At 70.0% G+C, this 56,505-nt stretch carries 44 protein-coding genes, 8 tRNA genes and 4 pseudogenes (1 of these 56 only partly in view); 29 read left to right on the forward strand and 27 right to left on the reverse strand.

From position 1 onward, the window contains the following. The first annotated feature begins 254 nt into the window (after positions 1–254). Positions 255–1,874: a N,N-dimethylformamidase beta subunit family domain-containing protein gene (locus ACTWQC_RS11955; protein WP_443315605.1), complete on the forward strand. Its 1,620-nt coding sequence runs from the start codon at positions 255–257 to the stop codon at positions 1,872–1,874. An 84-nt stretch (positions 1,875–1,958) separates the two neighbouring features. Continuing rightward, positions 1,959–2,858 carry a phosphoribosylaminoimidazolesuccinocarboxamide synthase gene (locus ACTWQC_RS11960; RefSeq protein WP_443315606.1) on the forward strand — a complete coding sequence of 300 codons (900 nt, stop codon included), beginning with the start codon at positions 1,959–1,961 and terminating at the stop codon, positions 2,856–2,858. Positions 2,859–2,932: 74 nt separating this feature from the next. Here the strand turns inward: ACTWQC_RS11960 and ACTWQC_RS11965 are convergent. The 8 genes and pseudogenes from ACTWQC_RS11965 to ACTWQC_RS12000 all read right to left on the reverse strand — a co-directional run bounded on the left by ACTWQC_RS11965 (position 2,933) and on the right by ACTWQC_RS12000 (position 7,869). Further along, positions 2,933–3,008, reverse strand: a tRNA-Gly gene (locus tag ACTWQC_RS11965). A gap of 21 nt (positions 3,009–3,029) precedes the next feature. Further along, entirely contained in the window at positions 3,030–3,674 is a 645-nt protein-coding gene (locus ACTWQC_RS11970) for a response regulator (RefSeq protein ID WP_443315607.1), read from the reverse strand. A gap of 323 nt (positions 3,675–3,997) precedes the next feature. Continuing rightward, positions 3,998–5,215, reverse strand: a pseudogene (locus ACTWQC_RS11975) (sensor histidine kinase); the annotation flags it as partial. 38 nt (positions 5,216–5,253) lie between these two features. Next, positions 5,254–6,039, reverse strand: a complete 786-nt coding sequence (locus ACTWQC_RS11980; RefSeq protein WP_443315608.1) for an ABC transporter permease — start codon at positions 6,037–6,039, stop codon at positions 5,254–5,256. Next, positions 6,036–7,001, reverse strand: coding sequence for an ABC transporter ATP-binding protein (locus ACTWQC_RS11985; RefSeq protein ID WP_443315609.1), 966 nt, complete (start codon positions 6,999–7,001; stop codon positions 6,036–6,038). The genes ACTWQC_RS11980 and ACTWQC_RS11985 overlap by 4 nt, the downstream gene beginning before the upstream one ends. Positions 7,002–7,161: 160 nt before the next feature. Beyond that, positions 7,162–7,237, reverse strand: a tRNA-Gly gene (locus tag ACTWQC_RS11990). Positions 7,238–7,314: 77 nt separating this feature from the next. Beyond that, positions 7,315–7,386, reverse strand: a tRNA-Gly gene (locus ACTWQC_RS11995). A 165-nt stretch (positions 7,387–7,551) separates the two neighbouring features. After that, positions 7,552–7,869 (reverse strand): histone-like nucleoid-structuring protein Lsr2, encoded by a 318-nt coding sequence (locus ACTWQC_RS12000; RefSeq protein WP_443315610.1) that lies wholly within the window; start codon positions 7,867–7,869, stop codon positions 7,552–7,554. Positions 7,870–8,169: 300 nt separating this feature from the next. On the opposite strand from ACTWQC_RS12000, the gene purS reads away from it, so the two are divergent. The 4 genes and pseudogenes from purS (at position 8,170) to ACTWQC_RS12020 (ending at position 12,885) form a co-directional block, all read left to right on the forward strand. Continuing rightward, positions 8,170–8,415 carry a phosphoribosylformylglycinamidine synthase subunit PurS gene (gene purS / locus ACTWQC_RS12005; protein ID WP_443315611.1) on the forward strand — a complete coding sequence of 82 codons (246 nt, stop codon included), beginning with the start codon at positions 8,170–8,172 and terminating at the stop codon, positions 8,413–8,415. Positions 8,416–8,477: 62 nt separating this feature from the next. Next, positions 8,478–9,146, forward strand: a complete 669-nt coding sequence (purQ, locus tag ACTWQC_RS12010) for a phosphoribosylformylglycinamidine synthase subunit PurQ (RefSeq protein ID WP_443315761.1) — start codon at positions 8,478–8,480, stop codon at positions 9,144–9,146. 121 nt (positions 9,147–9,267) lie between these two features. After that, positions 9,268–11,538 (forward strand): annotated as a pseudogene (gene purL / locus ACTWQC_RS12015) (phosphoribosylformylglycinamidine synthase subunit PurL); the annotation flags it as partial. 105 nt (positions 11,539–11,643) lie between these two features. Then, positions 11,644–12,885, forward strand: coding sequence for a hypothetical protein (locus tag ACTWQC_RS12020; protein WP_443315612.1), 1,242 nt, complete (start codon positions 11,644–11,646; stop codon positions 12,883–12,885). Positions 12,886–12,950: 65 nt separating this feature from the next. Here ACTWQC_RS12020 and ACTWQC_RS12025 read toward each other — a convergent pair whose 3' ends face one another. Next, entirely contained in the window at positions 12,951–13,346 is a 396-nt protein-coding gene (locus tag ACTWQC_RS12025) for a nuclear transport factor 2 family protein (protein ID WP_443315613.1), read from the reverse strand. Positions 13,347–13,450: 104 nt separating this feature from the next. Here ACTWQC_RS12025 and ACTWQC_RS12030 point away from each other — a divergent pair, with 104 nt between their 5' ends. The 4 genes from ACTWQC_RS12030 to purM all read left to right on the forward strand — a co-directional run bounded on the left by ACTWQC_RS12030 (position 13,451) and on the right by purM (position 19,198). Continuing rightward, positions 13,451–14,248, forward strand: a complete 798-nt coding sequence (locus ACTWQC_RS12030; protein WP_443315614.1) for a sterol carrier family protein — start codon at positions 13,451–13,453, stop codon at positions 14,246–14,248. Positions 14,249–14,357: 109 nt separating this feature from the next. Then, positions 14,358–16,253: a hypothetical protein gene (locus ACTWQC_RS12035; protein WP_443315615.1), complete on the forward strand. Its 1,896-nt coding sequence runs from the start codon at positions 14,358–14,360 to the stop codon at positions 16,251–16,253. Between the two features lie 271 nt (positions 16,254–16,524). Beyond that, the gene (gene purF, locus ACTWQC_RS12040; protein ID WP_443315616.1) at positions 16,525–18,084 is read left to right on the forward strand and encodes an amidophosphoribosyltransferase; all 1,560 of its coding nucleotides are present in this window, start codon (positions 16,525–16,527) and stop codon (positions 18,082–18,084) included. Positions 18,085–18,124: 40 nt separating this feature from the next. Beyond that, positions 18,125–19,198, forward strand: coding sequence for a phosphoribosylformylglycinamidine cyclo-ligase (gene purM, locus ACTWQC_RS12045; RefSeq protein WP_443315617.1), 1,074 nt, complete (start codon positions 18,125–18,127; stop codon positions 19,196–19,198). 116 nt (positions 19,199–19,314) lie between these two features. Here the strand turns inward: purM and ACTWQC_RS12050 are convergent, their stop codons facing one another. Both ACTWQC_RS12050 and ACTWQC_RS12055 read right to left on the reverse strand, forming a co-directional pair. Then, complete coding sequence (locus ACTWQC_RS12050; RefSeq protein WP_443315618.1) at positions 19,315–19,572, reverse strand: DUF3073 domain-containing protein; 258 nt, start codon at positions 19,570–19,572, stop codon at positions 19,315–19,317. A 286-nt stretch (positions 19,573–19,858) separates the two neighbouring features. Continuing rightward, complete coding sequence (locus ACTWQC_RS12055) at positions 19,859–20,965, reverse strand: Leu/Phe/Val dehydrogenase (RefSeq protein WP_443315619.1); 1,107 nt, start codon at positions 20,963–20,965, stop codon at positions 19,859–19,861. A 190-nt stretch (positions 20,966–21,155) separates the two neighbouring features. On the opposite strand from ACTWQC_RS12055, the gene ACTWQC_RS12060 reads away from it, so the two are divergent. Further along, positions 21,156–21,992 carry a hypothetical protein gene (locus ACTWQC_RS12060; RefSeq protein ID WP_443315620.1) on the forward strand — a complete coding sequence of 279 codons (837 nt, stop codon included), beginning with the start codon at positions 21,156–21,158 and terminating at the stop codon, positions 21,990–21,992. Between the two features lie 604 nt (positions 21,993–22,596). Further along, a complete protein-coding gene (bldC, locus tag ACTWQC_RS12065) occupies positions 22,597–22,803 on the forward strand; it encodes a developmental transcriptional regulator BldC (protein WP_003949541.1) in 207 nt (68 codons plus the stop codon). Positions 22,804–23,227: 424 nt separating this feature from the next. On the opposite strand, the gene ACTWQC_RS12070 is transcribed toward bldC, so the two are convergent. The 8 genes from ACTWQC_RS12070 to ACTWQC_RS12105 form a co-directional block, all read right to left on the reverse strand. After that, positions 23,228–23,428: a DUF6274 family protein gene (locus ACTWQC_RS12070; RefSeq protein ID WP_443315621.1), complete on the reverse strand. Its 201-nt coding sequence runs from the start codon at positions 23,426–23,428 to the stop codon at positions 23,228–23,230. Positions 23,429–23,680: 252 nt separating this feature from the next. Next, positions 23,681–23,755: transfer RNA gene (locus tag ACTWQC_RS12075), tRNA-Asp, on the reverse strand. A 92-nt stretch (positions 23,756–23,847) separates the two neighbouring features. Then, positions 23,848–27,789, reverse strand: a complete 3,942-nt coding sequence (gene hrpA, locus ACTWQC_RS12080; protein WP_443315622.1) for an ATP-dependent RNA helicase HrpA — start codon at positions 27,787–27,789, stop codon at positions 23,848–23,850. A gap of 296 nt (positions 27,790–28,085) precedes the next feature. Next, on the reverse strand, positions 28,086–31,238 hold the full coding sequence (locus tag ACTWQC_RS12085) for an FG-GAP-like repeat-containing protein (protein ID WP_443315623.1): 3,153 nt from the start codon (positions 31,236–31,238) through the stop codon (positions 28,086–28,088). Between the two features lie 530 nt (positions 31,239–31,768). Further along, positions 31,769–31,842 (reverse strand) — tRNA-Phe (locus tag ACTWQC_RS12090). A 4-nt stretch (positions 31,843–31,846) separates the two neighbouring features. Further along, positions 31,847–31,921, reverse strand: a tRNA-Asp gene (locus ACTWQC_RS12095). A gap of 38 nt (positions 31,922–31,959) precedes the next feature. Further along, positions 31,960–32,032 (reverse strand) — tRNA-Glu (locus ACTWQC_RS12100). Positions 32,033–32,126: 94 nt separating this feature from the next. After that, positions 32,127–33,755 carry a metallophosphoesterase family protein gene (locus tag ACTWQC_RS12105; RefSeq protein ID WP_443315624.1) on the reverse strand — a complete coding sequence of 543 codons (1,629 nt, stop codon included), beginning with the start codon at positions 33,753–33,755 and terminating at the stop codon, positions 32,127–32,129. A 399-nt stretch (positions 33,756–34,154) separates the two neighbouring features. Between ACTWQC_RS12105 and ACTWQC_RS12110 the strand changes: the two genes are divergently transcribed. From ACTWQC_RS12110 to ACTWQC_RS12135, 6 genes are all read left to right on the forward strand, one after another. After that, entirely contained in the window at positions 34,155–34,505 is a 351-nt protein-coding gene (locus tag ACTWQC_RS12110) for a metallopeptidase family protein (protein ID WP_443315625.1), read from the forward strand. A gap of 17 nt (positions 34,506–34,522) precedes the next feature. Next, on the forward strand, positions 34,523–35,044 hold the full coding sequence (crcB, locus tag ACTWQC_RS12115; protein ID WP_443315762.1) for a fluoride efflux transporter CrcB: 522 nt from the start codon (positions 34,523–34,525) through the stop codon (positions 35,042–35,044). After that, a complete protein-coding gene (gene crcB, locus ACTWQC_RS12120; protein WP_443315626.1) occupies positions 35,041–35,415 on the forward strand; it encodes a fluoride efflux transporter CrcB in 375 nt (124 codons plus the stop codon). The genes crcB (ACTWQC_RS12115) and crcB (ACTWQC_RS12120) overlap by 4 nt, the downstream gene beginning before the upstream one ends. Before the next feature lie 121 nt (positions 35,416–35,536). Beyond that, entirely contained in the window at positions 35,537–36,166 is a 630-nt protein-coding gene (locus ACTWQC_RS12125; protein WP_443315627.1) for a hypothetical protein, read from the forward strand. Positions 36,167–36,435: 269 nt separating this feature from the next. Further along, complete coding sequence (locus ACTWQC_RS12130) at positions 36,436–38,709, forward strand: DEAD/DEAH box helicase (RefSeq protein WP_443315628.1); 2,274 nt, start codon at positions 36,436–36,438, stop codon at positions 38,707–38,709. 324 nt (positions 38,710–39,033) lie between these two features. Further along, a tRNA-Lys gene (locus ACTWQC_RS12135) sits at positions 39,034–39,106 on the forward strand. Positions 39,107–39,140: 34 nt separating this feature from the next. Here the strand turns inward: ACTWQC_RS12135 and ACTWQC_RS12140 are convergent. Next, positions 39,141–40,742: pseudogene (locus ACTWQC_RS12140) on the reverse strand (tyrosine-type recombinase/integrase); the annotation flags it as partial. Then, complete coding sequence (locus ACTWQC_RS12145) at positions 40,739–41,542, reverse strand: helix-turn-helix domain-containing protein (protein ID WP_443315629.1); 804 nt, start codon at positions 41,540–41,542, stop codon at positions 40,739–40,741. The gene ACTWQC_RS12145 and the pseudogene ACTWQC_RS12140, both read right to left, overlap by 4 nt. On the opposite strand from ACTWQC_RS12145, the gene ACTWQC_RS12150 reads away from it, so the two are divergent. The 4 genes and pseudogenes from ACTWQC_RS12150 (at position 41,495) to ACTWQC_RS12165 (ending at position 45,262) form a co-directional block, all read left to right on the forward strand. Continuing rightward, a complete protein-coding gene (locus ACTWQC_RS12150) occupies positions 41,495–41,761 on the forward strand; it encodes a hypothetical protein (RefSeq protein ID WP_443315630.1) in 267 nt (88 codons plus the stop codon). The genes ACTWQC_RS12145 and ACTWQC_RS12150 overlap by 48 nt on opposite strands. Before the next feature lie 204 nt (positions 41,762–41,965). After that, a pseudogene (locus ACTWQC_RS12155) lies at positions 41,966–42,820 on the forward strand (bifunctional DNA primase/polymerase). Then, positions 42,817–44,016, forward strand: a complete 1,200-nt coding sequence (locus ACTWQC_RS12160) for an AAA family ATPase (protein ID WP_443315631.1) — start codon at positions 42,817–42,819, stop codon at positions 44,014–44,016. The pseudogene ACTWQC_RS12155 and the gene ACTWQC_RS12160 overlap by 4 nt, the downstream one beginning before the upstream one ends. Positions 44,017–44,416: 400 nt before the next feature. Beyond that, positions 44,417–45,262 carry a hypothetical protein gene (locus tag ACTWQC_RS12165; RefSeq protein ID WP_443315632.1) on the forward strand — a complete coding sequence of 282 codons (846 nt, stop codon included), beginning with the start codon at positions 44,417–44,419 and terminating at the stop codon, positions 45,260–45,262. A 43-nt stretch (positions 45,263–45,305) separates the two neighbouring features. On the opposite strand, the gene ACTWQC_RS12170 is transcribed toward ACTWQC_RS12165, so the two are convergent. From ACTWQC_RS12170 to ACTWQC_RS12180, 3 genes are read right to left on the reverse strand one after another with little or no spacing between them, the layout of a single operon-like run. Next, positions 45,306–46,031, reverse strand: a complete 726-nt coding sequence (locus ACTWQC_RS12170; protein ID WP_443315633.1) for a WbqC family protein — start codon at positions 46,029–46,031, stop codon at positions 45,306–45,308. Positions 46,032–46,056: 25 nt separating this feature from the next. After that, positions 46,057–46,746, reverse strand: a complete 690-nt coding sequence (locus ACTWQC_RS12175) for a YdcF family protein (protein ID WP_443315634.1) — start codon at positions 46,744–46,746, stop codon at positions 46,057–46,059. Between the two features lie 13 nt (positions 46,747–46,759). Next, complete coding sequence (locus ACTWQC_RS12180) at positions 46,760–47,842, reverse strand: helix-turn-helix domain-containing protein (RefSeq protein WP_443315635.1); 1,083 nt, start codon at positions 47,840–47,842, stop codon at positions 46,760–46,762. Positions 47,843–47,962: 120 nt separating this feature from the next. On the opposite strand from ACTWQC_RS12180, the gene ACTWQC_RS12185 reads away from it, so the two are divergent. The 4 genes from ACTWQC_RS12185 to ACTWQC_RS12200 are packed head-to-tail and all read left to right on the forward strand — an operon-like array spanning position 47,963 to position 50,481. Then, on the forward strand, positions 47,963–48,382 hold the full coding sequence (locus tag ACTWQC_RS12185) for a hypothetical protein (RefSeq protein WP_443315636.1): 420 nt from the start codon (positions 47,963–47,965) through the stop codon (positions 48,380–48,382). Further along, positions 48,369–48,893, forward strand: coding sequence for a hypothetical protein (locus ACTWQC_RS12190; RefSeq protein WP_443315637.1), 525 nt, complete (start codon positions 48,369–48,371; stop codon positions 48,891–48,893). Before ACTWQC_RS12185 ends, ACTWQC_RS12190 begins: the two co-directional genes overlap by 14 nt. Further along, positions 48,803–49,927: an adenosylhomocysteinase gene (locus ACTWQC_RS12195; protein WP_443315638.1), complete on the forward strand. Its 1,125-nt coding sequence runs from the start codon at positions 48,803–48,805 to the stop codon at positions 49,925–49,927. The genes ACTWQC_RS12190 and ACTWQC_RS12195 overlap by 91 nt, the downstream gene beginning before the upstream one ends. A gap of 11 nt (positions 49,928–49,938) precedes the next feature. Then, positions 49,939–50,481, forward strand: coding sequence for an NUDIX hydrolase (locus tag ACTWQC_RS12200; RefSeq protein WP_443315639.1), 543 nt, complete (start codon positions 49,939–49,941; stop codon positions 50,479–50,481). 279 nt (positions 50,482–50,760) lie between these two features. On the opposite strand, the gene ACTWQC_RS12205 is transcribed toward ACTWQC_RS12200, so the two are convergent. Next, positions 50,761–51,501 carry a hypothetical protein gene (locus ACTWQC_RS12205; protein ID WP_443315640.1) on the reverse strand — a complete coding sequence of 247 codons (741 nt, stop codon included), beginning with the start codon at positions 51,499–51,501 and terminating at the stop codon, positions 50,761–50,763. 30 nt (positions 51,502–51,531) lie between these two features. Here ACTWQC_RS12205 and ACTWQC_RS12210 point away from each other — a divergent pair, with 30 nt between their 5' ends. Then, complete coding sequence (locus ACTWQC_RS12210) at positions 51,532–51,732, forward strand: hypothetical protein (RefSeq protein WP_443315641.1); 201 nt, start codon at positions 51,532–51,534, stop codon at positions 51,730–51,732. Positions 51,733–52,578: 846 nt separating this feature from the next. Here ACTWQC_RS12210 and ACTWQC_RS12215 read toward each other — a convergent pair. After that, positions 52,579–53,820, reverse strand: coding sequence for a PP2C family protein-serine/threonine phosphatase (locus ACTWQC_RS12215; RefSeq protein ID WP_443315642.1), 1,242 nt, complete (start codon positions 53,818–53,820; stop codon positions 52,579–52,581). Between the two features lie 263 nt (positions 53,821–54,083). Further along, positions 54,084–55,190, reverse strand: a complete 1,107-nt coding sequence (locus tag ACTWQC_RS12220; RefSeq protein ID WP_443315643.1) for a fatty acid desaturase family protein — start codon at positions 55,188–55,190, stop codon at positions 54,084–54,086. Positions 55,191–55,734: 544 nt separating this feature from the next. Between ACTWQC_RS12220 and ACTWQC_RS12225 the strand changes: the two genes are divergently transcribed. Both ACTWQC_RS12225 and ACTWQC_RS12230 read left to right on the forward strand, forming a co-directional pair. Further along, a complete protein-coding gene (locus ACTWQC_RS12225) occupies positions 55,735–56,004 on the forward strand; it encodes a hypothetical protein (RefSeq protein ID WP_443315644.1) in 270 nt (89 codons plus the stop codon). 241 nt (positions 56,005–56,245) lie between these two features. Beyond that, positions 56,246–56,505: the 5' portion of a hypothetical protein gene (locus tag ACTWQC_RS12230; RefSeq protein ID WP_443315645.1), read on the forward strand. Its footprint extends 13 nt past the window's final position; 260 of the gene's 273 nt are visible here — the first part of the coding sequence; the start codon lies at positions 56,246–56,248; its stop codon lies off the right edge, out of view.

Genomic DNA, 56,505 nt, shown 5'->3' on the forward strand with positions numbered 1-56,505 from the left:
GCCCCACCCCAGCCCCACCCCCACCCCGAACCAGCCTTCAACCCAGCCCCATGACCAGCCGCCGTATCCCATCCATCCACCCGTCCACCCCCATAAATTCCGGGCAGTTCACCACGACCATCGCATTTCCACCACTTGATCACGCCGCGACATCCACCGCTCCTCAATGAATCGCCACGAACAGTTACGGACACACCGCTGAGTGTGATGTGCTTAACCGGTCAGGGGAGCATCAGGTCCGGGAGGGATCGTTCGTGAGTACGGACAAGATCCGCCGCTGGGAGTCGGGAGCGCTCGCACACGCCGTCTCGGACCCCTTCGGCCAGGGCCCGGTGCCCTGGCTGCGCGGCAGCGAGAACTACTTCGACGACACCGGCCACGTCGTGCCCTGGTACGTCGACCCGGCCGTCACCGCGGATCCCGGCATCGCCGATCCCGCCGCCCCGGACCGAGCCGACCGGGGTGACCGAGGCGCCGCCAACTCCGGCGTCCCCGCCCCCCGCGGGTCCGGCGCCCGCTGCGCCCCGGCCCACGGCCCCCGCACCGCCGACGATGTCCACCGCCAGATCAAGGGCTTCGCCTCCACCGGAGCCGTCGCCCCCGGCGAGGCCATCGACTTCCGCATCACCGTCGACCCGCCCCAGCAGTTCTCCGTCGACATCTACCGGATCGGCCACTACGGGGGCGACGGCGCCGCGAAGATCACCACGAGCCCCCGGCTCTCCGGCATCGTCCAGCCCGCCCCGCTCACCGCCGACCGCACCGTCTCCTGCCACCACTGGTGGCTGTCCTGGCGCCTCCAGGTCCCCACGTACTGGAGCGAAGGGGCGTATGTCGCCGTGCTCACCACTGCCGACGGCTACCGCAGCCACATCCCCTTCACCGTCCGCGACACCCTCCCGCCCGTCGCCCACCACCAGCCTTCCAATGAGGCTCTGCGCGCCGCCCCGCCCGCTGCCGACCTGCTCCTCCTGCTCCCCGACATCACCTGGCAGGCGTACAACCTCTACCCCGAGGACGGCCGCACCGGCGCCAGCCTCTACCACGCCTGGGACGACGAGGGCCGCCTGCTCGGCGAGGAGGACGCGGCCGTCACCGTCTCCTTCGACCGCCCCTACGCGGGCGCCGGCCTCCCCCTCCACGTCGGCCACGCCTACGACTTCATCCGCTTTGCTGAGCGCTACGGCTACGACGTCGCGTACGCCGACACCCGCGACCTGCACGCCGGGCGCATCGACCCGACCCGCTACCGCGGCCTCGTCTTCCCCGGCCACGACGAGTACTGGTCGGTCCCCATGCGCCGCACCGTCGAGCTGGCCCGCGACACCGGCACGTCCCTCGTCTTCCTCTCCGCCAACACCATGTACTGGCAGGCCGAGCTGGCCGCGTCCCCGTCCGGCGCCCCCGACCGCCTCCTCAGCTGCCGCAAGCGCCGCGGCCCGGGCAAACCCGCGCTCTGGCGCGAGCTGGGGCGGCCGGAGCAGCTCCTGCTCGGCATCCAGTACGCGGGCGCGGTCCCCGAACCCAGCCCGATGGTGGTCCGCAACGCCGACCACTGGCTCTGGGAGGCGACCGGCGCGACCGAGGGCGACGAGCTGCCCGGCCTCGTCGCGGGCGAGGCCGACCGCTACTTCCCCCGCACACCCCTGCCGGACCACACCCGCCGCATCCTGCTCGCCCACTCCCCGTACAAGGACACCGAGGGCGACACCCGCCACCAGGAGACCTCCCTCTACCGGGCCCCCAGCGGCGCGTTCGTCTTCGCCTCCGGCACCTTCGCCTGGTCGCCCGCGCTGGACCGGCCCGGCCACGTCGACGCCCGGGTCCAGCGGGCCACCGCCAACCTCCTCGACCGCATCTGCAAGCGCGACTGACGCTGAAGGACCCTGGAAGGGAGGAACCGCGTCCGGTACGGGAGAATCGGAACGGACTCCTGGATCGATCTACGCGGAGGCAGCGTGTCCGGATTCGTGGAAAAGCCCGAGCCAGCTCAGGTGCCCGGTCTGGTGCATCTGCACACCGGCAAGGTGCGTGACCTGTATCAGAACGGGTCGGGCGACCTCGTGATGGTCGCCAGCGACCGCATCTCCGCCTACGACTGGGTGCTGCCCACCGAGATCCCGGACAAGGGGCGCGTCCTCACACAGCTGTCCCTGTGGTGGTTCGACCGCATCTCGGATCTGATCCCTCACCACGTCCTCAGCACCGACCTCCCCGAGGGCGCCCCCGCCGACTGGGCCGGCCGGACCCTCGTCTGCAAGTCGCTGAGCATGGTCCCGGTCGAGTGCGTCGCCCGCGGCTACCTCACCGGCTCCGGCCTCGCCGAGTACGAGGAGAGCCGTACGGTCTGCGGTCTCGCCCTCCCCGAGGGCCTGGCCGACGGCTCCGAACTGCCCGCCCCGATCTTCACCCCGGCCACCAAGGCCGCGGTCGGCGACCACGACGAGAACGTGTCGTACGAGGAAGTCGCCCGCCAGCTCGGCGCCGACACCGCCGCCCAGCTGCGGCAGGCCACCCTCGCCCTCTACAGCCGGGCCCGCGACCTCGCCCGCGACCGCGGGATCATCCTCGCCGACACGAAGTTCGAGTTCGGCTTCGACGGCGAGACCCTGGTCGTCGCGGACGAGGTACTGACCCCGGACTCCTCGCGCTTCTGGCCCGCCGACGCCTGGGAACCGGGCCACCCGCAGCCGTCCTTCGACAAGCAGTACGTCCGCGACTGGCTGACCTCGCCCGCCTCGGGCTGGGACCGCCGCAGCGAACAGCCGCCGCCCGCGCTGCCCGCGGAGATCGTCGAACGGACCAGCGCCAAGTACGTGGAGGCGTACGAGCGACTGACCGGCACACCCTGGTCGTAACCCCGCCCTACGCTCCCCATGGAGCGGCTGCCCACGCAGAAGGCCCCGGTCGTGATGACCGGGGCCTTTTCCTCTGGAGCGGACGACGAGATTCGAACTCGCGACCCTCACCTTGGCAAGGTGATGCTCTACCAACTGAGCCACGTCCGCATGCTGCGTTGCGAAAGACAACTATAGCCAACCTCGCTCACGTGCGATGCGCACCGCCGCATGGCGGTTCTCCGCGGAGAGCTTCGCGGCCGCGGAGGAGAGGTAGTTGCGAACGGTGCCCTGGGAGAGCGCGGCCCGCTGCGCGATCTCCGCGACGCGCGCGCCATCGGCCGCCAGCTCGAGCACTTCGGCCTCGCGGGCGGTGAGCGGGGAGTCCCCGGCGCTGATGGCGTCCGCCGCCAACTCCGGGTCCACGTAACGGTTTCCTTCGTGCACCGTGCGGATGATCTCGGCGAGCCGCTGCGCCGAGACGGTTTTCGGTACGAACCCCCGGACCCCGGCCGCCAGCGCCCGCTTCAGATGCCCGGGCCTGCCGTGGCTGGTCACGATCATGGTCCGGCAGCCGGGCAGTTCGGCCCGCAGTGATGTTGCCACCGACACACCGTCCGCCCCCGGCATCTGCAGGTCCAGCACCGCCACGTCAGGGCGGTGCGCCCGGGCCATCGCCACCGCCTCGGGCCCGGATGCGGCCTCGGCGACGACCAGCAGATCGTCCTCCAGCGCCAGCAGCGCGGCGAGCGCCCCGCGAATGAGGTGCTCGTCATCGGCGAGCAACACCCGTACGCGTGCCGCTGACGCCTGGGGGGAGCCGTGCTCGACGCTCATCACGCTCCCGCCGGTCCGCGGTCGGAACTCCGCCCCCGATGCCGCCGAGAGTCGCCCGCGCTCTCCGCGGGCAGGCCCTCGGCGCTCTCCTCCCAGCCACCCGCTTCCCCGCCCGCTCGCCCTGGGGCGAGTCCGGCGGAGGGTCCTTCCCCGCAGTGGCCCCCAGCGGCTCCGCCGGCAGGCGACCCTTCCCGGCTGCGGACGATATCCGGCTCCGCCACGCGGGGGGCTTTGCGTCCTGGGCGGCGGGCGGGTTGAAGGGCGGAGCCCCCTTCAGGGGCGGGTAGGCGGGAAGCCTCCGCGCGCAGCGCAGGGAGGAAATCGGACACCCCGCCGGGCAGCGGGATCTCTGCGGTCAGGCGGAAGGTGCCATCCGGATGCGGCCCGGCGGCCAACGTGCCGCCGAGCGCGGCCAACCGCTCACGCAAGCCCGCAAGCCCCGCGCCTCCACGGCCCGGCGCGGTGCCCGGCGCGCCGTCGTTCTCAACCACCAGCACCGCGCGCTCGGCGCCGCCCGCGCCCGCGTCCAGCCGGATCGCGCAGCGCCGAGCGTCCCCGTGCCGCAGCACATTGGTCGCGGCCTCGCGCATCACCCACCCCAGCGCCGACTGCACCTCAGCCGGAAGGCACGAGCCGTCGTCGCCCTCGACGCGGCAGGCGACCCCCGCGGCCCTGAGTACGGACCGGGCACCCGCCAACTCCACGTCCAGGTCCGCCTCCCGGTAGCCCCGTACGACATCGCGCACCTCGCGCTGCGACTCCCGCGCGATCCGCTGCACCTCGATCATCTGATCCACCGCCTCCGGCCGTCCCCGCCGGGCGAGCTGTACGGCCAGCTCGCTCTTGAGGGCGATGACCGACAGGTTGCGCCCCATCACATCGTGCAGATCGCGGCCGAACCGCAGCCGCTCCTCCGCGACCGCCAGCCGCGCCTGGAGTTCGCGGGCCGCGTCCAACTCCCATACGGCGCGCAGCAGCCATGCCGAGAAGCCGTTCGTGAAGGTCATCACCGTGCCCGCAAGGGCTGTCGCGACGGCGAAGCCGACGACCTCGTCGACCGGCAGCCGGACCGCCGCCGCGGCCACCGCCACCCCCGCCGCGGCCACCCCGGCCGCATACAACGCATGCCGAATCCCGCGCAGCCCGAGGACCAGCGCGCCGAGGCCGAACCCGGTGAAGCCGACGACCGCGGAGCTCGCGTCCCCGATCTCGGGGACCGTCCCGGCCGCGCGCAGGGACAGCGCCAGCACCGCTCCCGCGGCCGAGAACACCGCGACGCCGGTGGCGAGCCGGACCGGCCGCGCGCGCCGGTCGAGCGCCCAGTCCAGGGACCGCGAGGACAGCACGGCGCAGAGCACGGCGTGCACCGCGACCAGCAGGAACAGCCCGGCGCGCACCCGGGCCGGAGCTTCCCCGCCGGCGACCGCCGCGCCGATCGCCGTGATCTCGACCAGCACGAAGGCGTGGAACAGCCAGCGGGTATAGAGCTCGATCCGGGCCGGATCGCTCCGCCGGTCCCACCACCGCGTCAGCCTCGACATCCGCTCCCCACTCCCCAGCACGACGCGCGGCACAGCGCTCAGCGCCGCGGCTCCCAGCGGAACCACCGCCGTACAGCAAACACGGCCAGCCCCGCCCAGACCACCGCGCACCCCACCGCCCGCAGCACGGCACCCGCGTCCGCACCCGCGCCGCCCAGCCAGCCGTACCGTACGAGCTCCACGACGGGTGTCAGCGGTAGCAGCCGCAGGACGTCCGCCGCCCCGTCCGGCAGCAGTTCCAGCGGGACGAAGAGCCCCGACCCGCCGAACGACACCGCCATCAGCGGCAACACCGTGATCTGTGCGCTCTCCACGGTCCTGGTGACGGCGGCCGACGCGGCGGCCAGGGCGGCCAGCATGACGGTGCCCAACAGCATGCCCGCCACGAGGATTTCGGGCCGCCGCGGCGCGGACAGGTCCAGCAGCAGGGCCCCGGCCGCGATCAGCACCGCGCACTGGCCCAGCGCCACCGCCGCCGAGGGAAGCGCGGTGCCCGCCAGGATCTCCAGGTCCCCCGGCTCCCCTGCCCGCAGCCGCTTGAGCACCAGCTCCTCGCGGCGGGCGACATAGGCCGGTACGAGATTGGCATAGACGACGAAGATGAGAACGACCCCGATCCCGCCGGTCATGGAGGCTGCGGCGACGCTCAGCCCCGTTCTGGCGAGCTCGAGCCGCGCGACGCTCGACCGCACCGCCCACACCATCGCGACGGGCATGAGCAGCGCCATGAACAGCGCGGTCCGGTTCCGTACGAGCAGGGTCAGCTCGGCCCGGCCGAGCGCCGCCAGCCGCCCCGCCGCGCCGGTGGTCGCGGTGGCACTCATCGCACACCACCTCCCGCCGCTCCGTCCCCGTTGTCCCCGTTGCCCGCGATGGCCAGAAACGCCTCCTCGAGCGAGGCCTCCCGCGCATCCAGCCGCCCCAGCACGACGCCCTTCCCGTCCGCCCAGCTCAGCAGCTCCGTCAGCGACTCCTGCAGCCGCTCGGTGTGCAGGCGGATCCGCTGCCCTCGCTCCTCGTGGCTGACCGCGCCCAGCCGGGGCAACGGCGGCAGGTCGCCCAGCAGATAGCCCTCGGGCAGCTCGAAGGAGATCCGGGCCGGGTGCGCGGCGATCACCTCGTGGGTGGAGCCGCAGGCCGCGATGCGCCCCTCGTGCAGGATCGCGAGCCGGTCGGCGAGCGCCTCCGCCTCCTCCAGGTAATGGGTCGTCAGCACCACCGTGGCCCCGCCGTCCCGCAGCTCGCGCACCAGGCGCTGGGTGTCGCGCCGCCCCTCAGCGTCGAGCCCGGTCGTCGGCTCGTCCAGGAACAGCACCTCGGGCCGCCCCAGCAGCGCCAGTGCCAGGTCCAGGCGGCGCCGCTCGCCGCCCGACAGCTGCTTGACGCGTACGTCGGCGCGGGCGCTCAGCCCGACGAGCCCGAGGGCCTCGGCCACCGGGCGCGCCCCGCTGGTGCAGCCCGCCCACATCCTGGCCGTCTCCCCGGCCGTGAGGTCGGAGGGGAAGCCGCCCTCCTGGAGCATCACGCCGGTCCGCGGCCGCACCTCGGCCCGCCTTTCGTACGGGTCCATCCCCAGCACCCGCACCTGCCCGCCGCTCGGCCTGGCCAGGCCCTCCAGCAGCTCGACGGTCGAGGTCTTGCCGGCGCCGTTCGTGCCCAGCAGGGCGAACAGCTCGCCGCGCGCCACGGAGAAGGAGATCCCGCGCACCGCCTCGAAGGCTCCGCGGCCGTCGCCGTAGCTGCGCCGCAGCCCGGTGACGTCGATCACATACTCGTCGGTGTCCATGGATTCAGCCTTGCGACGCCCGGCGGGCGCGGGCAGTGCAGGGTGTCACCACTGCTCATGACACATGTCATCGTCGCGGGAGCCGACGGCATACGACGGCGGGATGCCGACGCCATACGACGAAGGCCCCGGTCCTTGGGACCGGGGCCTTCGCCCTGCGTGGAGCGGACGACGAGGCTCGAACTCGCGACCTCAACCTTGGCAAGGTTGCGCTCTACCAACTGAGCTACGTCCGCATGCCTCCGAACGGCTTTCACCGCCCGGCGCGACCATCACTGTACCCGATCCACTGGCTGGTCGGAAAAGTGAGGAGAGCGGGTGACAGGGATCGCACACTGCGCCTCCCCCTTGGAAAGGGGGCGCTCTACTACTGAGCTACACCCGCGTGGCTCCGTGAGGTCCGGCTCTGCGGCCTCGCCCCTCGGCGCGCTCCAGACTGTAGCTGATCGCCCGGGGTGTCGTGCAAGTCAGCTGCGGTCCGGCCTCGGCCAGGCCCGCACCGGCCCCGAGCCGCCCTCGCTCCGGCCGCGCGACCCGGCCAGGGCCCTGCTCAACTCGATGCGTTGAACGCCTCGTAGACCTTCTTCGGGATCCGGCCGCGCGGCGGCACCTCCATGCCGTGCGACCGCGCCCAGGCCCGTACGGCCGCGGGGTCGGGGGCGACGGCGGTGTGCCGGTAGGCCTTGCCCGACTTGGACCGCTTTCGGCCCGCTTCCACATAAGGCGCGAGCGCTCCGCGCAGTTTCTTCGCATTGGCTGTGTTCAGGTCGATCTCGTAGAACTTGCCGTCGAGACCGAAGGTGACCGTCTCCGCCGCTTCCCCGCCATCGATGTCGTCGGAGAGTGTGACCACTACGCGCTGAGCCACGGATATCGGTCCTTTCGTAACGGCACCACCGCAATGACGTGCGAAGATGCGGGTGGCCGGGGGTTGGGGGTCAGTTCTTTTTCATTTGTACAGCGACAGCGATTGCATTGCGAAGCCCAGTTAATTCCCTCCGCGTGTCATGCCGCAATCGGTGACCATACGGTTTTCCCCTGATTTTCCACAGGGGGAACCCGCGCCGATGCGTAAACGTGACCGTGTCCCGAGATATCTACCCGCGTAGATTCTCCAGCGGGGTACGCTGAGGGAACCGCCTTACGCACCACACCACCGGGAGTGCCAGTGGCACGCGTCGTAGTCGACGTCATGCTCAAGCCGGAGATCCTCGACCCCCAGGGCCAGGCGGTGCAGCGTGCACTGCCCCGCCTCGGTTTCGACGGAATCGCCGACGTCCGCCAGGGAAAGCGCTTCGAACTCGAGGTGGAAGGGCCGGTCGACGAAGCCGCCCTCGCCCGGGTCCGCGAGATGGCCGAGACGTTCCTCGCCAACACTGTGATCGAGGACTTCACCGTGAAGGTCGAGTCGTGACTGCCCGCCCGTCTCCCACCACCACCCTCAACGGAGGCCCTTCGGGCCGCAGCAACGTCCGTATCGGAGTCGTGACTTTCCCCGGGAGTCTCGATGACCGGGACACGCAGCGCGCGATTCGCCGCGCCGGCGCGGAACCGGTCGCGCTGTGGCACCGCGACAAGGACCTCAAGCAAGTCGACGCGGTCGTCCTGCCCGGCGGATTCTCGTACGGCGACTATCTGCGGGCCGGAGCCATCTCCCGCTTCTCGCCGGTCATGGAGACCGTCATCGAGCAGGCCAGGGCCGGTCTCCCGGTGCTGGGCATCTGTAACGGCTTCCAGGTCCTCACCGAGGCGCACCTGCTGCCCGGCGCCATGCTCGGCAACGACCATCTGCACTTCATCTGCCGCGAGCAGAAGTTGCGGGTGGAGAACGCGGACACCGCCTGGACCGCCGACTACACCGCGGGCCAGGAGATCCACATCCCGCTGAAGAACATGGACGGCCGCTACGTCGCCGACGAGCGCACCCTGGACATGCTGGAGGCTGAGGGCCGGGTCGCCTTCCGTTATCTGGGCGTGAACCCCAACGGGTCGCTCCGCGACATCGCCGGCATCACCAACGAGGCGGGCAATGTCGTCGGTCTGATGCCGCACCCCGAGCACGCCGTGGAGCCGGGCATCGGCACCGGCGGCACGGACGGCCTCGGATTCTTCACCTCGATCCTCAAGAAGCTGGTCGGCGTATGAGCGACGCACGCGCGGCCACTCGGCTGCTGGGGGTACCGCCCACGCCGAAGGCTGTGGGGGAGAACACGAAGGCCGCGCCTCTGCGCCGCGCGGGCGGAGAAGCGAATGAAGGGGGCGCAGCATGAGCCTGGATACGGTCAAGCACGCGGCCGAGACGCCGGACACCGAGCAGCCGTGGGCCGAACTCGGCCTCAAGAAGGACGAGTACGAGCGCATCCGCGACATCCTGGGCCGCCGCCCGACCGGCGCCGAGCTGGCGATGTACTCGGTCATGTGGTCCGAGCACTGTTCGTACAAGTCGAGCAAGGTGCACCTGAAGCAGTTCGGCGAGAAGGCCCCCGAGAACGCCGCCCTGCTGGTGGGCATCGGTGAGAACGCGGGTGTCGTCGACGTCGGCCAGGGCTATGCCGTCACCTTCAAGGTCGAGTCGCACAACCACCCCTCGTACATCGAGCCGTACCAGGGTGCGGCCACCGGCGTCGGCGGCATCGTCCGCGACATCCTCGCCATGGGTGCCCGGCCGGTCGCGGTCATGGACCCGCTGCGCTTCGGCGCCGCCGGTCACCCCGACACCAAGCGCGTCCTGCCGGGTGTCGTCGCGGGCGTCGGTGGCTACGGCAACTGCCTGGGCCTGCCGAACATCGGCGGCGAGGTCGTCTTCGACCCGTGCTACCAGGGCAACCCGCTGGTCAACGCGCTGTGCGTGGGCGTGATGAAGCACGAGGACATCCACCTGGCGAAGGCGTCCGGCGCCGGCAACAAGGTGATCCTTTACGGTGCCAGGACCGGCGGCGACGGCATCGGCGGGGTGTCGGTGCTGGCCAGTGAGACCTTCGAGTCGACCGGCCCGGCCAAGCGCCCGGCGGTCCAGGTCGGCGACCCGTTCCAGGAGAAGCTCCTCATCGAGTGCACCCTGGAGCTCTTCAAGGCGGACCTGGTCACCGGCATCCAGGACCTCGGCGGCGCGGGCCTGTCCTGCGCGACGAGCGAACTGGCGAGCGCCGGCTCCGGCGGCATGCGCGTCGAGCTGGACACCGTGCCGCTGCGCGACGCGACGCTCTCGCCCGAGGAGATCCTCATGAGCGAGTCGCAGGAGCGCATGTGCGCGATCGTCGAGCCGGGGAAGGTCGGCCGGTTCCTGGAGATCTGCGAGAAGTGGGATGTCATCGCCACCGTGATCGGCGAGGTGACGGACGGCGAGCGGCTGGAGATCTTCTGGCACGGCGAGCAGATCGTGGACGTGCCGCCGCGGACCGTGGCCCATGAGGGCCCGGTGTACCAGCGGCCGTACGCCCGCCCGGAGTGGCAGGACGCGCTGCAGGCCGACGACGCGTCCCGGCTTCCGCGCCCGGCCGGCGGGGATGAGCTGCGCAAGCAGGTCCTCGCGCTGGTCTCATCACCGAACCAGGCGTCCAAGTCCTGGGTCACGGACCAGTACGACCGCTTCGTGCAGGGCAACACGGTGCTCGCGCAGCCGGAGGACTCCGGCATGGTGCGGATCGACGAGGAGACGGGCCTCGGGGTCGCCGTCGCGACGGACGGTAACGGGCGCTACGCGAAGCTCGACCCGTACGCGGGTGCGCAGCTCGCGCTCGCCGAGGCGTACCGGAACGTCGCCGCGTCCGGCGCGAAGCCGCTCGCCATCTCCGACTGCCTCAACTTCGGCTCGCCGGAGGACCCGGCGGTCATGTGGCAGTTCGCGGAGGCCTGTCGTGGTCTCGCGGATGGCTGCCAGGTACTGGGGACCCCGGTGACCGGCGGCAATGTGTCGCTGTACAACCAGACCGGTGAGGCCGCGATCCACCCGACCCCGGTGGTGGCTGTGCTCGGTGTGATCGACGATGTCGCGCGCCGCACGCCGATCGCGTTCGCGGACGAGGGCCACCTGGTCTACCTGCTCGGCGATACCAGGGAGGAACTGGGCGGTTCCGCCTGGTCCCAGGTGGTCCACGAGCACCTCGGCGGGCTTCCGCCGAAGGTGGACCTGGAGCGCGAGAAGCTGCTCGCCGAGATTCTGATCTCGGCGTCGCGGGACGGCATGATCGACGCGGCGCACGACATTTCGGACGGCGGGCTGGTCCAGGCCCTGGTCGAGTCCTGCCTGCGAGGCGGGAAGGGCGTCCGGATCGTCGTGCCCGACACTGCCTCCGGTAGCGGCTCCGCCGCGGGGGACCCCTTCGTCTTCCTCTTCTCGGAGTCGGCGGGCCGCGCGGTGGTGGCCGTGCCGCGCAGCGAGGAGCTGCGCTTCACCGACATGTGCGGCGCCCGCGGACTTCCGGCGGCACGGATCGGTGTCGTGGACGGCGACGCGCTCGACGTCCAGGGGCATTTCAGTATCCCGCTGGCTAAGCTCGAGAAGGCGCACCACGCAACGATGCCCGCGCTGCTGGCCGGACGGCGTGCTGTTCCGCGGCCCCGTCCGCGGGGCGGTCGGGGCCGCGGCGTTGTCAGCGGCCGCTGATAGCTTCTGCGCATCACGTGGGGGGAGTGATGTTCGGTGACTGACCGACCGCGCCTGCGCAAGGTGGTCAATGTCCTGGTCGTGTGCACCGCGGTCGTGGGGATCGGCTGGAGCGGAACCGAGCTCTGGACGTATGCGGCGAACCGGCTCGCCATCGACGAGGCCTGCGCCGGACTCGTATCCCCAGGGAAGATCACCGCGCTCCCCTACGGCGAGGGCCGCATCGAGCACAACGACTCGGCGATCGACCTCGACACCGCTTCGGGCCGGTGCGAGCTGTTCAGTACGTCGGCGGGGGAAGCCGCTGACGCCTCGAAGCGGATGTTCTTCACGGCGAGCGTCGCCGTGGAACCGGAAGCGGCGACCGAGGAGACGGACCCGCCCTGGGACACCCTCGTCGACCGGTACGACCCGACCTACCTGGATCATCCGCTCGGCGGCGGCATCCCGGGCATCGTCACGGACACCGGGGTCGGCGTCAAACTCCCCTGCGCGGGCGGGAAGAAGGTTCAGGGCAGCGCGGTCAAGAACGTCGTGGCCGGCGCGGTCACCACGATGGACGGCTTCGATCCGCTCGGCAGCGGTCACCAGATGGACCAGAACACCCGTGACCGGTTGGCCTCCATAGCCGTCGACACCGCCAACAACCTCGGCGCGAAGCTCGGTTGCCGGGACCGGTTGCCCTCACCGCCGGGCGGCATCCCGCCTGTCGAGGGCGAGCTCATAGCTCCCGAGTCGGCGAAGGGAACCTGCGCCTGGTACGCGAAGTCCGGCCTGGACAGCGGGGATTGGATGCCCGACCAGGTGATGGAGACCCGGGCCGACGGGGACGTCTGGACCGAGAAGTGCGGTCTGGCGCTGCGCCAGGACACCGCACGGGAGACCTGGGGGAAGTACGCGGGCAAGCCGGGGTACGAGGAGCTGGCCCAGCGGGACGCGCCCAGGTACGAGGGCGACTGGTGGGCCACGGCGCAGAGCTGGTTCGGGGAGTCCGCGAAGGATGTGCGGATCGACGAGATCGGCACGGAGACGACCGCGGCGGAGCCGGGGCGCGCGGGCCGCTCGCCGGAGGCACCCGTCTGGTGGGCGTCCTCAGTGTGCGACGGTGAGCCCGCCGTGCACACGCTCACCCTCCGGGACTCGTACGCCTTGGGGGCCGCGTCCCGCTTCGAGCCCGTGTTCCGCGCCTACGTCGCCGATGTCGCCCAGCGCCGGGGGTGCACGGACGTCCGGTTCCCGAAGGCATCGGCCTTCACGGCGACTTTCGAGGAGAGCTGAGCCTTGGAACGGCCCCGCACCGCTGCGGGCTCGGGGCCGTCGGCCCGCTGAGTTCCGGGTGGTGATCAGGTCCAGAACTCGTTCTGGACGTCGATGTCCTCGACGCATTCGTCGATGTCGGTGATCTTCCCGCCGACGATCGTGAAGAAGAGCCCTTCGGCCATCTCCATGCCGCGGTCGCCCCGATCGGCGCGGACCTTGTGCACGGACATGACGTGCCCGCGCCCGTCGGCCAGCACGTTCTCAAGCTCGACCTGCATAGTGCCGCTGGTCTCCTCGCCGAGACGGCGGTACATCTGCAGACAGGCATCGCGACCCTTGTGGTGCCCCGAGAAGATGTTGTCTCCGGGCACGTGGTGAACGACATCCGCCGTCATCAGGGAGCCCAAGGTGTCCATGTCACCCCGGGAGAATGCGTCGTAGCCCTGGCGGACCAGGGTGCAGTCAGGGTGCTCAGCCATAGTGATTCACGCCTTTCCTGCCGATATTTCCCTTGTGTTTCCATCATCGGACGGGCCCGAAAACCTGTCCACGGCGGGACGCGGGCCTGGCTAAGCTCGGCGCCATGCCCCCTGCTCAGCGCAAGCCCCGCGCCCGTACGTACGACCCGGCGAAGGTGCGGGCCGCGGTCACCGCCCAGCTTCAGTACGTGAGGGAGGCGGTGGCCGGGCTGTCCGCGGAGCAGTGGGCGCTGCCCACGCGGCTCGGCGACTGGAGCGTCCGCGATCTTGTCGCGCACATCGCCATGTGCGTCGGAGCCGTCAGCCACTACGCGGAGCAGCCCGCGCCGTCCGTACGCGAGGTCGCCCTCGTGGACTGGCCGGCCGCGACGGCGGCCCACGCCGGGACCGTCGACGAGAACACGCGCGCCCTCGCCGCCCAGGGCGAGCCGCAGGAGCTGCTGACCCGCGCTGCCGACCGGCTCGCCGTGACCCTCGCCTCCACGCCCGACGACCGCCTGCTCGCGGGCCGTGTCGGGGCCATCCGGCTGGACGACTTCCTGGTCACCCGGTGCATCGAACTCACGGTTCACGGTGACGACTTGGCGGCCGCGCTCGGGGCCGAGATCCCGTACGACCGGCAGGCGCTCGCCGCCGCGACGCGCGTGCTCGCCGACGCGCTGGCGGCGAAGGCGCCCGGCGGGTCGGTGGAGGTGCGGATTCCGCCATTCGCGGTCGTGCAGTGCGCCGAGGGGCCCCGGCACACCCGCGGCACCCCGCCGAACGTCGTCGAGACCGACCCGCTGACCTGGATCCGCCTCGCCACGGGCCGTATGAGCTGGGCTGATGCGCTCGGCGCTGCGGCGGTTTCCGCCAGTGGCGAGCGGGCCGATCTGTCGGCTCTGCTGCCGGTACTGGGGTAGGGCCCGGCCCCGGCGGAGCCCCGAAGCCCGGTGGGGGCGCGCGGCCGGAGTGGGGCCGAGTTCGTACGTACGTTCATCATCGCTCGCTCTCGGCAGCCATAATCCCCGCATGACTTCGCCCCGCGCCCCGCTGCCGGCAGAGTTCAGAGCTGTCCGCCCGTGGACCACGCGCGACGCACAGAGCTGGCTCGCGGCAGCACCACCGCGCTGGGCCAACCGCCTGGGGCCCGCGATCGCGCTCGCCCTGGCCCTGGTGGCGGCGATCGCGGCCGAGCCCGCGGTCGTGCAGAGCGGACTGCAGAACAGCCTGCAGAGCGGCCGTTCCCCCGCCGACACCGACTGGACCGGTGTGGCGGAGACGGCCCTGGCCCTGACCCAGGTCTACTGGTTCCTGCGGCTTCCCGAACTCACCCTCATCTCCGCGCCGTTGACCGGGGCCCTCGTCGCGTACGAGGAGTTCCCCGCCCCGGACACGGGCAGTGCGGCCGCGAACGCGGCCGTACTCGGCGCCCTCCTCTACGGCTGGTCGATCGCGCTCCTGCGCCTTCGCCACCGGCGCCGCCAGCGGCTCGCGGCGCAGTCCGCGGCCTGTCCTGACACCCGCCCGCTCCCGCCGCCGCTGCCGCCCCTGCGCCGCGGCCGGCTCCAGATCGCCGCGGGGGCGCTGTTGTGCACGGTCGCCGCCGTCGCGTTCTGGCAGGCGGATCGCACCGCGAGCGCCGACGAGGCGCGCGCCGCAGGGGCGACCCGCCAGACCGCGCCGGCAGAGTCCGCGGGGGAGTCCGCGGCGGAGGCCCCCGGCTCGGGCGCGCTCGACGCCTGGCAGCTGAGCGGCTCGGCCGCGGCCGCGTTCGGCGTGTCCGCCCTCGCCTTCGGCGCCCTGGCCCGCCGCCGGGCCGCCGCCCTGCGACGCGGACCGGTTCCGGTGCTGCGGGTCCTCATACGCGAGGACGTCGAGGCCGACACCTGGGTCTTCGCGGCCGACGACCCCGAGGGCCGGTGCCCTCTCTTTTCCTGCGCGGTGGAGCAGGAGGACGACGAGGACGACGGCGACGAAGAACTGGAGGACGGCGAGGACAGCGGGGACAGCGAGGAAGAGGGCGAGGAAGAGGGCGAGGAAGAGGGCGAGGAAGAGGGCGAGGAAGAGGAGGAGCCGGAACAGCCGAGTCCGGAGGAAGCCGCCGCGCGGCTGCGCACCCTCACCCGGCTGCGCGAGGCCGTCCTCCTCGGCGCCCCGTGCGCCCGCGCCGAGGTGGCCCTGGTCTCGGTGGCCGCCGATGGCGAGCCCATCACGGAGTACACCTTCCAGGCCGTACGCCCCGCCCGCGGACGACGTCGCACCCCTGCGGCCCCGGTCGCGCGCGAGGACGAAGGTCTTGACGTGACCTTCGGCGGAGTGTCGACGGCCGAGCAGCTCGAAGCCGTGGCCGCGACCGGCCGGACCGCGGCCCGTATGGTCCCCCGGGACGAGCCCGCCCGCTGGGGCCCGCGGCCCGCCGACCGCGTCGTCGGAGTCCTCGGCCTGCTCCTCGCGGCCGCCGTGCTCGGCTCGTACCTGAGGGACGAGGACTCCCCGTGGTGGTACGCCTTCATCGTCCTCCTGGTCGCGTCCGTGCTCACCACGTCCTCCGCCATGGCCCACTGGCGCGTCACCGCCGACCGCGACGGGCTGTGGCTGACCGGTGCCTGGCGGGTCCGGCACCTTCCGTGGGACCGGCTCGGTGTCGCGAGGTACGACGAGGGGGAGCTCCGGGTGCGCGACCACGGCCGGGACTCGGTCTGGAGGCTGCGGGTGGCCCTGACGAGGTTCAGGCGCCGGCCCCGCCCGGACGGCGCCGCCCCCGGCCGCCGGGCGTCCGAGGAGATCACCGCCATGCGCGTACACCCGGAGTTGCGCCCCGCCCGCGTCAGTACGCGCCGCGAACGCGGGCTGCCGCTCGCCCCGCTCGTCGCCGTACCGCTCGCGGTCTGGACGGTCTGGGCGGTCTGGACGCAGCACGTCTGAGGCTCCGGCCGAACGTCTGAGGCTCCGCCCGCGGCCCTGGATCCCCGGCCCTGGATCCCCGGCCCTCAAGAAGTGTGACGCAGACGTCATCGGGCGCCGCATGCTGACCGGGTCCACCGGCCCCACCAGGCCATTCAACGGTCGTCCCGCACTGTGGACACCACCTCGGACCGGCTCCGCACCATGCCTCGCCCCTCCCGTCGTCGGATCCGGCAGGTGCGGCGGAGTACCTGGTTCGGGTTAATCCTCAACCTGTCCTAGACTCGGTGGCGTGCCACGTGGTGACGGACGACTCAACCACGACCTCCTCCCCGGTGAGAAAGGCCCTCAGGACGCCTGCGGCGTCTTCGGTGTCTGGGCTCCGGGGGAAGAGGTCTCCAAACTCACCTATTTCGGGCTGTACGCGCTGCAGCACCGTGGACAGGAGTCCGCGGGCATCGCGGTGAGCAACGGCTCCCAGATCCTCGTCTTCAAGGACATGGGCCTGGTTTCCCAGGTCTTCGACGAGACCTCCCTCGGCTCCCTCCGGGGCCACATCGCGGTCGGCCACGCCCGCTACTCGACCACCGGCGCCTCCGTGTGGGAGAACGCGCAGCCGACCTTCCGCGCCACCGCCCACGGCTCGATCGCCCTGGGCCACAACGGCAACCTGGTCAACACGGCCGAACTGGCCGAGCTGGTGGCCGAACTCCCCCGCGAGAACGGCCGCGCCACCCAGGTCGCCGCGACCAACGACACCGACCTCATCACCGCCCTCCTCGCGGGCCAGGTCGACGAGGACGGCAAGCCACTGACCGTCGAGCAGGCCGCGCCCCTGGTCCTGCCCAAGGTCAAGGGCGCCTTCTCGCTCGCCTTCATGGACGAGCACACCCTCTACGCCGCCCGCGACCCGCAGGGCGTCCGCCCGCTGGTCCTCGGCCGCCTCGAGCGCGGCTGGGTCGTGGCGAGCGAAACCGCCGCCCTCGACATCGTCGGCGCGAGCTTCATCCGCGAGGTCGAGCCCGGCGAGATGATCGCCATCGACGAGGACGGCCTGCGCGCCACTCGCTTCGCCGAGGCCCGCCCCAAGGGCTGCGTCTTCGAGTACGTCTACCTCGCCCGCCCGGACACCGACATCGCCGGCCGCAACGTCTACCTCTCCCGCGTGGAGATGGGCCGCCGCCTGGCCAAGGAGGCCCCGGCCGAAGCCGACCTGGTGATAGCGACCCCGGAGTCCGGCACCCCGGCCGCCGTCGGATACGCCGAGGCGAGCGGCATCCCGTACGGCTCGGGCCTGGTCAAGAACTCCTACGTCGGCCGGACGTTCATCCAGCCCAGCCAGACCATCCGTCAGCTCGGCATCCGCCTCAAGCTCAACCCCCTCAAGGAAGTCATCCGGGGCAAGCGCCTGGTGGTCGTCGACGACTCGATCGTCCGCGGCAACACCCAGCGCGCGCTCGTCCGGATGCTCCGCGAGGCCGGGGCGGCCGAGGTCCACATCCGGATCTCCTCCCCGCCGATCAAGTGGCCCTGCTTCTTCGGTATCGACTTCGCCACGCGCGCGGAGCTGATCGCCAACGGCCTGTCGGTCGAGGAGATCGGCAAGTCGCTCGGCGCGGACTCGCTCGCGTACATCTCCATCGACGGCATGATCGAGGCGACCACCATCGCCAAGCCGAACCTGTGCCGCGCCTGCTTCGACGGCGAGTACCCGATGGACCTGCCGGACCCGGAGCTGCTCGGCAAGCACCTCCTGGAGTCCGAGACGGCCGGGCAGGCCAAGCCCGATCCGGACGGCGTCCAGACGCTGACCGCCGGTGTCGGCGGCGCCGACGCCCTGCGCCGCCCGTAAGGGCCCACCGGCGTACCCAACGACACGAAAGTTTCCATCAATGTCCGAGTCCGGGACCACTGGTGCCAGTTACGCCGCCGCGGGCGTCGACATCGAGGCGGGCGACCGTGCCGTCGAGCTGATGAAGGAGTGGGTGAAGAAGGCCACCCGCCCCGAGGCCGTGGGCGGGCTCGGCGGCTTCGCGGGCCTCTTCGACGCCTCCGCCCTCAAGCGGTACGAGCGCCCCCTCCTCGCCTCCGCCACTGACGGCGTCGGCACGAAGGTCGACATCGCCCGGCAGCTGGGCGTGTACGACTCCATCGGCCACGACCTCGTCGGCATGGTCGTCGACGACATCGTCGTCTGCGGCGCCGAGCCGCTGTTCATGACCGACTACATCTGCGTCGGCAAGGTCCACCCGGAGCGCGTCGCCCAGATCGTCAAGGGCATCGCCGAGGGCTGTGTGCTGGCGGGCTGCGCGCTCGTCGGCGGCGAGACCGCCGAGCACCCGGGCCTCCTCGGCCCCGATGACTTCGACGTCGCAGGCGCCGGGACGGGCGTCGTCGAGGCCGACCGCGTGCTGGGCGCGGATCGTATCCGAAAGGGTGACGCCGTGATCGCCATGGCGTCCTCCGGACTTCACTCGAACGGGTACTCGCTCGTCCGGCACGTGGTGTTCGACCGGGCGGGCTGGACCCTGGACCGGGAGCTCCCGGAGTTCGGCAGGACCCTGGGCGAGGAGCTCCTCGAGCCGACCAAGATCTACTCGCTGGACTGCCTGGCGCTGACCCGTACGACCGAGGTGCACGCCTTCTCGCACATCACCGGCGGTGGCCTGGCGAACAACCTGGCCCGGGTCGTCCCGGACGGGCTGCACGCGACAGTCGACCGGTCCACCTGGACGCCGGGCCCGGTCTTCGACCTCGTCGGCCGGGCCGGACAGGTCGCGCGCCCGGAGCTGGAGAAGACGCTCAACATGGGCGTCGGCATGGTCGCGGTCGTGCCGCAGGAGTCGGTCGACGTGGCGCTGGCCGTGCTCGCGGACCGCAGCGTCGACGCGTGGGTCGCGGGCGAGATCACCGAGCGCGGCGACCGTACCGAAGCAGTGGTCCTGACCGGTGACCACGCCGGCTGAGCAGGGCCCGCAGGGCAGCACAGAACCCGGTCCGGGGGCGGGCCCCGGACCGGGTCAGTGGTCGTGCTGTGGGCGGGCTCGCTGCGTGCGCGATACGGCCGGGGCCGAGCGCAGCGTCAAGCGCGCCGACGGTAGGCGGACTGCTCGGACGACTCGTCGTCGTCCTCGTCATCCTCGTCGTTGTAGCGATCCGCGTACTGTGCGTACGGGTCGTCGTCCAGCTCATCATCCTCGAAGCGCTCGCCATTCGGCGGCTGGCTCGAAGTCGATGCGCCCAGCTCCTCGGCCAGGCGTGAGAGATCCGTCCCACCGCTGTTGTACTTCAGCTGGCGGGCGACCTTCGTCTGCTTGGCCTTGGCCCGGCCGCGCCCCATGGCTCGACCCCCTCAACGACGGGGCTCGACGGCCCCAGAGTCTTGACACGCGTTCATGATTCGGAGCGGGCTCTCAACGGAGAGACCGGTCCGTAGGGCTTCAACGGTACCTGCTTCCGCGCCCATACGGTACGTCGCCCACAGGACGCGACACGCGGCAGAACCCTCGAGGAGCCCTGTCCCCGCTGGTCAGCGATGATTTTACCTCCTGCACAGGATCGACCCGCCGACGGGTGGTGAGTCTTGTCTCGTCCTCCTGCCGGCGGGCCGTTTTGCCCTGCTCGGGTCAGACCGCCGTACGGGCCCGGGCCTCCGCCATGCGCTGCTCCGCCAGGCGGTCGGCGGCGGCCGCGGGCGGAATGCCGTCGGACTTGGCACGGTCGAATATGGCCAGCGTGGTGTCGAAGATCTTGGTCGCCTTGGCCTTGGCCCGGTCGAAGTCGAAGCCGTGCAGCTCGTCCGCCACCTGGATCACGCCGCCGGCGTTCACCACGTAGTCCGGCGCGTAGAGGATCCCGCGGTCGGCGAGGTCCTTCTCGACGCCGGGGTGGGCCAGCTGGTTGTTGGCGGCGCCGCAGACGATCTTCGCCGTGAGGACCGGGACCGTGTCGTCGTTGAGCGCGCCGCCGAGCGCGCACGGAGCGTAGATGTCCAGGCCGTCGGTCCTGACCAGGGCGTCCGTGTCGGCCACCGCCGTCACCCGGGGGTGCTTGATGCGGATGCGGTCCACGGAGTCCTGCCGGACGTCCGTGATCACGACCTCGGCGCCGTCCTCCAGCAGATGCTCGACGAGGTGGTGGCCGACCTTGCCGACGCCCGCGATGCCGACCTTGCGGCCGCGCAGCGTCGGGTCGCCCCACAGGTGCTGGGCGCTGGCCCGCATGCCCTGGAAGACCCCGTAGGCGGTCAGCACGGACGAGTCGCCGGCGCCGCCGTTGGCCGGGGATCGGCCGGTGGTCCACTTGCATTCGCGGGCCACGACGTCCATGTCGGCGACGTAGGTGCCGACGTCGCAGGCCGTGACGTAGCGACCGCCGAGCGAGGCGACGAAGCGGCCGTAGGCGAGCAGCAGGCGCTCGCTCTTGATCACGTCCGGGTCGCCGATGATCACGGCCTTGCCGCCGCCGTGGTCGAGACCGGCCAGCGCGTTCTTGTACGACATGCCGCGCGCGAGGTTGAGGGCGTCCAGGACGGCCTCCTCGTCGGAGGCGTACGCGTGGAAGCGGGTGCCGCCGAGGGCGGGGCCCAGGGCGGTGGAGTGGATCGCGATCACGGCCTTCAGGCCGCTGTCGCGGTCCTGGCAGAGAACGACCTGCTCGTGGCCCCCCTGCTCGGAGCGGAAGAGGGTGGACAGCACGCCGAGATCGTCGGCTGGTGGACTTACGTCGGTCACTGTGGTGACTCCCGGAGACGTGAGGGAACGCCCTCCTGCGGGTGGGGAGGGCCCGGTGGCCACAGCGTAGATCCTGAAGGGCCCCTCCAGCACCGAGCTGCGGAGGATCACCTCCGTGTGGCCTACACACGTGGGACGATCAATAACGTCAGGGTGGGCAACTCCCGGCGGTAAACGGAGGAGTGGACGCGTGGGCATGGCGTCATCGGTGGTGGTCCCGTATGCGGCTTATCTGCGGGTCTACGAACCGCTGGCCGCGTTCCCCGAGCCCGAGCGCTCCCATTGGTACCGCTACGCCGCCCGCGAGCACATCCCCACCGCCCAGGACGAACTCCGGCGCTCGCTGGCCGACTTGCTGCCCGTACCGCCGGTCCCGGTGCCCGTACACGAGAGCAGCGACGCCTTCGTCGCCGTCGTGGACGGCGTGACCTGCGTCTGCCCCTGGCGCACCCGGCTGCGCGGCTGGCTGGCCCTGGAGGAGCTGGCGGAGCGGCTGCCGGCGCCCGTGCTGGACGCGGTCCTGCCCGCCGTGGTGCGGCGGCAGGCCGAGGCGGACTACGAGCAGTGGCTGGAGCGCAATCCGGACGCCCGGCCGTGGATCCGTACGGCGACCTGGCACGTCCCGGTCCTGTGGTTCGCGCTCTTCGCCGACGAGGAGCGCGAGTATGTGAAGGACGTCACAGAACCGGTGCTGCGCTACCGCACCCCGATGGTGGAGGCACGGCGGCGGGTGGCCCGCGCGCTGCGGGTGCTGCGCGACTCCATGGGGGAGGGGCCGCTCATCGACGGCCTGGAGAGCGTGGGCAGGTGGCTCGAGGAGTTTCACCCGCGGTCTCTCGTGGAGCTGGACTACGGCGGCTTGGTGCATGCTCTACCGGAAGGGCAGCTCGCCGAGGACCACTCGGCCGCGGATGTGGCCGAGGGACTCCAGGCGCTGCGCGAGGGCGACGGGGCCCGCGCCGGCCGGGCGTACGAGCGGCTGACGGACCGCTGGCGCGTCGTGCGGGAACGGCAGTTCGCGAGCTGACGGCTCCGGGCCGGCGGGTCCGGTCCGGCAGGTTCCGAGCTGACAGGTTCTGGGCCGACAGGTCTGGTCCGGCAGGTTCTGGGTAGGCGGGTCTGGCCCGGCAGGTCCGGTCCGACAGGTCCGACAGGTCCGGACAGGCGGGGCCGGTCCGGCGAGTCCGGGATCTACGTTCCGATCCGGGCCATTGTCGCAAGCGTGACCGACGGCACTAAGGCAGGTCTTGCCCTGATCCCATGCCCTCGTGCCAAAATAGGACAAGGAGTCCGGCAGGGCTCCCTTCGTCCAACTATGGGCGAGGAATTGGCATTGCGCTCGGTTCATGGGGTCTCGCGACCCCGGATCGCGACTGTGACTGATCGTCACGGCCGTGTGACTGTCCGCTATGGCACGGTCCATCGGCATCCGTCGAGGTTGAACACCTGAGAGGGCAAATCCATCGGTTTGGCCGACGCGGCTGGACAGATGGTGTAGTTGTAGTGCCGAGGACAAGCCGTTCGTCCTATAACCGACTCGGCCTGCGTGCGCCATTTCGGGCAACGCGGGTCAAGGTGCAGAATTTAGAGGAAAGAACCGTGATGGTTCGGTTCTCCCGAGGAGGCCGCTCATGACCGCTCGCACCCCTGATGCCGAGCCGCTGCTGACCCCGGCTGAGGTTGCCACGATGTTCCGCGTGGACCCGAAGACGGTCACGCGCTGGGCCAAGGCAGGCAAGCTCACGTCCATCCGCACGCTCGGAGGGCACCGCCGCTACCGCGAAGCCGAGGTGCGGGCGCTGCTCGCAGGCATTCCGCAGCAGCGTAGCGAGGCCTGAACAACTCCATATCGGGGCATATCCGGGACCCCCAACCCCGCGATGGCCCAACTAGCTCCACACGACGAGCGCCTGCCCCAACAGGCCCCCTTCCCTCGGTATTGAGGGTGCGTCGTAGATCGCGCTGGACTCCGCCGGGTCCAGCGCGATCTTTTTTGTGCCTGCCCTGCGTCTGCCGGCGTCTGTCTGCATCTGCTCGCGTCGGCGGCGGCTACTGGCTGGAAGTACCCCTGCGGGTGGCTGGTGACTCACCAGTAGGTCCTGCCGGGTAGTGCAATTGCACATATTAAATTGACCTGTTGTAGGGAGGGGTTAGGTTCCGCCACTTCCGAAACTTCTTCGGTGACTCCCGTCACAGGACAACCGGCTTGTCCCCTCATGCAACTCTGCGGTAGTGGGCGCGGGCGAGGCAAGGCGCCCTTGGTCACCGGCCTTTGGGGCCTTCGTCCGGGCCCGTCTCCGGGGCCTCGTCGGGGTCGGTGCGCTCCGTCGCTCCAGGCTCCATCGCGAGCCGCAGCAGCTGGTGACAGACCGGGCAATGGCGGGTGAGGTGGCGATAGCCGACCGCGGCCGACAGATGGGCCCGCAGCAGCGCTCTGGTCTCATGCCTCGCAGACGTCGCCATGCGCGCATTACCTCCTGTACCCCGCATCCCCTGATGTCTGGGTACCCCCGGGTGCGTGTCGCAGTCAAGACACGCACAAGGCCCGGATCCTGAGGATCCGGGCCTTGTGTCCGATGTGGCTGCTGCGGTCCTGGCGGGATTTGCTGGGTTTGATTCGCGGCTCAGCCGCGGGCCCGGCCTCTGGGGGCTGCTCCCGGGCCGGGCAGCGCTACGGCCCGCATCCGGGGTGGGATGCGGGCCGTGGTTTCGCTGCGGTCCTGACGGGATTTGAACCCGCGGCCTCCACCTTGACAGGGTGGCGAGCACTCCAAACTGCTCCACAGGACCAGATTTTCGCGGCTGAGCTGCGTATTGCCGCGAGAAGAGACTGTACAGCAGTTCAGGGGGGCCGGTCGAACTCACTCCCGGCGACGGCGGCGCTACGGGACCGCGGCGTCGATCGCCTTCACGATCCGCTTGTCCGACACCGGATACGCCGTGCCCAGCGCGTGCGCGAAGTAGCTGACCCGCAGCTCCTCGATCATCCAGCGGATCTCCCGCACCTCCCGCGGCACCGGCTTGCCCTGCGGCAGCTGCTCCAGCAGCCACGCGTACTCGTCCTGCATCTCCCGCACCTTCGCCATCCGGGCGGTGTCCCGCTGGACGCCGGTGGGGAGCTGGGTCAGCCGCCGGTCGACGGCCACCAGGTAGCGCAGCAGGTCCGGCAGGCGGCGCGCGCCGTGGGCGGTGACGAAGCCCGGCTTGATGAGGCCGTCCAGCTGCTCCCTGATGTCCGTGAGGGCCGGGACGAGGGTGAGGCTCTTCGTCGCCTTCAGGCGGCGCTCACAGGACTGCCAGGCGGCCAGCACCTCCTGGACCCGGCGGATGGTGTCCATCGTGGCGTCCACCAGATCGGCCCGTACGGCGTCGAAGAGCTTGCGGAAGGACTCCTCGTCCCAGGCCGGACCGCCGTGTGCCGCCATGAGCTTGTCCGCGGCCGCCGTCACACAGTCGTCGAAGAGCGCCTGGATGGAGCCGTGCGGGTTGCTCGAGAGCGCGAGCTTCTGCTGGTTGCTGAGCTTGTCCTGGGCGAATTTGGCGGGGTTGGTCGGGATGTTGAGGAGGATCAGGCGGCGGGTGCCGCGCCACATCGCCTCGGACTGCTCCGGCTCGGTGTCGAAGAGCCGTACGGCGACCGACGTGCCCTCGTCGACCAGCGCCGGGTAGGCCCTGACGGGCTGGCCGCCCCGCCGGGTCTCGAAGGTGCGGGACAGCGCCCCGATCGTCCACTGGGTCAGGCCGCTGCGCTGCTCAGGGCCCGTATGGCCGGAGGTCTCGGCGGCCTTCTCGAAGGCCTTGGAGATCGCGGCGCGGGTCTTCGGCTTGAGCTTCAGCTTCAGCGCGTCCAGGTCCTTGTCCTCGGCCAGCCTGCGCCGGCGCTCGTCGATCACCCGGAAGGTGATCTTCAGGTGGTCCGGGACCTTGGCGAGGTCGAAGTCGTCGGCCGTCACGGGCACGCCGACCATGCGCTGCAGCTCGCGCGCGAGCACCGCCGGCAGCGGATCCTGCACCGGGACCGCTGAGTCCAGGAAGCGCCTGGCGAAGTTCGGCGCCGGGACGTAGTTGCGGCGGATCGCCTTCGGCAGGGACCGGATCAGCTCGGTGACCAGGTCCTCGCGCAGCCCCGGGATCTGCCAGTCGAAGCCGTCGGGGGTGACCTGGTTGAGCACCTGCAGCGGGACGTGGACGGTCACGCCGTCCGCGTCGGCGCCCGGCTCGAACTGGTACGTGACCCGGAACTTCAGCTTCCCCTGCCGCCAGGAGTCCGGGTAGTCGTCCTTGGTGACGGCCTCCGCGCTCTCGTTGATGAGCATCGACCGCTCGAAGTCGAGCAGTTCGGGCTCCTCACGGCATGTGTGCTTCCACCAGGAGTCGAAGTGCGCGCCCGATACGACGTGTTCCGGGACCCGCTGCTCGTAGAAGTCGAAGAGCGTCTCGTCGTCCACGAGGATGTCGCGGCGGCGGGCGCGGTGCTCCAGCTCCTCGACCTCGCCGAGGAGCTTGCGGTTGTCGTGGAAGAACTGGTGGTGGGTCCGCCAGTCGCCCTCCACCAGCGCGTTGCGGATGAACAGCTCGCGCGAGGTCTCCGGGTCGATCCGCCCGTAGTTGACCTTGCGCTGAGCGACGACCGGCACGCCGTACAGCGTCACCCGCTCGTACGCCATGACCGCCGCCTGGTCCTTCTCCCAGTGCGGCTCGCTGTACGTCCGCTTGAGCAGGTGCTGGGCCAGCGGCTCGATCCACTCGGGCTCGATCTTCGCGTTGACCCGCGCCCAGAGGCGGGAGGTCTCGACGAGTTCGGCCGACATGATCCAGCGCGGCGGCTTCTTGAAGAGCGCGGAGCCGGGGAAGACGGCGAACTTGGCGCTGCGCGCGCCCAGGTACTCGTTCTTGTCCGTGTCCTTCAGACCGATGTGCGACAGCAGGCCCGCGAGGAGGGAGGTGTGGATGCGGTCCGGGGCGGCGTCCTGGTCATTGAGATGGATGCCCATCGTCTTGGCGACCTGGCGCAGCTGCGTGTAGATGTCCTGCCACTCCCGTATCCGCAGGTAGTTCAGGAACTCGCTGCGGCACATGCGGCGGAAGGCGGAGGAGGACAGCTCCTTCTGCCGCTCGCGGATGTAGCGCCAGAGGTTGAGGAAGGCGAGGAAGTCGCTCGTCTCGTCCTTGAAGCGGGCGTGCTGCTGGTCCGCCTGCTGCTGCTTGTCGGACGGGCGCTCGCGCGGGTCCTGGATGGACAGGGCGGCGGCGATGACCATGACCTCGCGCACGCAGCCGTTGCGGTCCGCGTCCAGGACCATACGGGCCAGGCGCGGGTCCACGGGCAGCTGGGCCAGCTTGCGGCCGAGCTGGGTGAGCCGCTTCTTGGGATCCTTCTGCTTCGGGTCGAGCGCGCCGAGCTCCTCGAGGAGCTGCACACCGTCCTTGATGTTGCGGCGGTCGGGCGGGTCGATGAAGGGGAACTTCTCGATGTCGCCGAGCCCGGCCGCGGTCATCTGGAGGATGACGGAGGCGAGGTTGGTGCGGAGGATCTCGGCGTCCGTGAACTCCGGGCGGGAGAGGAAGTCGTCCTCGGAGTAGAGGCGGATGCAGATGCCGTCGGAGGTGCGGCCGCAGCGGCCCTTGCGCTGGTTGGCGCTGGCCTGCGAGATCCGCTCGATGGGGAGGCGCTGGACCTTGGTGCGGTGGCTGTAGCGGGAGATCCGGGCGGCGCCGGGGTCGATCACGTACTTGATGCCGGGGACGGTGAGGGATGTCTCGGCGACGTTGGTGGCCAGGACGATCCGGCGGCCCGGATGCCGCTGGAAGACGCGGTGCTGCTCGGCGTGCGAGAGCCGGGCGTAGAGCGGGAGGACCTCCGTGGCCCGCAGGTTCTTCCTGTTGAGCGCGTCCGCGGTGTCGCGGATTTCCCGCTCGCCGGAGAGGAAGACGAGCATGTCGCCGGGCCCCTCGGCCTGGAGCTCGTCGACGGCGTCGCAGATGGCCGTGACCTGGTCGCGGTCGCTGTCGTCGGAGTTCTCCTCCAGGAGGGGCCGGTAGCGCACTTCCACCGGGTACGTACGGCCGCTGACCTCGACGATCGGGGCGTCGTCGAAGTGCCGGGAGAAGCGCTCCGGGTCGATCGTCGCCGAGGTGATGACGACCTTCAGATCGGGGCGGCGGGGCAGCAGCTGCGCGAGGTAGCCGAGGATGAAGTCGATGTTGAGGCTTCGCTCGTGGGCCTCGTCGATGATGATCGTGTCGTACTGGCGCAGCTCACGGTCCGTCTGGATCTCGGCGAGCAGAATGCCGTCGGTCATGAGCTTGACGAGGGTGTCGTCGCCCACCTGGTCCGTGAAACGGACCTTCCAGCCGACGGCCGCACCGAGCGGCGTCCTGAGCTCTTCCGCCACGCGCTCGGCGACGGTGCGGGCCGCGATCCGGCGCGGCTGGGTGTGCCCGATCAGGCCCCGGACCCCGCGGCCGAGCTCAAGGCAGATCTTGGGGATCTGCGTGGTCTTGCCGGAGCCGGTCTCGCCCGCGACGATCACGACCTGGTGGTCGCGGATCGCCGCCAGGATCGCGTCCCTCTTCTGGCTGACGGGGAGGGTCTCGGGGTACGTGACCTCGGGCACGGCCGCCCGGCGGCCCCCCAGCCGGACTTCCGCGCGCTCGATCTCCGCCGAGATCTCCTCGAGCACGGCCTGCCGGGCCTCGGGCTTACGGATCCGCCGCGCGCCGTCGAGCCGCCGCCCGAGCCGCCGCTCGTCGCGCAGCGTGAGCTCGGGCAGCCGCTTCTGCAGGGCGGCGAAGGCGTTAGGGGAAGGCGAGGAAGTAGGCATACCTGGTCAAGGATCGCACCTCGCGGAATCCCTGGGCCAATGGATTCCCCCGCGGGGGAGGGGCCGGGTCGGCCCGGCGCATGCGGGGGCGGGCCTCCGGCCCTGCAGAGCAGGTCTGGGGACGCATCGTGGGGGCCTGGCCGGAGAATCGCCGAGTACATGACCGCCGACAATGAGCCCATCCGCTCCCGGAACATCCGCACCTTGTGCTCTACGTGCTCTGCCCGTCTTTCGTCGTGCCCCCAGCGATTCCCTCGCCGGGGGCACGACATGCGCCGAGCGATGGCTACATGTGGCTAGAACAGGCCCGTGTAGCCCTGCCACCCGGTGGCGATCTGCGTACGCGAGCTGAACGACCCGTTCCCCTTGCCGTCGTTGCGGTAGAGGTTCCCGGAGGTGTCGCGGACGACGAGGTCGCCCTTGCCGTCACCGGTGATGTCGCCGACGCCCACCATCGCGTTGTAGGTCTTGCCCCACGACGTGAAGACGGTGACCCGGTCCTTGAACTGGCCCGCGCCCGTGCCGTCGTAGCGGAAGAGCGTGCCGTCGCTGCGGCGGGCGAGCAGGTCGCCGAAGCCGTCGCCGTTGAGGTCGCCGACGCCGGCGATGCGTGTGTACGTGGTCCAGGCGGAGCGAATCTTTACCCGGCTCTTGAAGCCGCCCGCGCCGTTGTCGGCGTACAGGTAGACATCACCCGTGGAGGCTTGACGTGCGATGAGGTCCGTACGGCCGTCGCCGGTCAGGTCGCCGGGCGCGGTCAGCACGTCGTACTGCTGCCAGCCGGTGCTGATCGCCGTGTAGGCGCTGCTGGGGCTGTAGCCGCCGCCCGCGCACTTGCCCGTGTAGCGGCGCAGGGTGCCCTCGGGCGTACGGACCAGGAGGTCGTTGCAGCGGTCCTTGGTCAGGTCCCCGAAGGGCACGGTGTACGTCCCTGCGGGCCAGCCGGAGCCGGACGCCTTGCTGCCGAAAGCGCCCTTGCCGTCGCCGTAGTGGGTGGTGAGGTAGCCGGAGGGGCTGAGCGTCACGAGGTCGCCCGCGCCACCGTTGAGGTCGTGATGGCCGCGCATGCCGCCCGAGAGCGTGAAGGTGCCGGACAGCGAGAGCGCGGCACCGCTGCCGTCCTTCGGGGCGGCACTCAGCTGCCACGTGTACGTGCCGTCGGCGGCGTACGCCGAGTCGGAGACCTTGCCGTCCCAGGCGACGGAGAGAGCCGCACCGTGCTGGCCGGCGTCCAGGGTGCGCACCACCTTTCCGGCCCGGTCCTTGACCTCGACCGTGGCCCCGGTGGCGGGCTTGGAGAGCTGCCAGAAGCCGTTCCACTCCTTGTCCGTGGCCGACTTGAGGTCGACGGACCTCTCCGGGTGCGACTCGATCTTGACGAGCGGCGAGGTGGGAACGCCCGAGCCGACGGCGTTCATCGCGCCCGCCTTGTCGCCCCTGCCCGGGACGTAGGCGACGCCGCCACCGAAGCGGTCGACCGCGTAGTACCCGCGGTTGAACCAGGTGTTGATGTCCGCCACGTCGCGCGTCTCCACGGAGCCGTCGGCGGTGTGGAAGTCGAGAAGCTGGAGTTTGCCCACCGTCTCGTCGTGCCGGACGACGTAGCCGTCACCGAGCTCGCCGCCGCTGGGGACATCGATGTTCCGCCGCGTCGTACGGTCCCAGACGCCGGAGGCATTGGGCTCGCCGGAGACGCCGCAGCTCCAGTAGACCCAGCGGCCGACCGCCTGCAGATCGGTGAAGGTGCACTCCTTGCCGACGGAGAACGACTCGGTGGTACCGGTCTTCAGGTCCGTGGCTTTGACGGTGCCCGCCGTGTCCCCGGGTGTCCAGAACTTGGTGCCCCACACCGCCGACGCCGAGGCGGGGCGGGTGAGCAGGACCTTGTCGTCGCCGGATTTGTCGAGGTCGACCACGTACTGGGTGTGCTCGCCGAACGAGGACGTATAGCCCTCGCCGTAGACCACATAGCGGCCGGAGGCGTCGAGCACCGATCCGTTCGTCGCTGTGCGAACGGTGACGCCGTCGTCGGGCCCGGTGCGGGCCTCGACACCGTTGGCTCCCGGGGTGGTCGACTGGTACGCGAATCGGCCATCGCCGGTGGCCACGGCACCGTTCCCGGCAGTGCCGCCCGTACCGTCCGTGCTGAGCGGCGGCTGCGCCACCAGGCTGTGCTGCCCGGCCGTGGGGTTATCGCCGAGTTCTATGTGGCGCCGGTAGAGGGAGGGCAGGTAGTTCGCGTCGGGCGACTGGAACGCGAGGTCGCCCGCGGCCAGGGTCACGGCGCCGAACGTGCCTTCCTTCGGCTGGATCGCCCGCGCCTTGGTGACGTCCAGGCTTCCGTCCGCGGCCTGGCTGACGCGGTGCACGGCCCAGTCTCCGGCCGAGCTGCCGCCCGGCGCGAGCATGGCGCCGTCCGGCGTCGCGGCGAGGGCCGTCCGGGCGTGCGGCAGCAGCGTCTTCGCGTCGCCGCCCGCGATCGGCCGAGCGAGCAGCGGCTCACCACGGTCCTTGGGGGCGTCGCTGTTGCGGAACGACCGGGTCTGCCGATTCGACACGATCCAGTCGCCGACCAGTTTGAAGAACGACTCCTGGTCGTACGACGACGGCAACGGCACGGTGGACTCGGCGCCGCCCAGGCTGTCCCTGCGCAACACGTGCACCTGCTGGTCGCCGTAGCGCGGATCGAACCAGGCGACGTACTTCTCGGAGATCTCCACCTGGCTGTCGCCACTGCCGTAGCTGCGCGGCACGACGGCCGTGATCTCGCCGGTCGACAGGTCCACCAGGCCGAAGCTGCCCGTGGAGTCGCCCGAGACGCGGATCGCCAGGGTGCCCGCGCCCCAGCCCAGCGCGGTGACCGCGCTCGGCTTCACCCCGTTCTCGCCGGTCACCGGGGTGTCCGTGAGCTGCCCGTCCTTCATGCGCAGCAGGTGCAGGGCCTCGATCTCGCGGGAGCTCGTCCAGCTTGCGCTCAGCACGGTGTCGCCGTAGTTGCCGTGGTACGTATGGCCTTCGGGCAGCGTGAACGTCGTGGACGTACCGGCCTTCATGTCCTTCAGCTCGACCGACCTGGTCGCCGTCGTGTACACCCCGACCACGTCGGACGGGGACCCCAGGATGCGCTCCGCCGAGCTGTCCGCCGGGTCGGCGCCGATGGGCTGCGGGTCGCCGTCGGCGGTCATCCACTGGTAGCCCGTGGCGGTGTTGACCGGGTCGTCGCCGTCGCGTTCCACCCGGGTAAGGTGACCGGTCGTGCCCGCCATCGCCAGGCCGTAGCTGCGCGGCATGTACCGGTCCGGCGCCGGGATCGTCAGCGCCGCCGGTTCGGCCTGAGCGCCCTGGATGAGAAACGGAGCCGCGCCGCTGGCCACCGCGAGGGCGGCGGCGGTTGCGATGCCCGTGCGTATGAGTGTGCGTCTGCGGCCAGGCGTGTGCTGTCCTGTCACGCATTCCTCCAAGTGTTAAAAGACAGGCAGCGTCCAGCGGGAGTCGACTCGACCGCGCGTCCACCTGTCAGGAGCGCGCGAAGGTAACACAAGAGAAGTTTGCGATTCCACTAAGTAGCCATGTCACCCCAAACCGGTGGAGAGATGCAGCAAGCAGGCCGTCCGAAAGAGATGGTCCCGCTTTCAGCGATCAGAGCGACCGACATACTCTCTGTTGCTTCGCTCGTCCTACGGGAGATTCGTGCGCCGTCTCCGCCTCGACCTGTCCCTGGCCTCGTGCTCCCAGGGGCAGGAGCGGGCCGCCGCCGGCATGCCGCCGCGCATCGTCCGGCAGATCGTCGGTCACAGCGACATCGGCGTGACGATGAAGGTCTACGCGCACGCCTCGCTGGATGAGCAGCGGAAGGCGCTCAGGAAGCTGGGGAGACGCTGTCCTGAGAGCCGTGGGCGTACCGGTTGGCGTAACCGACACGAAAACGCCCCCGCCGATAGATCATCAGTGGGGGCGTTTGCCCTGGTGAGGGCTGCGGTGGCTGGGGCCGGGGTCGAACCGGCGACCTTCCGCTTTTCAGGCGGACGCTCGTACCAACTGAGCTACCCAGCCGCAGCGGTCCTGACGGGATTTGAACCCGCGGCCTCCACCTTGACAGGGTGGCGAGCACTCCAAACTGCTCCACAGGACCAAGCTTGTGCGAGGACCAGTCTCGCACAGGATCTTGCGTGCCCCCAACGGGATTCGAACCCGTGCTACCGCCTTGAAAGGGCGGCGTCCTGGGCCACTAGACGATGAGGGCTGATGGCCCACCTGAGCGCTTATCGGCGCCGTCGGGGACGTGAGAAGCATATGGGATGGGGGGAGCTATCGCCAAAACTGTTTCCCGAGGGTCCTTACTCGGATGGAGAGACCGATCGGGAGACGGATGGAGAAGGGGCCGCACCAGGCGTGTTGTTCTCCGGGAGATGGCGGCTGACCTCCGCCGTCGAAAGGCCGAGGCCGCCCAGCGTGATCTCGTCCCAGGCCTGGAGCGTGCGAGTGTCCCGGTCCAGGTAGAGGACCGAGGCCTCCACCGGGTCCGGCTCTTCGCCCTCGACCGCGCGCAGCCCGCTGCCGCCCGTGGAGCCCTCGGTCCTCAGCCGGGTGCCGTGCTCCATGAGCGTGTTCGTACGGCGGTGGATGTGGCCGGCCAGGACCAGCGGGACCGTGCCGTCGGTCTGCTCCGCGGCGACCGGGTTGTGGGCCAGGGCGATGTCGACCGGCTTGCCGACGGCCTTCTGGACCCGCAGCGCGGTGGCCAGCTCGCGGCCCACTCGCTCCTCGGCCGGGTCGCCCGCGGCGACGACCGAGCGGTCCGGGGTGAACTGCGGGTCGCCGATGCCCGCGAGCCGCAGCCCGGCCACCTCCACCGTCTTTCCGTGATCCAGGACGTGGACGTTCCGTCGCCCCTCCATCGACTTCTGGGTGGCGGCCGAGTCGTGGTTGCCGCGCACCCAGACGTAGGGGGCGCCGAGGCCGGGGATCGGGTCGAGGAAGCCGTTCTCGGCCGCCGAGCCGTGGTCCATGGTGTCGCCGGTGTCGACGATCACGTCGATCTCGTACTGCTCGACGAGCGACTCGATGAGGTGCCAGGCGGCCGGGTTGAGATGGATGTCGGAGACGTGCAGGACGCGGACGGTGGTCGGGTCGGGCTGGTACGCGGGGAGGGTGGACGTGACGTCGTACAGCTTGGTCATGTTGGTGACGAGCCGGGCCAACTCCTGCTGGTAGACGTCGAAATCGCTGACGATGCTGCGGGCGTTGCCGACCACGCTGGGGGCCGAGGACAGCAGCCCGGAGAACTTCGGCTCCAGGACGGACTTCGGGTTCCACGTCGCGTACGCGAGCCCGCCCGATGCGGCGAGCAGGGTCAGCGCGAGCCCGCCGGCGGCGAGCGCGCGGCGCGGCTTCCGGTAGACGGCGAGACCGAGTGCGCATGAGCCGGACACGACGGCGACGCAGGAGCGGAGGGCCAGGTCGAAGGTGCCGGCGGCCACGTCGTGGGAGACCTCGTCCTGGAGGCCGGCGATCCGTTCGGGGTGGTTGACCAGCGCGGCGGAGCGCTCGGGGTCCAGCTGGTCGACGTCGACGTCGAGCCTGATGGGGGCGGCGTGGCTGCGGAGTTCGAGCGAGCCGAGCGGGGAGACGTTCACCTTGGTGCCGCCGGTGAGGGAGGGGCGCAGCGTCATCCGGGTCTCCATGGGCCCGACGGGCGTACGGACGCTGCCGACGATCAGCAGCCCGAGCCACGCGCCGAGCAGGACGACGGATATCAGGCCGAGGGCGCGGGCGTAGGGGTGGGGTGTGTGGGTGAGCGCGACCGTCGGGGACCGGTATCCGGGTGCGGAGCCGGTCGCGGTCGCGACGCGCTTGGCGAACGCCCGCCAGCGCCGCTGCGCGCTCGCGCCGACTGCGCGCAGTGAAGTGCGCAGTGGACGTAGTAGATGCGGTAGATGGGGCGACCGGGGAGATGCGCGGTCCATTGGGGCCGTATGCCCAGAGGGTGCGGGCGCCATGCGGGGTGGCCTCCCGGCCGGGGAGCCACCCCGCGGGACGTTGCGCGTCCTCGGGGGCGTGGCCCCCGGGCGATGCGCGTCCGTGGGGTTCTGCGAAGTTCGCGCCGCGAGGTCCGCGCCACTCCACAGGACCGTGGCCGTTGCGCGGCACTGCGGCCAGCCCTTGCGGCGGGCGCGGATCATTTCCGCCGCGGACGTCGACCGGTGCGGTCGGGGCCGCCGTACCCGTTATGTGCTTCGTGGCCCCGAGACCGGGGCTCCCGACCTTCTCGCCGGGCCCGGCCCGGCCCGCCGCGCCCGGCGCGGTGAGCGGGTCGGTTCGGGGTGCGGGCTCCGTCGGGGGTGGGTTGGCGGAGAATGAGACACGTGCTGGAGATGACGCGTGATGAGTTCGAGGAACTGGTCGCCGAAGCCCTCGACCGGATTCCGCCGGAGCTGATGAGGCTGATGGACAACGTCGCGGTGTTCGTCGAGGACGAGCCGCCCACGGACGATCCCGAGCTGCTCGGGCTGTACGAGGGGACGCCGCTCACCGACCGCGGTGAGTGGTACGCGGGCGTCCTGCCGGACCGGATCACGATCTACCGGGGCCCGACGCTGCGGATGTGCGACACCCGCGAGGACGTCGTTTCCGAGACCGAGGTCACCGTGGTGCACGAGATCGCCCATCACTTCGGCATCGACGACGCCCGGCTGCACGCCCTGGGGTACGGGTGAGCGGCGCAGGCCGGGAAGTGCGGCGGCGCCCGCCGGAGCCGCACGGGGCGTCCGCCGCGACCGAGGAGTACCGCGGCGAGCCCGTCGACCCCGACGTCGATCTCCACGTCGCCGCCGACCGGGCGGAAACCGCGGGCCACCGCCTCTGGCAGGTGCTCGCCGTGATCGCGATCGGCGGCGCGCTCGGAGCCAGTGCCCGGTACGGCGCCCAGCTCGCCTGGCCCGCCCCCGAGGGCTCGTTCCCGTGGGCCGTCTTCGGCGTGAACGTCAGCGGCTGCGCGCTGATCGGCGTGCTGATGGTGCTGGTGAGCGAGCACGGAGCGGGCCACCCACTCGTACGGCCCTTCCTCGGCACCGGCGTACTCGGCGGCTACACCACCTTCTCGACGTACGCCGTGGATCTGTCCGAGCTGCTGGACCGCCGGGAGGCCGGTACGGCGCTGGCGTACGCGGCCGGAACGCTCGTGGCCGCGCTCTGCGCGGTGTGGGCCGCGGCCACCGCGACGCGCGCGGTCGTGAGAGCGGAGGCGCGGCGGTGAGCTGGCTGCTGGTGGCGGCGGGCGCGGCCGTCGGCGCGCCCCTGCGCTACCTCGTCGACCGCGCGGTGCAGGCGCGGCACGACTCGGTCTTCCCCTGGGGGACCTTCGTCGTCAACGCCGCCGGGAGTCTGGTGCTGGGCGTGCTGACCGGCGCGGCCTCGGCGGGAGCCGCTTCCTCGCAGGTGCAGTGGCTGCTGGGAACCGGCCTGTGCGGGGCTCTGACGACGTATTCGACCTTCTCGTACGAGTCGCTGCGGCTCGCGGAGCGCGGCTGGGGGTTCATGGCCGTGGCGAACGCGGTGGGCTCACTGCTGGTCGGGCTCTGCGCGGCCTTTCTCGGCGTGACGGTGGCGGAGGGACTGTTCGGCTGAGACTGGCGACTTCGGCAGAGACATGACATTTTTGCCCGCCGCGCGGGCCGTGTCCTGGCCGGGGGAGGGGGAGTTGAGCACGGCGAACTCTGTCCAGCCGCCACGCCGGAGGTGCCCGCACGTGCTCTTGTTCCCCGACCGCCGCCTTCCCTCCCGTACCGCCGCCGCCCGCAGGCCCGGCGCGCGCACGCCGGTCCGCCGCCTGGCCGCCGCCGCGCTCGTGCTCGCGGCGGCGACGGGCTGCATGAGCGTGAGCGGTGCGGAGGACGCGAAGCGGACCGGTCCGGCCGGGCACCCGGGCGGGGCGGCGAAGCCGGACGGCGGGGTGGCGGTGACCAACGGCGGCGCCGGCGGGGACGTACGGAACGGCCGCGCGGGCGGCAGCGGCTCGGCGGACGGTGGGAGCCAGGCGTGGGAGGGCGGCGCGCAGGGGGACGGGAAGGGCGCGGGTGCGGGCGCGAGCCCGTCGAGCGACCGGGCGCGCCCGGGGACTTCGGACGTGCGCCCCGGCCCCTCCGAGCCGTCCGGGTCCACGGCCTCGCCGACGGGCGGCACCGCGTCACCGAAGCCCAGCGCCACCTCGTCGCAGTCGCCGCCGGAGCCGTCGGAGTCGAGCCCACAGCCGAGCGGGTCCACGCCTCAGTGGTCACCGCCGCCGGGCTCCGGCTCGGACTCCGGCTCCGGCTCGCAGGACTCGCCGACGGCGCAGCGCGAGCCCGACGCGACACCGCAGTCCGAGCCCCTGACGTAGAGCCGCGCCATCGGTCGCCGGGCGAAGCCATGCGGAACCACGCGGGAGCCACCCGGGGTGGCGCACGTCTCCCCGGAGCGGGTTTGCCTGCGGGGCCGCCGGGTGCGTATGGTGGTAGATCGTTTGATCCCATGTTGCCCGGCGCCGAACCGAAGCGCGCCGTGATGGCGCGTTCCTTGTCCTTGCCGTGGCTGACCGCATAGAGGCGGTCGTATGCGAATCACGGAGTTTGGGCGCGTGCCGAGACTCCGGAAGGTTTCGCATTTCGCATGTCTGTTTCCGCTACTGACCAAGCCGTCGTGCCCGAGAACGGTGAGAACGGCCAGGTCGCCGAGGCTGCCGACGCCACCGAGGCGCCGCAGACCACCTTCGCGGACCTGGGCCTCCCCGAGCCCGTCGTCCGCAAGCTCGCCCAGAACGGCGTGACCACCCCGTTCCCGATCCAGGCCGCGACCATCCCGGACGCCCTGGGCGGCCAGGACATCCTGGGCCGAGGCCGTACCGGCTCCGGCAAGACCCTCTCCTTCGGCCTCCCGCTGCTGACCCAGCTGGCCGGCGGCTACACCGAGAAGAAGCGCCCCCGCGGCCTGATCCTCACCCCGACCCGCGAGCTCGCGATGCAGGTGTCGGACGCGCTCCAGCCCTACGGCGACGTGCTCGGCCTCAAGCTCAAGGTCGTCTGCGGCGGTACGTCGATGGGCAATCAGATCGGCGCCCTCGAGCGCGGTGTCGACATCCTCGTCGCCACCCCCGGCCGGCTGCGCGACCTGATCGACCGCCGTGCCGCCGCGCTCGACAAGGTGCAGATCGCGGTCCTCGACGAGGCCGACCAGATGGCCGACATGGGCTTCCTGCCCGAGGTCACCGAGATCCTGGACCTGGTGCCGCCGGGCGGTCAGCGGATGCTGTTCTCCGCGACGCTGGAGAACGAGATCGACACGCTCGTCAAGCGCTACCTCTCCGACCCGGTCACCCACGAGGTGGACGCTGCGCAGGGCGCGGTCACGACCATGACCCACCACGTCCTCGTCGTGAAGCCGAAGGACAAGGCTCCGGTCACGGCCGCCATCGCCGCCCGCAAGGGCCGCACCATCATCTTCGTCCGCACCCAGCTGGGCGCGGACCGCGTCGCCGAGCAGCTGCAGGACGCCGGGGTGCGGGCGGACGCGCTGCACGGGGGTATGACGCAGGGCGCCAGGACCCGTACGCTCGCCGACTTCAAGGACGGGTACGTGAACGTGCTCGTCGCAACGGACGTCGCCGCGCGCGGTATTCACGTCGACGGCATCGACCTGGTCCTGAACGTCGACCCGGCCGGTGACCACAAGGACTACCTCCACCGGTCGGGCCGCACGGCCCGCGCGGGCCGCAGCGGCACGGTGGTGTCGCTGGCTCTTCCGCATCAGCGGCGGCAGATCTTCCGGCTGATGGAGGACGCGGGCGTGGACGCCTCGCGCCACATCGTCGGCGGCGCGGGCGCGTTCGACGAGGACGTGGCCCGAATTACGGGCGCGCGCTCGCTCACCGAGGTGCAGGCCGAGTCCGCCTCGAACGCCGCCAGGCAGGCGGAGCGCGAGGTGCACGACCTGACGCGGGAGCTGGAGCGGGCCCAGCGGCGGGCGGCCGAACTCCGCGAGGAGGCCGACCGGTTGACGGCGCGGGCTGCGCGGGAGCGGGGCGAGGAGCCGGTGGCTTCCGCGGCTTCGGCGGCTTCCGCGGATTCGGTGGCTTCCGCGGCCGCTCCGGCCGGGGCCGGCGAGGTCTCGGGTGGGGCCCCGGGTGAGGTTTTGGCCGAGGTTCCCGCCCAGGCGGCGCCCGCTGCCGGGTCCGGGTCCCGGGCCGGGACTGAGGCCGTGGTGACGGAGGCGTCCGCTACGGCTCCGGCCGCGAAGCCGGTGTCGTACGAGCAGCCGCGCCCCACCTCGTACGAGCGGTCCGGCCGCCGTGACTACGACCGCCGCGACGACCGCCCCTCCGCGCGTGACCGCAGGGACGACCGGCGGGACGATCGTCGGGACTACGACCGGCGGGACGAGCGGCCGTACAACCGTGACCGCCGGGACGGCGAGCGCGGCGGCTTCCAGCGCCGTGACGATCGCGGTGACCGTGGCGACCGGGGTGCCCGCGGTGGATTCCAGCGCCGTGACGACCGCGGCGGCTTCGGGGGGCGGGACCGTGATCGTGACCGCGACCGGCGCGACGACCGCCCGTTCGGCCGCGACCGCCGTGACGACCGCGGCGGCCGCCCGTTCGAGCGCCGCGACGACCGGGGCGCGCGCTTCAGCAGTCGTGACCGTCGGGACGACCGTCCCTTCAACGGCGACCGCCGGGACGGCGAGCGCGGCGGCTTCGGCGGCGGCCGCTCCTTCGAGCGCCGCGACCACGGCCACCGCGACCACAACCACCGCAGCGGCGACAGGCCGTTCAACCGCGACCGCCGCGACGACCGTCCGGCCCGCCGGGACGACCACCGCGGTGGCAGCACGGGCGGCCGCTCCTTCGACCGCCGCGCCGACAAGCCTCGCTGGAAGCGCAACGGCTGACGCCTGCGCGAGCCGCCGCTCGCGTCGCACAAGCCGCTGACCAGGACAAGCGGGCCCATCCTTCACGGACGGGCCCGCTTTTCTCGGCGGCACAGCTGCGGCGAGCTGGTCACCCTCAATGGCTCGAGCGGTCTGACGCGGTCATCTGACGCGGGCAGCCGACAGACATACGGTTGGCTCGGGGCGGGGGCGCGCCTTGAGCGCAGGCCTCGCAGGACTGCGTGCTGTTCTGCTGGGCCGGCGCCGGTGGCGCTGGGCGGCCCGCGGCGATACCCGATCGGCTGCCCGGCCCAGCCCCGCTATGCTCGGGGGGAGCACGATCGCGGGCCGTTAGCTCAATTGGCAGAGCAGTGGACTTTTAATCCATTGGTTGTGGGTTCGAGTCCCACACGGCCTACCGCCCGCGGGTCGGGGGAAACCTCGTCTGACCTGCGCTTGAGCGCCCTGTCCGGCTTCCCCGGGCGGGGCGCTTTGCCGTTTCCGGGCGCCTTGCTGGCCCCATGTGAGCCCGAAGTGAGCCCGGCGGTACGACGGGCCTGCCGAGGAACGAGCCGCGCGGCGTCCTCGGCCGCCTTCCGCGCGACCTCCGGCAGCACGCTCGTGTACGTGTCGGACGTGATCGTGATGGACGAGTGCCCGAGCATCTCCTGCACGACCTTCATCTCGGCTCCCGCCGCGAGGGCGAGCGTCGCCGCGCCGTGGCGCAGGTCATGCAGCCGGATCGGCGGAAGCCCGGCCTCGGTGGCGAGCCGCAGGAACTGGTCGGTCACCCATGCCGAGTGCAGCCACTCGCCGTTGTCCTGCGTGAAGACGCGGCCCGTCTCGACGTACGCCTCGCCCCACTTGAGGCGCTCCTTCATTTGGCGCTTGCGGTGCGCCTTGAGGACATTCACCGTCTCGGAGTCGAGGGCGACGACGCGTTCCCCGCTGTCCGTCTTGGGCGCGGACTCCTCGATCTTCCATCCACGCTGTACGAGCTGCTTGGCGACCGTGAGCGTCTGCGCCCGCAGGTCGACGTCTGCCCAGCGCACGCCGCATGCCTCGCCGCGGCGCAGGCCGCGGAACGCGATCAGGTGGTACAGCGCGTAGAGGCGGTGCTTCGCGGCCCGGTCGAGGAACGCGCCCGTCTGCTCCGGCGTCCACACCATGACCGGCGACGGCTTCTCGCCCGTCCGCTGCCACTGCGCGATGCGCTCCTCGGTCCATACGAGGGCCTTCGGGCGCTTGCCGCTCTCCAGCTCGACATGGGCCGCCGGGTTGAAGGTGATCAACTGTCGCGCGATGGCGTCGTTGAGTGCGGCGCGCAGGGTGGCGCGGATGCGCTGACGGCTCGCCGCTCCCGTGATCTTCCGGAACGGCTTCATCTCGGCGAGCTTCGCGCGCTCCTCGGCCAGCCGCGCCCGCTCGGCCGCCGTGGGCCGTCCCGGCCTGGTTGGCTTGCATCGCGCGATCTGCTCGCGGCGGTTGGCGTTCTCGGCAAGCATCTCCTCGTTCTGATCCTCGATCGCGTCGAACATCTCGAGCAGGTGGCCGACGGTGAGGCGGTCGAGGCGCAAGTGTCCGATACGTGGCTTTAGATGTACGCGGATGTGCGAGGCGTAGCCATCAAGGGTCGAGTCCCGGCGCCGCTTCCCCGAGAGCCACTCGTCGAGCCAGTCGGCGACCGTGATGCGCGTGGTGAGGGACTGCCCCGACCGGAACCGGCGCTTCGTCTCCTCGTAGTCCGGTATCGGCTCCCGCTTGGATGCCACGGACTCGAGGAGGTCGCCGATCCGCAGGCGGCCGTCGGGGTCGTCGTCCTCCGGAATGGTGAGCAACGCACGCACCTTGTCGAGGTCGGTCTGTGCATCGCTCTTGGCCGCGTAGCCGTTGCGGCGGAAGGTGCGCCGCTTGCCGTCCTTGTCGGCGGGCAGCTCCTGCCGGATGCTCCACAGGCCGTGGCGCCTGTTGGTCAACTTCGGGCAGGACTTGCCGTACTGCTTGCCGGTCTCGGGGTTGCGGCAGGCGCAGCGGCGGAACGTGGACCCCTTCACTCGTACTCCTTTGCAAGGTCGGCGAACACCGCGTCGTACGTGTGCAGGTGGGGTACGGCGATGCCGTGCTCGGCCATGACGTCAGCCGTCTCCCGCAGCTCGCTGTAGACATCGCGCGCCATCATCCGGTGCAGACGCGCGGAGTCCACCAGGCTCTTGCGCACCTTCTCGTTCTGCGTCTTCCGAGCTCTGTCCTCATCCTCGATGGCACGGAACATGAAGGCTGAGACCTGTTCCACGGTCTCGTAGAAGGTCCGGTACAGCGTCGATGACGCGTTGTCGAAGTTTTCGAGGTCGCCGCGGATCGGCAGCGCGCTGCCCTTGGTGTCTCGGTCGCCAGCCGCCCACAGGAAACCGCCCCACGTGTCGCGCCGGCGATCTGGGAGTACTTCGCAGACCTCCTCGTAACCGACGGGGAACACGAGGAGCAGTGGAGGCACGTCCAGGGCAGCGGCGAGAACGAGGACTTCCGCCACAGTGACGGACGTTCGGCGCCCGTTTTCGAGATTCGAGATGACTGCGCGGGGGATGTCCATGCCCACGGCCGAGCACAGGTCGGAGAGCTGCTGGGCGCTGATGCCGCGCATGGTGCGATACCGGCGTACTTCCCCGGCGATCCGGTGGGCTAGACGCGTAGGCCAATCTGTTTGCTCCATGGTGAAGCAATTTATTGGATAGGTTGGCTCTCGGCAAGCTAACCCGATACGGTGTTCGAAGATCAGTCGACCTTGATCAGGAGGTGCTCGGTGTCGATGGCCCATGCCATGGAAGGGGCGGAGGTGCCCCGGGGAATGACGCATGCCGAACTGATGGACCTACCGGTGAGTTTCCCGCTCGACGTCGCGAACCGCGCGCTGAACCTTGGCCGCACGACGGGATTCGCCCTGGCCAAGCAGGGCACGTACCCGATTCGCGTGCTGCGCCTCGGGCGGCAGTACCGATGCACGCGTTACGACTTGCTGCGCTACCTCGGCCTCGAGGTGGACAGCGCCGAGGCTGTCGACCAAGCGGCGGCCTGAGCCGTGCCCCGGTTCAGCGATTCCGGCGCTGACCGGGGCGGCCCAAGTCCCAGCACACAAGCACCGACAGCGGAATCGGCGACGCCGGGTGGCAGCCCGTATGGCGTCGCCGACTCATTGAGAGGCACTGTCTTGGACTACCCCCAGTCAAGCACGCTCCCAGAGCCGGGAGCGAGCAGTCGCAGCGCGAAGCGGGTCGAGCAGGTGCTCGCCCTCGCCGCGCGCGGCTGGCACGTTTTCCCGCTACGCCCCGACGACAAACGCCCCGCGGTGGCGCGATGGGAGCAGAGAGCCACGACCGACGAAGACCGGATCACGCGAGCATGGTCGGAAGGACCGTACGGCGTGGGCATTACGTGCGGCCCGTCCGGGCTCGTCGTGGTCGACCTCGACACCGCCAAGGGCGTCGAGCCGCCCCAGGAATGAGCGCAGCCGGGTGTCACGGACGGGGCCGACGTGCTCGCTGTCCTGTATGAGCAGCATGGCGAGACCTTTCCGTTCGGCCGCTCGCCGGTCGCGCTGACGGGCTCAGGCGGGATGCACATCTACTACCGCGCCCCTGCAGGGCAGGACGTGCGCAACAGCGCGGGCCGTAACGGCTGGAAAGTCGACGTGCGTGCGCTCGGCGGGTACGTGGTCGCCCCGCCGTCCATCGTTGCCGGCCGCCCTTACCGATGGGCTGGCGACCTCGAGACCGGGCTCGCCGAGCTGCCTCCATGGATCGCCGACCTCGCCGCGCCCACGGCCGCGGCTCCCCCCGTGGTGCGCCCTGCCCTGCCGTTGAGCCTGCGGGATGCCCGCGGGTACGGCATGACCGCGCTGCGGCGCGAGGTCGAGACCCTGCTGCGTGCGCAGCCGGGCACTCGGAACGACACCTTGCACCGCGCCGCGTTCAGTCTCGGCACCCTCGTCGGCGACGGACGGCTCAACCCTCGCGCTGTGGCCGAGGCACTCGGCGAGGCTGCGCGGCTCATCGGGTTGGGCACAGCCGAGGCCGAGAAGACGATCGCCTCGGGCCTCAACGCCGGGGCGCAGCACCCGAGGAGGTCAGCCGCATGAGTGACCAGGCAGCCGCGAACGCGGCGACCATCCTCGAGAACCTGACCGAAGATCCCGTGCCCGCGCCGGCTGCGCCGATGGTGCGCGTGGTTCGCCTCTCCACGGTGCGGCGCAAGCCGATTACGTGGCTGTGGGACCGCTACATGCCCACTGGGAAGCTGACCCTCGTCGAGGGCGACCCCGGCGACGGGAAGTCGACGATGACCTGTGACCTCGCCGCCCGGATCTCCGCCGGTCGCCCGATGCCGGACGGCTCGCCTACCGTGCCGGTCCTGTTCCTCACGGCCGAGGATGGCGTCGAGGACACCATTGCGCCCCGCCTCGAGGCTGCTCGTGCGGACATGGCGCGCGTCATGGTGCTGACCGAGATCGGCGAGCAGGACGAGCGTGGAGCGGTTCACGCGCGCCCCGTTGAGCTGCCGGCCGACCTGCCGCACCTCGCCCGCATCATCCGGGAAGATGGCGTGCGCATGGTCGTCATTGATCCGCTGATGGCCTTCCTTGCCGGGGTCGACTCGCACAACGATCAGAGCGTGCGCCGCGCCCTGCACCCGATCTCCAAACTGGCCGAAGAGACTGGGGCCGCGTTCGTTGTGGTGCGCCACCTGAACAAGGCGTCGGGCGGAAAGGCGATGTACCGGGGCGGCGGCTCCATCGGCATCATCGGCGCCGCTCGTGCCGGTTATCTGATTGCCCCCGACCCCGACGACGAGGGCGGACCGCGGCGGCTCATGGCTCCGGTGAAGATGAACATCGCCGTAAAGCCGCCGACCATGGTCTACCGGGTCGTCGACGCCCCCGAGTTCGGCTGTGCGCGCGTCGAGTGGGACGGGACGTCCGACTACCGCGCCGAGCACCTGGTCGCCGCCGAGACGGACGACGAGCGGCAGGAGAAGAAGGAGGCCACCGACCTGCTGCGCGAGTTCCTCGCCGATGGGCCGCGCCGCTCCAAGGAGGTCGAGGAGGAGGCGCGCGAGGCATGGGGAATCAGCATACGAACCCTCAAACGTGCACGTCAGAAGCTCGGCGTACGGGCGTTCAAGGACGGCAAAGAGTGGTGGATGGAAATGCCCGAGAACGCTCGCGAGGACGGGAAGGGGGCAAGGGGGCCACTCCCCGAGACTGGCACTGTTGCCCCCTTGGCTGTTGTTATTGACGACTCTGCCGAGGTGCTCCAACTGCCGGATGCCTCCTGATTGCTCAACTACCGCCCGTCGCCCAGGTGTTCTTCCGAGGCGACGGGCGTCGCGTCGCGACCGGTCGCGTCCTTACGCGCGGGCGCGCGCGAATACACCGAGGCCCTTGACAATCGCGATGCCGCATCGACCGGTCGATGCCCTCCCCACGCGCGCGAGGCGCCGCGCATCCGGGCAGGTCCCTGGGGGATGCCCCTCCCCTCCCCCTCGGGGACCGCAAGCGTGTTGCGGCTCGCCAGATGTCCGAGTTTGGGAGAGCCGCCGCCACCGCACGAAGTCAAGCAGCGAAGGCGGCAAGCCCGCAGCGAAGTCCCGGGCCAGACGCCCCGCCGCCGTCCCAATGAGCCGCATCCGGCCGGTGGCTGACTCTGTACCAGCTCCTTGGTTCATCCAAGAGATCATGTTCGGCATGGACCTTCAAGGGATAGGCGCGATGGCAGCTGCGGGCGTTGCTCTAATCGGAGTGCCAGCTGCCCTCGTGGTCGGTCGGTGGCAGTTGAATGCCGCCGTCCGTAATGCAGAAGCAACGAGTAGAGCTGGCCTCGCTCAAGCAGAGTCCGCATATCGTGCTGCAGTCGATGCCGTCCAAGCCGAGGCGAACGCAGCGCATGTGCAGTGGAGGCGTGGCGTCCAGCGGGAGGCGTATGTAGCCTTTCTCCTTGCTGTTCACCACGTCAAGGTCGCGTACGAACGTCTCGTCCTGGATAGTGAAGAATTGCAGCCTTTGAGTGTACTTAGGGAGCGTGAGGGCGCAATTGAATCTGCTCTGGCGGATGTCAAGAAGACTCAAACGATCATCGAACTTGAGGGTCCGGACGACGTTGCCGCACCAACCGCTGGAATGGCTGATTCTATAGCGACCCTTGCCATGTGCTATCGGCGAGAAGCCACCTATCAGCGGGCGTACTGGGAGTTGAGCAGAGCGTCAGAAGACGGGGCTCACCCGATGAATCAGGTAGCTCAGGAACTTCTGCAACAGCTCTCACGCTTGCGGCTACTTTGCTCTCGCCCTACTCCTACTGAGGATCAGGTGAGCAGTGCCCGAGAATCCTGCTTTGTAATCGCCCGCAGAATTGAAGGCGAATTCATTGACGGTCTTGATTTGCATCTTCTGATCGAGGGTCATGAATCTCGCTCGCCTGCATTGGGTCGAATGGCTGTTGATGCACAGAATTTCTTTGATGAAGCCGAGGTGCGCTTTATTAGGGCGGCTAAAGCTGAGCTCCATGGTGGTTTCGACTTCTGATCTCCGTCGCATCGTCTCAATGCTGATCGGATAGCAGCTGAGTCTATGCGTGCGGCTCGACCGCGTTTTGCTGCACTGAAGCGACGCTGCGCAGAGCCTCGGCAAGGCTGCGCGGCCCGATGGATGCGATCGGCCACAGGGCACTGACTTCTCGGGCGAACTGCCAGACGGGGGTAACGGCGGGCGTGCGGAAGGGCACAACGGTGATGCGGTGGCCGGCGAATGGCTCGACATCGAGGTAGCGCATTCCGCCCGTGCCACAGAGGTAGACCGTGCTGCCCGTCGCCGCGGCGAGGTCGGCAAGGCGCTGAGACCGGCCGTCGTGCGCCGGTAGGGCGCTGCTGTGCAGGACTTCGCCGCGCCAGCCAACCGAGGCGAGCAAGGCGAGGGCGGATGCCTCGGCGATGTCGGCCGTGCGATCCGTCGCCTCGAAGCGGTCGAGGACGGGCTCGAGGACGTCCTGTAGGGCAGGCCAGTGGCGGCTACGGCCGTAGTGTTGGCGGACGAGCTCGGCGACCCTGCGCCGGCATCTGTGCGGCTCGGCGAGGCGCGCCTCGAGGATCAACGTCGAGCGGCCTCGGGGAAGGTGTGTCGACAGCGACAGCCATTGTCGGGCGCAGGGATCTTTTAAGCTTGCCAGTCGGGCGCGGTGCTGGTAGTCCCGTCGTGCGAACTGCACGTCATCGAGGATGATCCACCGGTCGGCCGCGTACAGCTTCGCCAGGGTGGACAGCCGGGGGAAGAGGTTCGGCTGGTGAATGGCGCACACCGCGCCCAGCCGCGCGGGGGCTGGCTCAGGACTCGAGCAGTCGGCTGTCGAATCCGGCGCGCAGGAGGCGCTCGTATGCGGCATAGATATCACCCGGTACTTCCTGCTCGATGGCGAACCCGAACTTCGGGTACTCGATAACTCGTTGCAGGTCGCCGACCATCGTGTCGATGACCAACTTCTCGTCGCCGATGCTCTTGACGTAGTCGGCGAAGTCCAGCGGATCGGATGCACACACGACCTCGACCTCGGGCCACACCTTGCGGCATGTGGCATAGGCGCGGCGCTCCATGTACGGCATGGCGATCAGCATCACGGACCCGACTTCGATGCCTGCCTCGCGCAGCACCTCACGCGAGAACGTGATGTTCTGCCCGGTGTTCCCGGCATTGGGCTCGAGGAGGATCGCATCGGCGGGTACGCCGAGTTCGAGCGCGTGCTCGCGGAAATGCACGGCCTCGCCGCGAGGGTAGAGGGCTGCCGTGCTCGGACTGTTGCCGCCACTGAACACGAGCACGGGGAACAGGCCAGCGTGGTACTGCTTGGCCGCGAACGTCGCCGCTCCGAGATCGTGGCTGCCGAGACAGATCGCTGCCGAGCAGGGGCGCGGCTCGTGCCCCGTCTGGTGAAAGTCCCAAATCAGCTTGGCGTCGTTCCACTGCGCATCGGTGATTACGCGCTGCTCGCGGTCCGGCACTGACACTCCCTGGTTCATCCTTGCTGGCCACTTACCTCGACAGGGCGGCCGACGGGCCGTCGCACGACCGCCGGATGCCCTCGATGCTGCGTAGCTGGTGGCTCAGCCCGTACTGGCTCGCCACCTGCGCCGCGCCGTCGAGAACGGATAGCCCATCATCCCGGGTGGCCGGGTCGGACAGAAGGATGTGCCCGTGTGCGGTGTCCAGCCGCACACGCTGCATGGGGGAGTCGACTGTGCCGGTCGAACGCGCGATGTCGATGTACTGGAGTGCTCGGGTGAGGTCGCCGGTCCCGCGGTAGGCGAGAGCGATCTTCTGATGGGCGACCGACCAATCCTCGGGCTCCGCCAGGTCCTCGAAATCGTGAGTCGCGGTCGTCATCACCTTGACCGCGTAGTCGTTCTTCCCGCCCTTGCTGAGCGCCGTACCCACCCACAGACGGGCTCGGGCGCGGTCGCGCCCGCTCAGCCGCCCGTCACCGGCGAGCCGCTCGTACTGCCGGGCGGACGCCTCGAGCTGCCCCGACATCTCGTCGACCACGGCGAGCGACAGCTCGATCTGCGCGACGCGACGCGGAATGTCGAGCTCAGCGAACAGGCTGCGGGCGGTGTTGTAGGAGTGGTGCGCCGAGAGGGGGCCGAAGGTCGCGCCCTGGTCGCGTTGGACGTCGCCGAGGAGGACGAGCGACCGGCCGTAGAGGTACAGGCCCTTGTCGTCGAGGACGCGCGGGTCGTGGCGGCCGAGCCAGCGGTTCAACAGGTTGGACGCGAACGAGAAGTTCTGACGGCTCAGGCTCACGATGGCGCGGTCGATGTCCTCCGTCCATGTCTCGTAGTCCGCTGCGCGAACTGAGTTGCCCCCTGCACGACCGTCCGTGGAGCCGGAGAGCAGCGCCTCGAAACGCCCGCGCGCCAGCGTGTCAGCTCGCGCGAGCGCGGTGTCGAGGATGGCCTGCGTATCCGGCCGCGGAACGGTGTCCGCGCCGAGCTTCTCCCACTTCGCCACCGTGCGCAGAGCGACGCCCAGGTGCTCAGCGAATGCGCGCGTACTCATCCGAAGCGCGGCGCGCAGGGCGCTCGCTTCGCGGCCGGTCCACTGCTGCACGCTGATCACAGGCTGCCTCCCTCTTGTCATGTATGGAAGCAGGCTGCGTGATTGCTCTGGCACGGAAGTGCAACGGAAGTGCAACGCCCGGTCATTTCGAGGACGTTGGTTCGCCGAGACGCTCGAGCCATGGAACCCATTACAGAGCGACGCCCGGTGAACGGCCCTTACGTGTACGGCTACTTGCGCCGGACGAGCAGCGAGGCGCGGCTCGCTGCCCTCGCCGACTCGCTCGCCGAGCACTGCCGACAGCACGAGCTGACGCTGTGCGGCCTCTTCATGGAGCGCGGGGCGGTCACCGAGGTACGGTCGCCGGCTTTCGTAGGGCTGCTCGACGTTCTCACGCTGCCGGACGCGTACGGCGTTGTCCTGCCCGCGCGTAGCCACCTCGGACCGAAACGCATCGCTGCGGAGCGCGAACGGCAGATAGCCCAGACGAGCGCACGTCTGATCGTGGTCCGCTCCACCAAGCCGAGGCGCGGCGACAGGCGTCCAGTCGATGCCGGTCCCGTCGTCAGGCAGAGAGGGGCGCGTGATGTCCCTGCGTGAGGCGCTGCGCGCCGCACCGCTTGTCGATGACATCCCTGGGGTGCACCTGCTTGCGGTCGGCCACGAGTGGGACGTCGTACGGGTCCCTGCCGACGCTGGATTCCTCGCGCTCGCGAGGCTGCGAGAGGCCGAGGAACGGCTCGGCCCGGTGCTCTATGACAGGCCGGGCGAGCGCCTCTATTTCGCCGTTCCGACCGGCAGCCGGGGCGCGTGGGCCGGCCTGCCGGTGCGGCTGCTGTCCAAGGGCTCATGGCTTGTTGCCCCGAGCCCGGACCGCTCCGACGAGTGGTTCGGCGGGTGGTGCGAGCTGCCCGACGACGAGACGCTCACCGCCCCCGACACGCTGCGCCGTGCTCTCGAACAACCACAGATCGACTCAGCACCACAACCCGTGATCGTCGCAAGGGAGGAGAGGCAGGAATGGAAACCTTCGAACGCGCTCGACTTGACGCCTACTTCGGGCGCATCGCCGCGCGCTTCGCTCCCCCGGAGCGTCCGGCATCGTTCCTGATCACGCACTTACTGCCGGAGCGCCCGGCGTTCGTGCGGGGCGTGGCGAGCGTGACCGACCTGCGCGCCGTACTGCCCAAGCCGAAGTCCGTACAGGCCGAGGCACGGCGCCAGGTCGAGGCCGAGGGGCACGCGTGCGACAGGCTGACACGCGAGATGTTCGCCGACTCGGATCGCGCCCTACGCTACGTCGAGGCGCGCGCCGCCGGCCGCCCGGTCGTGCTGCTCGACGTCGGCGGGTACTTCGCTCCGGCCCTCGACGCGCTGTGCGACCGCTTCTCGGGCCGCATCCTTGGCGTGGTCGAGGACACCGAGAACGGGCACAAGCGGTACGCCGAGCGCGACAAGCTGCCCTGCCCGGTCGTCTCGGTGGCCCGCTCGCCGCTCAAGGACCCCGAGGACTTCCTCGTCGGGCAGTCGGTCGTCTTCTCGACCGAGGCCCTGATGCGCAGCCGTAGCGACATCCTGCACGGCCGTACGGCGCTCGTGATCGGCTTCGGCAAGCTGGGCAGCTCCATCGCCCGTCTGCTGCACGCCAAGGGCGTACGAGTGACCGTGTACGACATTGACCCCGTGCGCCGCACACAGGCCCTCTCACAGGGCTTCACGGTGGCCCGCGACCGTGCGAGTGGCCTCGAGGACGCCGGGCTCGTCCTATGCGCGACGGGCTCGCTTTCCCTGCGCGGCGAGGACTTCCCGCGGCTGCGGAACGGGGCATATGTGGCGACCGTGACCAGCAGCGAGGACGAGCTCGAGCTCGACGGCCTGCCGGACGTCTACGAGCGTGCCCACATCGGGGAGCACGTCACCCGGTACCTGACGACCGGCCACTACTTCTACCTGCTCAACAGGGGCAATGCCGTCAACTTCCTGCACGGGGCGAGCGTGGGACCGTTCATCTTCCTCGTGCAGGCCGAGATACTCGCCGCTTCGGCCATGCTCGCCCGCGGCGAGCTGGACCCCGGTATGCACGAGATCAGCCCAACCGACCGCGCCGCCATCGCGGCGATCTGGCTCGACTACTTCAACCGATAGGAGACCTGCCCGTGCCCATCACCGCCGGTCACATCCGCGGAACCATCGACAGCTACCTCGAGGCGCACCCGGACGAGAAGCGGCGGCTGGCTCCCGTCCTCGACCTGCTCGACGCTGGGGCCGACCTCACCTCGCGGAAGGAGTTCCGAGGGCACGCCACGGCCGGGGCGATCCTCGTCGACCCTGCCGGCCGCGTGCTCCACATCCACCACCTCGCCCTCGACCGCTGGCTCCTACCCGGCGGACACCTCGAGGCCGACGACACCCGGCTCGTCGATGCCGCGAAGCGCGAGCTGACCGAGGAGACCGGCATGCCTTCATCCGTCGTCGTCCCCGCTGGGCTGCGCCCGCTCCACATCGACGTGCACTCCATCCCCGCCAACGATGCCAAGGGCGAGCCGGAGCACCAGCACATCGACTTCCGGTTCCTCTTCCGCACCTCGGCCGAGGTCGGCGAACTCCAGACCGAAGAGGTCACCGCCGCGGCCTGGCGCGATGCCGAAACCCTCGCGGATGAGACGCTGCGCAGCCGCATCATGCAGGCCCTGCGCTGACCAGCCGGCCGCCCCGCGCTGCGATCCCCTACGCGCGTCCCAGCGGCCTTGCGAGGCGAATGCCCCGACTCACGTCCTCCTCCGCGAGCCGGGGCGTTCGCTCATGAAGTCAGTCCCGATGCTGGCCGTCGTCAGCGTTTCGGTTCTGAAGGCTGCGCCGTACCTCATTCCACGCCTGAATGACGTCTGGCAGCTTTGTGAGTAGCTCACGTAGCTGGGCGAGCAGCAGCACGGCTGTTCCGAAGGCGGCGAGGATAGTGAGCGTCACTCTTTCCCAGTTCACTCGAACGCCTCCGACGAGTCATCGGCCAGGCGCTGGGGCAGAACACGATCGAGCCAGGCAGAGTCGGCGCCGACCCTCTCAAGGTCCTCTCTCACATTCCTGCCGTAAATGGCCCGGCCATGGCGGAAGCGGATCTGCAGACCTCCAGGTTTGCCTTCAGTGTGCACGAGGTCGTATGTGCACTGGCGCATATATCTGTCTGGAAGGGGCGGATTATGGCACGTGCAGTGCGAGTCGCTGATGCGTAGTGACAGACCCCAGACGGGGTCCATGAGCCGAGCGAGCAGCGTGTCGTGGTCGAGCGGTACATCGCGCCGCGTGTCCAACTCAAAGATCCACTCGCCGCCTGTGATCCATGATCTAGTCGAGTAGGCCGAACTGGATTTGTGAAAGAGCGCGATGCGCCGTAGAAGACCAGAGCCGAGCCAAGCCAGCTCGCGTTCGCCGTTCCTCACACGCGGGTGCTTGACCTGGTCCTCGCGCTCGAAGCTCGACAGTACGGGCTCCCGCCACAAGGGAGGGTTACCGCCCTCGTCGAGTTCCTGCCACCGGGCGGACAGTTCGTGCTGCCATCGAGTGCCGGGGATTCCACGGATTATGAGGCGGCTGTCGCTGTTGACTCGGGTGAGGTGCAGGTCCGTGTTCTGCACAGCCGCTACCCGCAGACCGAACGCACCATCGACCTGTACCCCTGGATCTGCGTAGGGCAGCAGATTGTCAAGGGCGTAGGAGCTCATCGGATAGGCTTCCCCAGCCAGGAGCTGAGTGTGGCCGTCAAGGTGGACAACCACTGTGCCTTCGGGAGCGATGCGTACCTTGGAGATCCCGACCGGATGAGCCCACCATTCGCCTCCACGCGCCAGGTGAGCCATGAGCTGAGACTCGAGAAGAGCCTGATCACCTGCAGCAGCCGGGATGGGATGTTTGTTGTCAAGGGCCTTCAGAGAGCCCTTGAGATGGCGAAATGACTCCCCGGTGTACAGGCAGCGCATGCGAATGCGATTGGCTAGACGTCCCCCAGCAGACATGCACGATCCGTCCTCGAACGCTGCTGCCCCAAAGCATCCGAACACTGATCGGTGCACCCGAGAAAGGTGCAGACGTGCACGACCTAGCGATGGGTGGTGAAGCTAGGGCTTCTTGATCCCTCGGAGGCACCGCTGTGGGGCAGCGCAGTGCCGGGATTGGCCGCCATCCGACCAGGAGTGATGGTCGCCCACAGCGCGTAGTTCGCGCAAGTTCCCTGGTGGCAAGGCAGTCGGCGTCCTAGTTTCGGTCGGCGGGGGCGGGCGCCGCAGCCGCCCTCGGTCTGCGTGCCAGGACTTCTGTCTAGGAGTTTTGACGGCCCAGCTGGGAGTGCTGCTTCTCGCACCTCAATCCGATGGCTGTGACGCTCGTTTGCCGGGTTCAAATCCTCGCTGGGCGAGCGTTTGCGCAGGTGAGAGGGTGCGCAGAGTGAGCCCGATGTGAGCCCGCACGACTTTGGATGGGCTGTCATGTGCTGATCACAAATGCAGCGCCGCCAGGCGCTGACCTGCACGGACAGCAACCGGGCGGCAGGGCTCTGAACCCCCTGTCATGAGTCCGTCTCGTCTTTTAATCCATTGGTTGTGGGTTCGAGTCCCACACGGCCTACCGTGCGCAGGTGGGGAGACCCCTTCTGACCTGCTACGCAGCGCCCTGGCCGGGCTGGACCGGCCAGGGCGCTGCGGCTTTCCCCGCCCGTGCGTGCGGGGCGGTGTGCCGAAGACGCCTCCTGCGAGCAACGGCAGCCGCTCCTCGCCGGCTCCGCCATGGGTGGTGCGGAAGCCGGCTCACTTCAGGGTGGCGAGGTGGTCGGCTTCGCCCCCGCGCCACTCGATGAGGAAGAGGGTCGCGTCGTCACTGGTTCTGCCGCCCCGTTCCTCCTTCAGGGCGTGAGAGAGGGAGCGCACCACCGCCCGCACTCCCTCCTCCGTCCGCTCGATGCGGTTGACCCAGTCGATGAGCTGTTCCTCGCCGAACTGCTCCCCGCCGACTTCGCGCTCCTCGATCAGGCCGTCGGTGAAGCACAGAACCCTGTCGCCGCGCTGGAGGACCAGCTCGCTGACCTGCGGCTGTTCACCGCCGAAGCCGACCGGCAGGGTGGTTGCGCTCTCCAGTTGCTGGACGACCTCGTGGTTGCGGATCAGCAGCGGTGCGGGATGGCCGGCGTTGACCCATTGCAGGTGGCCCGTTGCGATGTTCAGGCGCATCATCTGCGCGGTGACGAAGTGGTCGGGTCCGAACTGCTCGGCGATCGCCCGGTCCATGAAGGTGTAGATCTCGGCCAGTCCGATGTCGGCGCGTCTGGCGTGGCGGTAGGCGCCGATGGCGACGGTTGCCATCGTGGCCGCGTCCAGGCCGTGGCCCATCGCGTCGACCGTGGCCATGTGCAGGATGTCGTCGTTGAGGGCGTAGTCGAAGCTGTCCCCGGCAACCTCGTAGGCGGGCTCGAGGATTCCGGCCACGGCGACCTGCGGGACGGACATCGCCAGCGGGGGCAGCAGGGACCACTGGATCTCCGCGGCCACGGTCATCGGTTCGAGGCGCCGGGCTTGGAAGAACCGGTCGGTGTAGCCGTGCTTGGTGACCAGCATGTCGGCGACCAGGCCGGCGAGCCTGCGCAGGAGCCGACGGTCGTCGTCATCGACGCTGTCCAGGGTGAGGGCAATCACTCCCACCTGGTCGCTGCCGTCCAGCAGCGGCAGGTACATGCGCACGCCGTCGGCCTGCGATACCTCGACGGGGGTCGCGCGCAGGAAGGCCGTGCCGGCGTCGGAGTCACCGATCGGCTCGGCCTGCCCGACGACCATTCCCCTGCCCGGCAGCGGCACCAGCATCAGCTGGCCGTAGTCCTGGAGGAGGATCGAGACGTCGCGGCCACCGACCCTGGCCACCTCTTCGGCGATCAGCGGGGCGATCAGCTGGGGCGGCATCTCATGGGCCCGGTCCAGCAGCACCCCCAACAGCCGCTCACCGAATCCTTCGGAACGGTCCACCGGGCCTGCGGCGGGGGGCTGCTCACTTCCCGCCATATCCGCGATCTTTCACCACAGTTACCCTTCGCGCCCCTCTTGTCCAAGTCGAGTCCTGTCCAAGCCGAGGCACCCCGAACGCGTCCCAAGACCCGCCCCGACACACGCGGGTCCATCCCGCGGTCACGGTGGATCCGCTCGACGCCCACTCACGCGATCTGTGCACACGAGCTCCTGACACGACCGTGATCAACCTGCACAGCTTGACCCGGCCAACCGGCCCAACGCACCCATTACGCCAGAAGCGGCGATGTCATACCGGCTCACGCCCGCGGTTCGGCCCGCAAGGGTGCTCCTACCGTGCGGAGATGGCGCAGTGCTTGTCGGTACGAGTCCAGCAAGCCTGTCTGCGTATAGGGCAGGCCGAGTTCGGCGCAGTAGTCACGAACCAGGGGCTGGGCTGCCGGGAGGGCGGTCCGGGGCATGCTGGGGAACAGGTGGTGTTCGATCTGGTAGTTCAGGCCGCCGAGCACAAAATCGGTGATACGCCCGCCCCGCACATTGCGCGAGGTGAGGACCTGGGCACGCAGGAAGTCCGGGCGCTCGTGCTCTTCGGGCATCGCCATGCCCTTGTGGTTGGGAGCGAAGGAGGCCCCCATATACAGGCCGAAAAGGGCCTGCTGTGCCAGAACGAACACCAGCGCCTTCAGCGGGGAAAGGACCAGGAGCACAGCGGTGAGATATGCCGCCGCGTGGGCGAGCAGTGCCAGCGCTTCGACCGCCAGGGGAGCGGGAGCACTCGTCCTGCCCTTGCGCAGTGCCCGGACCGAGTCCACGTGCAGTGCCCAGCCCTCCAGCAGCAGCATCGGGAAGAACAGTGTGGCCTGGTGACGGGTGATGAAGCCGGCCAGACCCGAGCGCCCGGGAGCGTCGTGACCGTTGAAGACCACGGCGCCGGTCTCGATGTCGGGATCGCGGCCGATCTGGTTGGGATGGGCATGGTGACGGTTGTGTTTGGCCACCCACCATCCGAAGCCGAGACCGATGAAGAGATTGCCGAACACCAGCCCCGTCATATTGTTGGCCCGCTTGCTCCGGAACAGTTGGCGGTGGCCGGCTTCATGGCCGCGGAATCCGCTCTGGGTGAAGGCAAAGGCCAGCACGGCGGCGACCGTCAGCTGCCACCAGGAGTCGCCGATCAGGAGCAGAGCGGCCCAACCTCCGGCCAGCAGAAGCAGCGTGGCTGCCAGCGCCGCAGCTGAGCGCAGCGGACGGTGTCGCAACAGCTGGGCGTTCCTGACCCGTCGGGAGAGCAGCGCGTAGTCACTTCCTGCGGGCCGCTCGCAGAGCGTTGTCTGCCCGTTCCGGATGTTTCCGGAGGGCTCGGCCTGCGGAACCGACGGTGTTCCGGTTGGGGCGCGCGCGGACACGGCGCGCTGAGCGAAGTTGATGGGCTCCATGAGCTCGATCCTGGTTGATGTCAGCGGCGCGCGGACGCGGGCCGCTCTTGCGGTGCCGTCGGAGCGCTACCGCATCCGATGCGACAAGGCGGGGGCGTCTCAACCCTGGTATGCACACTCGCCTGTGAACCGCCCAGGACGGCGGTGGTACGGCGGTCAGCATGCGGACTGCCCCCGTGTCCCCACCGTACTCCCCGTACGCGAGAGGCACATTTCCGCTGCGGCCCGGAAGCGAGCACACGCGATCCGGTGCACCAACGGGAGTACGGTGGCGATACCAGTGCGCTGAGAGGAGCCATCATCTCTCGCGGCGCCGACCCAGGGGATGCAAGGCCGGGCACAACGCGCGGGAGGAGGCCCGACCCTCCGGTAATCACGCAGCGCACCACGAGTCGTTTGCGCCACGACCAGTACGACTCCCTGAGCACCACGGAACCAGGCGGAATACTCCCGGCCCTTGCCAGGAATCGCTCAGGTCCCACTGCCACCCGATGAGCGAGAGGAAATGCTGCGCATGTATTCACCTGACGCGATCTCAAACCGCCGTCATAGTCGTGCCGAACCGACCGAGGAGATGATGGCCGGGCTGGTCTGCATCGTCTGCCGCACCGACTACCGGCAGGCGCCGGACACGGACGCGAAGGTGGTCTCGCACCACGGCAACAAGCAATTGCTCGCCTGCGAGGGGGTGTGCGCGCGCATGGCAAGCGGGTCCGTCACCGGTCTCGGGGAGACACCTCTCCCGCTGGCCGAACGCATGCACAACTACGAGGTCGAGCACTGACGCGACAGCCCCGGCACACTGCCGGAACGCTCTGTCCGACTGCCGCCGGGGCCCGGGCCCATGCGCCGGCACCGTGCATCAGCCGGAACAGGACGGCGCTCGGGGATGCGCAAACGCGCCGGCCAAGGCCCCTCGCCACAGCCTGGTGGTGTCGAGAATTCCGCGGCCCGATGAGTCGCCGCCGACCGGTCGACGGGCCTAGCGTTGAGCTGGGGCGCAGCGTCCTCAGAAGGTGACGGCCATGGCATCTCTTGCCGAGCGGAAGGCGTACCGCGAGAAGATCATGCAGGCGCTTTACGAGACCGCAGAAGGAAATCGCCTTCTGGGGGTCACCGGGTCGAAGCTGCGTGACGATCTCGGCATTCCCGACGCGGACATTGCCGCCGCCTGCACGTATCTGGAGGGCGAAGGTCTGGTCACGGTCGACTGGGCGGCGGGCAATACACCCGCCATGGTCATGCTGACCCACCAAGGTATCCGCGTCATGGAGGCCAAAGAGGA

Origin of the sequence: Streptomyces sp. 8N616, from assembly GCF_052246385.1 — a bacterium.
In the GTDB taxonomy this organism is placed as follows: Bacteria; Actinomycetota; Actinomycetes; order Streptomycetales; family Streptomycetaceae; genus Streptomyces.

What these genes read in the sequence shown, in the direction of transcription:
- ACTWQC_RS11970 (WP_443315607.1), bottom strand. Translation starts at nt 3,674, where the DNA reads ATGAGCGTCGAGCACGGCTCCCCCCAGGCGTCAGCGGCACGCGTACGG.
- ACTWQC_RS11980 (WP_443315608.1), bottom strand. Translation starts at nt 6,039, where the DNA reads ATGAGTGCCACCGCGACCACCGGCGCGGCGGGGCGGCTGGCGGCGCTC.
- ACTWQC_RS11985 (WP_443315609.1), bottom strand. Translation starts at nt 7,001, where the DNA reads ATGGACACCGACGAGTATGTGATCGACGTCACCGGGCTGCGGCGCAGC.
- ACTWQC_RS12025 (WP_443315613.1), bottom strand. Translation starts at nt 13,346, where the DNA reads ATGGCTGAGCACCCTGACTGCACCCTGGTCCGCCAGGGCTACGACGCA.
- ACTWQC_RS12030 (WP_443315614.1), top strand. Translation starts at nt 13,451, where the DNA reads ATGCCCCCTGCTCAGCGCAAGCCCCGCGCCCGTACGTACGACCCGGCG.
- ACTWQC_RS12035 (WP_443315615.1), top strand. Translation starts at nt 14,358, where the DNA reads ATGACTTCGCCCCGCGCCCCGCTGCCGGCAGAGTTCAGAGCTGTCCGC.
- purM (WP_443315617.1), top strand. Translation starts at nt 18,125, where the DNA reads ATGTCCGAGTCCGGGACCACTGGTGCCAGTTACGCCGCCGCGGGCGTC.
- ACTWQC_RS12050 (WP_443315618.1), bottom strand. Translation starts at nt 19,572, where the DNA reads ATGGGGCGCGGCCGGGCCAAGGCCAAGCAGACGAAGGTCGCCCGCCAG.
- bldC (WP_003949541.1), top strand. Translation starts at nt 22,597, where the DNA reads ATGACCGCTCGCACCCCTGATGCCGAGCCGCTGCTGACCCCGGCTGAG.
- ACTWQC_RS12070 (WP_443315621.1), bottom strand. Translation starts at nt 23,428, where the DNA reads ATGGCGACGTCTGCGAGGCATGAGACCAGAGCGCTGCTGCGGGCCCAT.
- hrpA (WP_443315622.1), bottom strand. Translation starts at nt 27,789, where the DNA reads ATGCCTACTTCCTCGCCTTCCCCTAACGCCTTCGCCGCCCTGCAGAAG.
- ACTWQC_RS12105 (WP_443315624.1), bottom strand. Translation starts at nt 33,755, where the DNA reads ATGGACCGCGCATCTCCCCGGTCGCCCCATCTACCGCATCTACTACGT.
- ACTWQC_RS12130 (WP_443315628.1), top strand. Translation starts at nt 36,436, where the DNA reads ATGTCTGTTTCCGCTACTGACCAAGCCGTCGTGCCCGAGAACGGTGAG.
- ACTWQC_RS12150 (WP_443315630.1), top strand. Translation starts at nt 41,495, where the DNA reads ATGGCCCATGCCATGGAAGGGGCGGAGGTGCCCCGGGGAATGACGCAT.
- ACTWQC_RS12145 (WP_443315629.1), bottom strand. Translation starts at nt 41,542, where the DNA reads ATGCGTCATTCCCCGGGGCACCTCCGCCCCTTCCATGGCATGGGCCAT.
- ACTWQC_RS12160 (WP_443315631.1), top strand. Translation starts at nt 42,817, where the DNA reads ATGAGTGACCAGGCAGCCGCGAACGCGGCGACCATCCTCGAGAACCTG.
- ACTWQC_RS12165 (WP_443315632.1), top strand. Translation starts at nt 44,417, where the DNA reads ATGTTCGGCATGGACCTTCAAGGGATAGGCGCGATGGCAGCTGCGGGC.
- ACTWQC_RS12175 (WP_443315634.1), bottom strand. Translation starts at nt 46,746, where the DNA reads ATGAACCAGGGAGTGTCAGTGCCGGACCGCGAGCAGCGCGTAATCACC.
- ACTWQC_RS12185 (WP_443315636.1), top strand. Translation starts at nt 47,963, where the DNA reads ATGGAACCCATTACAGAGCGACGCCCGGTGAACGGCCCTTACGTGTAC.
- ACTWQC_RS12190 (WP_443315637.1), top strand. Translation starts at nt 48,369, where the DNA reads ATGTCCCTGCGTGAGGCGCTGCGCGCCGCACCGCTTGTCGATGACATC.
- ACTWQC_RS12195 (WP_443315638.1), top strand. Translation starts at nt 48,803, where the DNA reads ATGGAAACCTTCGAACGCGCTCGACTTGACGCCTACTTCGGGCGCATC.
- ACTWQC_RS12205 (WP_443315640.1), bottom strand. Translation starts at nt 51,501, where the DNA reads ATGAGCTCCTACGCCCTTGACAATCTGCTGCCCTACGCAGATCCAGGG.
- ACTWQC_RS12215 (WP_443315642.1), bottom strand. Translation starts at nt 53,820, where the DNA reads ATGGCGGGAAGTGAGCAGCCCCCCGCCGCAGGCCCGGTGGACCGTTCC.
- ACTWQC_RS12225 (WP_443315644.1), top strand. Translation starts at nt 55,735, where the DNA reads ATGTATTCACCTGACGCGATCTCAAACCGCCGTCATAGTCGTGCCGAA.